The organism is Bradyrhizobium sp. WBOS07 (genome assembly GCF_024585165.1).
In the GTDB taxonomy this organism is placed as follows: Bacteria; Pseudomonadota; Alphaproteobacteria; order Rhizobiales; family Xanthobacteraceae; genus Bradyrhizobium; species Bradyrhizobium japonicum_B.
This window is the reverse complement of the sequence record NZ_CP029008.1, coordinates 339,834-397,504: the sequence shown is the minus strand read 5'-3', so window position 1 is coordinate 397,504 and position 57,671 is coordinate 339,834. Positions and strand designations below refer to the sequence as shown.

Below are 57,671 nucleotides of genomic sequence, written 5' to 3'. Positions count from 1 at the left end.
GACGCCTGCTCCGATGGACATCGCGCGCGTCACCATCGACCTGATGCGCCCCGTCCCGGTGGCGCCGCTCACGATCGCCACCGAGGTCCTGCGCGAGGGCCGCAAGATCCAGCTCTGCAACATCAAGCTGCTGGCCGACGGCGTCCAGGTGGTCGGCGCAACCGTGCTCAAGATCCGGCGCCAGGCGCTGGCGCTGCCCGACGAGGTCGAGGAGCTGCCGGTCACGCTGCCCTCGCCGGAGGACTCGCTGGCCGAGGATGGTCACGCTGCCACCAGCCCGTTCGTGCGTTCGGTCTCGATGCGTGCCGCGCGCGGCCGCTTCGGCCAGGCCGGCGCCGGCGCGATCTGGTTTCGCGTCGACCATCCGCTGATCGAGGGGGAAGCGATCTCGCAGGCCATGCGCGCCGTGGTCGCCGCCGATTTCTCCAACGGCACCGCCTCGACGCTCGACTTCCGCGCCTGGACCTACATCAATGCCGACCTGAGCGTGAGCTTCGCGCGTCAGCCGGTCGGCGAGTGGATCCTGCTCGACGGTGAGTCCTGGATCGGCGCCGACGGCAGCGGGCTTGCCATGTCGCGCCTCGCCGACCGCCAGGGCTATTTCGGCCGCGCGGTGCAGAGCCTGGTGATCGAGAAGCGCTGAGGCGACGGCATGACGAGCGAGCGATGCTCGCGCGTCAACCTCACTGTCATGCCCCGGCTGGACGTGGCATCCAGTACGCCGCGGCCTCTCGATTCAACAACGACTGTCTCTGGAATACTGGATCGTCCGGTCAAGCCGGACGATGACGCCGATCGTGAGAAAGCTATGTCGCGCATTGCGCAACTGAACGGCAGGCTTCCGCCGCCGCGGAAGGGATGCGAGGTCTGGTTCGACCCGGGCATCCTGCCAGTTCACATTCCGTAGAAGATCTTGATCTCCCACAGCACCACGATGATAGCCGTGATCAACGTGACCGCGGCGACCGCACTTTCCAGGGAAGCGACTCTCATCTCACTCTCCGCTTCCCAGCCCCAGCAGCGGTCTAGGTGATTCCCCGATTCGCCGGCAATTGCGTGGGCCGCACCGCCAACCACTCTGTTCCGCGTTGTGGTGTCGGGGACACAATGGCCCCGTAGAATCCCGGGTATTTATCCCACCATCCGGTCCCGGCCGCTCCAGAAGCCTGCGCGCAGCACCTTCTTGTCGACCTTGCCGACGCCGGTCATCGGCAATTGCCTGACGAACCGGATCTGCTTGGGCGCATGCGCCGAGCCTTTTCGTGTCTTGACCAGGTTGATCAGTTCGTCCGGATCCGGCGTTGCGCCCTCGCGCGGCACGACGATGGCGGTGACGGCCTCGCCCCACTTTTCGTCGGGAATGCCGACGACCGCGACCATGGCGACATCGGCATGTTGCGACAGCACGTCCTCGACCTCGCGCGGGAAGATGTTGAAGCCGCCGGACACGATCATGTCCTTCTTGCGGTCGAGAATGAACATGTAGCCGCGCTCGTCCTGGCGCGCGATGTCGCCGGTGTGGACCCAGCCGTTCCTGAGCGTCTCGGCGGTGATGTCGGGCCGCTTCCAGTACTTCGCCATCGCATGCGGGGCGCGCACGCAGATCTCGCCGGCCTCGCCTGTCTTCACCTCCTCGTCGTTGTCGTCGAGAATCCTGACCTCGCAGGCCGCAATCGGGAAGCCGCAGGACAGGAACAGCTCCGGCGTCTTGGGATCGTGATCCGCCTTGCGCAGCACCGAGACCGGATAGCACTCGGTCTGGCCGTAGAGCTGCGAGAACACTGGTCCGATGCGCTCGATACCCTCGACCAGCCGGCTCGGCGACATCGCCGACGCGCCATAGAGCACCAGCTCGAGCGAGGCGAGATCGGTCTTTTCAAGCGCGGGATGATCGAGCAGCACGTAGATCATGGTCGGCACGAACAGCGTGAAATTGATGCGCTCGCGTGCGATCGTCGTCAGCACCGCCTCGGGATCGAATCCCCTCAGCATGTGCACGGTGCCGCCGCGCATCAGGGTCGGCAGCACCTTCGTGCCGGCGACATGGCTGATCGGCGCGACGGTGAGGTAGCGTGCCGCGTCGGGGATCTCGAAGTCGGCGAGGATCGCGGCCGCGGCTCCGGCATTCTCGCGGTGATAGCGCAGCGCGCCCTTGGACTTGCCGGTGGTGCCGCCGGTGTAGTTCAGCGTGGAGAGATCGTCGAGGCCGGCGAGGCTCCGCGCGCTGGCGTGTCCGGCGCTCTCGATGGCGGCCAACAGATCGGCACCGTAGCCGGCCGGCCCCATGGTGAAGACCGCCTTCAGCCGGGGCGCTCTTGCCGCAAGTTCGCCGCCGCGGTCGCGGAAGGCGGCGGCATCGACCACCAGCATCTCGGCCTCGGAATCCTCGAGCTGGAATAGCTGATCCTCCAGCGATCCCAGCGGATGCAGCCAGGTGATGCAGAGCCGCGACAATTGCGCGGCGACGCCGGCGCACCAGGTGTCGGCGCGGTTCGCGGTGAGGAAGGCGACGCGCGCGCCTGCCGGCAGGCCGAGACGCATGAACACGCCCTGGATGCGCCCGATGAGATCGATGGCGCCCCGATAGCTCAACGATCCGCCGGGCCAGGCGAAGGCGGTGCGGCCGGGATAGCGCGACAGCGCCCGTAGCGTCTGCGCACAAGTCGGTGACGATGCGTGGAGCGGATCGGACATATGTTTCCTCGTTGCTTTGTCACCGGCTTCTGACGTGCCAATGTTGCCGGCGACGCTAGCACAGAGACTGCGGGAGAAAACGACAAAGCCCGCGCGAGGGAGGCATGCGTGACAAGGAGATTTGCGTGACGTCAGATCGGCTGCAACGCTTCGGCGATCGTCTCGCTCTGCCGCTGATCGCAGCGCCGATGTTCCTGGTGTCGGGCGTCGAGCTCATGGTCGCTGCGTGCCGGAGCGGGGTGATCGGCAGCTTCCCCACTGCGAATTGCCGCAGCACGGACCAGCTCGATGAATGGCTCACCACGATCGAGACACGGCTGCGCCAGCATGAAGACCAGACCGGCCGCAAGGCAGCGCCGCTCTGCCCGAACCTGATCGTGCACCGCTCCAATACGCGGCTGGAGCATGATCTCGCCGTGCTGCTGCGGCACAGGCCGGAGATCGTCATCACCTCGGTCGGCTCGCCCGCAGCAATGGTGAAGCCGCTGCACGATGCCGGTGCGCTGGTGCTGGCGGACGTTGCTTCCATCCGCCATGCCGAGCGTGCGGCGGAAGCAGGTGCCGACGGGCTGGTGCTGCTCACCGCGGGCGCCGGCGGACAGACCGGCTGGCTCAACCCGTTCGCCTTCGTCCGCGCGGTGCGCGCGTTCTATGACGGCGTCATCGTGCTCGCAGGCGGCATCAGCGACGGCCGCGCGCTGTATGCGGCCGAAGTGCTGGGCTGCGATCTCGCTTACATGGGCACCAAGTTCATCGCAACGCGCGAGAGCATGGCGGACGATCGCCACAAGCGTATGCTGGTCGAGAGCAGCGCCGACGACATCCTGCTGACGACCGCGTTCACGGGCCTGCAGACCAGCATGCTGAGGCCGTCGATCGTGGCCGCCGGGCTTGATCCCGACGATCTGCCGGCGCGCGGGGCCATCGACATCGCTGCGGATATCGACGTCGCCGCACGCGAGAGCCGTCCGAAACGCTGGCGCGACATCTGGAGCGGGGGGCATTCCACCTCGGGCGTCACCGACGTGCTCGCGGTCGACGATCTCGTTGCGCGGACGGTGGCCGAATATCGTGAGGCGAGGGCGCGCCGCTCCCCGTAGAATTGCGGCTCCGCTCGTCCTCGATCACGGTTAATCCCGCGCTCTTCCGTCCGGCTCACTTAACGGCAGATTAACCATCGCCCGCCAAGAATCCCCTCACGGCCGCCAATCAGGACCGAGAGGGACAGGCGATGGACTTTGATTATCTCAACACCAAGACGGCGGCTTCGCTGGACGAAATCCGCGTTCGCGTCGCTCATGCCCTGGCCCGCCACCCGCTGTGCCGCAACGTCCGCTTCGACATCGTCAGCGTCCCCCGCACCCGCCGGGGCGGTAATTGGACGGTGGCGCTGCAATCGGTCGAGCCGCGCGCGGTCTGGGAGGCATCGGAGATCGTCGCGGACATCCAGGACGCCTACGAGCTGGCTGCAGCTGCCTGATTTCCCTTGCCTTTTACGCAGAATGTCGCTGCAGACATGCTGATTGTCGCAACGAAGGCACACTCAAGCCATAATTCGTGCCCTTTTCCCGGGCATCGTTAACAAACTCGTGAAGCGTCCGTTCCCGGAGAGACGTTTGTCCAAAGCCATCACCATCGTTGTGCTGACCTGCTTCCTCGTCCTCGGCGCCGCCACCACCGCCATTCTCGGCCGCGACAGCGTCCCCAGCGTCAGCGAAGACATGATCGCCCAGACGCCTCCGCCCAAGCCGCTCGCAACCAACCGCGCCGCCAAGGCCGACCGTCTGGTCCCGACCCTCGCCTTGGCATCGGCCGCATTCGAGCCGGTCCAGGTGCCCGCCGACAGACTCTCGCAAGCGCCCTTGCTGACCGAGCCGCTGCGCCAGGCCTTCGCCGCTGCAACGCCGTCCGATTTCCCGATGCCCAAGCCGGCGGTGTCCGAGGCGCCCGCCGCGGCGGAGGTTCCCGCCGTCGAAGTCCCCGCCAAGCCGAAGGTGGTGGCCAAGCCGCAGCCGCAGAAGAATTATACGCTGCTGTCCGACGCACAGATTGCGGGGATCAGGGACCGCCTGAAACTGTCCTCGTCGCAGGAATATTACTGGCCCTCGGTCGAGAGCGCGCTGCGCAACGTTGTCCGCAAGATCTCGGCCAACAAGCTCTCCAATCCGAACGCGCCACCCAGCGCTCAGATCGACCCGAATTGCGATGAGGTCCAGCAGCTGAAGTCGGCGGCCATGCCGTTGCTGTTCCAGCTGCGTGACGACCAGAAAGAGGAGGTGCGCAAGCTCGCTCGCCTCATCGGGCTTGAGAAGGTCGCGCAGCAGATCTGACGCTTAAGTTCCTTTGGGAACTGCTTCCGTACCAGGAACATCCGGCAATCGACGCGCGTTGCTCGCTCCAAAGAGGGAGTGGATCAATGCGCGCCTCGACAGCCTATTTCGTCGGTGCCGGAACCATCGTTGCAGCTATCGCCGTTGGTTTGGGCGGCGGGATCGTGGCCGGCAACATCATGAATCCGGTCGCGTCCAAACAGGGCCCGGACACCAGCAAGATGGCGCAGCGCGCCGAATCCGCCGGCGCGCCGGTGGCGACAAACGCGCCCTCGGAACGGGTCAATTATCTCACCGGCTCGCAAGCCTTCGGCGCCATGATCGCCGCACCGGCGCAGGCCGAAGCCAAGTCTGAAGCCGCAAAGCCCGAAGTCGCAAGGCCTGACGCGCAGCCCGCTCAGGCCAATGCCGAACCGCCGGCACCCCCGCCTTCGCAGGCGGCCGCGGTTGAGCCGCCCAAGGAACAGTCCAAGCCAGCGATCGCATCGTCACCGAGAGCCGCAAAGCCCGGCGAGCAGCAAGCAGCAATCGATCCGGCCTCGTCACCTGACAACGCCTATGCCAAGGCGAGGGATTCCGACGTGAGGCGCGCTGCGAACGAGCGGCGCCGAATCGAGCGGCGCGACCGCTGGGTCGAGCGCCGCCAATACAATGAGGGCCGCGAGCAGCGCGGCATGCGCGACCGCACCGATTGGGATGACGTCGCGCGCAACATCCGCGAAGATTCCGATGCGCGCGATTATGCCGGACGGCCGCGCGGCGGCTTCCCGCAGATCAGGCTGTTCGGGCCCGACAACGATTAGCGCATCATTGTCGAGCCGCTGTCACGTCAGCCCCGCGCGCCGCAATCCTTCCAGGTAATGCGCCCGATCCTCGTCCCGCAGCATCGGCAGCTCGCGGGTGATCCAGGCGAGCGAGACCCCGGGTTGAGCGCGGCGTAGACCGTCCAGTGCGGACGCTGCGAGCGTTGGATCTCCTGACATACCGGCGGCAGCCGTCAGCACGCGGTGCGCGCCCACGAAATCGCCGCGTTGCCGCAGCGATTCCCGCGCCATCTGCAAGGCACCCTCGTAGTCGCGGCCGACGAACCGGGCATAGGCCGCAACCCCGCAATAGATCGCCGCGAGTGGATCGCGCGGACTGAGCCGCAGCGCGCGGCGTGCGGCGGCGTCGCCGTCCTGCCATCGGCCGGCATAGCACAGCGTCACACCGTAAAAGGCATGCGCCATCGCGAAATTCGGGTTGAGCTGCAGCGCCAGCTCGAACTCGGCCAGCGCGTCGTCGAAGCGGCGCCGGAACAGATAGGTGTAGGCGAGGCCGTGATGGGCCCAGGCATCCTCGCGGTCGGCTTCCACCGCCGCGAGCGCCGAGCGCTCGGCGATGGGAATCGTAGCTTCCATGTCGGCCCAGCCCATATGCGCGCCGAAGATGTGACTGGTCGCGAGCAGGCCCAACGCCTTGCCATAGGCGGGATCGATCGCGACGGCCTGTTCGAGCAGCGCTTGCGCAGCGGCGTTGTCCTCTCGGGTAATGCGCCAATGGTGCGACAATGCCCGCATCACGAGATCCCAGGCGTCGAGACTGCCGGGCGGCTTCTGCTCGGCGCGAAAACTCTCGGCGGCATAGAGCTGCGGCTCGATCGCGGCGACGATCGCCTCGGTGATCTCGTCCTGCACGGCGAAGATGTCGGCGAGCTCGCGATCGTAGCGCTCGGCCCATAGATGACTGCCGGTCGAGACGTCGTTGAGCTGGGCCGAGATGCGCACCCGCTCGCCGCTCCGCCGGACGCTGCCTTCGACCACGTAGCGCACCCCGAGCTCGCGCGCGACCTCGCGGATATTCACGGCGCGGCCCTTGTAGACGAAGGATGAATTGCGCGCGATGACGAAGAACCAGCGCAGCTTCGACAGCGCGGTGATGATGTCCTCGCTGATGCCGTCGGAGAAATAATCCTGTCCGGCCTCGCCGCTCATGTTGGTGAAGGGCAGCACGGCGATCGCGGGTCGCTCGGGAAGCGCCAGCGCAGCACGCGGCGCTCCGGCGGCGCGGCCATGCTCCGGCGCGGTCGCACTGACCTTGGCCTCGACATCGCCGACGAAGCGAAAACCCTTGCGGGCGATGGTGCGGATCAGCGCCTGGCTCGCGCCGCTGTCGCCGATCGCCTTGCGTGCAGCGTTGATCCGGCTGGTCAGGGTGGATTCGGAGACGCTGCGCCCGTGCCAGATCTTGTCGATCAACTCGTCCTTGCTGACCACCCGGTCGCGGTTCTGCATGAGGTGGACCACGAGATCGAAGACCTGCGGCTCCACGGCAATTGGAACCTGCTCGCGGCTCAGCTCGCGCCGGTCGGTATCGAGAAGGTGGTCCCGGAACAGAAACTGCACGTCGAAAACTCAGGCCTCATTGCGATATCGGATGGGCTAAATGAAAAGAAATTTGGGTCGAAAGCCATGTGTCTGTCGAAAGGCCCGCCTGGTTCATCGAGATTGCGTGATGGCAGTCATGCGGTTTTCGGAGGGAATACAACCGCGACCAGGTTGTAACCGCTCGCCACCCAACATCGTCATCCTGAGGCGCCGGAGCGTAGCGGAGGCCTCGAAGGATGGACGGCCCGGCTGCATCGCGGCCGCTCATCCTTCGAGGCTCCCCATGGGACGCGTTGTGTCCCATGTCTCGCACCTCTGGATGACGGGGTGAAAGCGTGACGTGTTGTCATGACGCAGCCGTGTGGTGGATGTGGCGAACGGTGAATGTCCTTTGCCGAGCTGCGCCGACTGCGTAAGCTATCTCCCACCCAAAACACCAACCACGAAGAAACGCCCATGCCCGCCTTCAGCGCTTCCACCACCGTGCTCGATTCCATGCTGTTCCGCGATGCCTTTGGCACGCCCGAGATGCGCGAGGTGTTCTCCGACGTCGCGCTGGTCGCGCGCTATGCCGAGGTCGAGGTGGCGCTGGCGAAGGCGGAAGCCAGATGTGGCGTGATCCCGCAGCAGGCGGCCGAGGCGATCGCGGCGCGGACCGACGTCGCCGCGCTGGATTTCGATCTGCTCAGGCAGGAGACCGACATCGTCGGATATCCGATCCTCCCCTTGGTGCATCAGATGGTGAAGCAGTGCGGCGAGGCGGGCCGCTACGTGCATTGGGGCGCGACGACGCAGGACATCATGGATACCGCCGTGGTGCTGCAGCTCCGCGCTGCGCTCGAGATCGTGGCGCGGGACATCGACGAGCTCCGCGGCATCCTGGCGAACCTCTCGAGACGCCACCGCGACACGCCGATGGCCGGCCGCACCCATCTTCAGCAGGCGCTGCCGGTGACCTTCGGCTACAAGACCGCGATCTGGCTCGCCATGTTCGATCGCCACGCCGAGCGGCTGGCGCAGTTGAAGCCGCGCGTGCTGGTCGGTCAGTTCGCCGGCGCCGCCGGTACGCTCGCCTCGCTCGGCGACAAGGGATTCGAGGTGCAGGAGGCACTCTGCGCCGAGCTGAAGCTCGGCGTTCCCGTCTCGACCTGGCACGTCGCGCGCGACGGCTTTGCCGAGGCCGTGAACTTCCTTGCGCTCGTCACCGGCTCGCTCGGCAAGATCGCGCTCGACATCATGATCATGGCCTCGACCGAGTTCGGCGAAGTCTACGAACCCTTCGTCAAGGGTCGCGGCGCCTCCTCGACCATGCCGCAGAAGCGCAATCCGATCTCGTCGGAATTGATGCTGGCGGCGTCCAAGGCGGTGCGCCAGCACGCCGGCCTCATGCTCGACGCCATGGTGCAGGATTTCGAGCGCGCCACGGGTCCCTGGCACGCCGAATGGATGGCCATCCCCGAAAGCTTCGTGCTGACCGCCGGCGCGCTGCATCAGGCGAAGTTCGCGCTTGCGGGCCTCATCGTGGACGAGGCGAAGATGAACGACAATCTCGCGATCAGCCGCGGCCTGATCGTGGCCGAAGCAGTCATGATGGGCCTCGCGCCGCAGCTCGGCCGGCAGGAGGCCCATGACGTGGTTTATGACGCCTGCCGGCTCGCCAATGACAAGGGCTTGAGCCTGGCGGATGCGCTCTCCTCCGACTCCCGCGTCTCGAGCCGCATCGACCGTGTCACAATCGAGGCGCTCACCTCACCGAAAAATTACCTCGGACTCGCGCCTGCCATGGTTGACCGGGTGCTGAAATCGGCAACGCGTTGAAAACCAATATGCGTGAAACTGCGTATCTTCTCCGTGTCGCAAGGTGCTCGCGCACTTGCGCCTTGCGGTGCTAGGCTTAGATTGAACCAGAGACTTTCGGCAGAGGGCCCGGCATGACTGATCACCGCAATTCCAACGCTCCCATCGATCCCGCGAAGCTCGACCGGCTGGCCGAGGTGGCGGTGAAGGTGGGCCTGGGCTTGCGGCCGGGACAGGATCTGCTGCTCACGGCGCCCGCGATCGCGCTGCCGCTGGTCAGGCGGATCGCCGTGCACGCCTACAAGGCCGGCGCCGGTATCGTGACGCCGATCCTGTCGGATGAGGAGATGACGTTGGCGCGCTACCGCCACGGCCATGACAGCAGTTTCGATCGTGCCGCCGGCTGGCTCTATGAGGGCATGGCCAAGGCGTTCTCTGAGAACACCGCGCGGCTCGCCATCGTCGGCGACAACCCGATGCTGCTGTCGGGCGAGGATCCGTCCAAGGTGGCGCGCGCGAGCAAGGCGAATTCGATGGCGTATCAGCCCGCGCTGGAGAAGATCGTCAATTTCGACACCAACTGGAACATCATCGCCTATCCGAGCCCGTCCTGGGCCAAGCAGGTCTTCCCCAACGATCCCGAGGAGATCGCGGTCGGCAAGCTCGCGGATGCAATTTTCGCGGCGTCCCGCGTCGATCGCGAGGATGCGATGGCCAATTGGACCAGCCACAATGCGGTGCTGCGCGAGCGGACCAACTGGCTCAACGGCCAGCGCTTTCGCGCCCTGCAATATTCAGGACCGGGCACCGACCTCACCATCGGCCTGGCCGACGGCCACGAATGGGAGGGCGGTGCCTCGCTCTCCAAGAACGGCATCAGCTGTAACGCCAACATCCCGACCGAAGAGGTCTTCACCACGCCGCATTGCCGGCGCGTCTACGGCCATGTCGTCAGCTCGAAGCCGCTGTCCTACCAGGGCACGCTGATCGACAACATCGCGGTGCGCTTCGAGGACGGCAAGATCGTCGACGCAAAGGCCTCGCGCGGCGCGGAGGTGCTGAACAAGGTGCTCGACACCGACGAGGGCGCGCGCCGGCTCGGCGAAGTGGCGCTGGTGCCGCATTCCTCGCCGATCTCGCAGAGCGGGCTGTTGTTCTACAACACGCTGTTCGACGAGAACGCGGCATCTCACATCGCGCTCGGCCAATGCTATTCGAAATGCTTCGTCAATGGCGCGCAGCTCACCCCGCAGCAGATCGCGGCGCAAGGCGGCAACCAGAGCCTGATCCATATCGACTGGATGATCGGCTCCGCCGAGACCGATATCGACGGCATCCTGCCCGACGGCAGCAAGGTGCCGGTATTCCGCAAGGGCGAGTGGGCGAAGTAGTCTGGATCGCCCTGTTTGATCGCTGACGAGCGGCGGAGCGCGGCCGCAACGGCATTGTTGGGCTCCGTTCCGGCGCCTGCGCACTTTGTCGCACCCGGGTTGGACCTGGTCATGTCCGCGGATTTGCAAGGGAATTGCGACGTTAACCGTCTGCACGTGTTGCTTCCGGCTGATTCTCGGAATCGATGTAAGAAAGAATTAGAAACGGGCGACTAGCGTCCGTGCATCTTTCGAACACTCCCGGCCGGAGCCGGCCGCAAAATATCATTTCCGAGGAAGCAAATGGCATTGATTGAAGTCGGCAGTTTCAACGTGGACCTCGAGCCGAGCCCGATCGAGCCCTCTTGGATCATCGAGGGCAATCCGGTCGCGCGCTCGCGCGTCCTGTCCACCAGCGAAGACCGCACCGCCCAGACCATCGTCTGGTACTGCACCGAAGGGCGCTTCAACTGGTACTACGACATCGACGAGACGATCATGATCATGGAAGGATCGATCGTGCTCGAGAGCGACGGCATGCCGCCGAAGCGCTACGGCCCCGGCGACGTCATCTTCTTCCGCGACGGCGCGCATGCCAAATGGCATGTCGAAGGCCACGTCAAGAAGATCGCCTTCTGCCGCAAGACCAATCCCGTGATGATCGGCTTCCTGATCCGCGTCGTCAACAAGCTGAAGAAGATGTTCGTCTCCACCGGCGCGCCCCGTCCGGCCTCGCTGATGGGTGCCGGCTAAGGACAAAAAGGTTTCAAGGACGCTTCCCAGCGGCCACGACGAAGAGGGGCCGGGATCGACATCCCGGCCCCTCTTCTCGTTTCGATATCACGGCCGGCCGATGCCTAGGGCCAGCGCCGTCGTGCTTTGACTTCCGCCGTCAGCCGCCAATCCTGCGCCGCTGCGGGCTTGGTTTCGCCGAGCCAATGGAAGGAGTCCTGGCTGATCTCCGTGAAGCTCCACCGCGTCAATTCGCCGGCTTCGGTGGTGCCTTCCTGCACGATGTCCTCTCCGCGCGGACGGCCGGTCTGGTGGCGGAAGACGCTGCGGGCGGGATCGAACCAGGAAATCCGCCATGCATCGATGGTTGGATCGTAAACGCGTAGCGTCGTGCCGTACCAATTGCCGGCGATCGGGAAGGCCGGCGCGCCCGTCGGCCGGGGTATCATCCAGACGTCCTGGACGGCACGGCCCTCCAGCACCCAGCCGAAATGAATCTCGCCGGCGGCGGTGTGTCTCGTGCCATCGGATCCATGGGCGGTGATCTCGGCATCCCAGTCGCCGACGAAGCGGCCATAGAGCTGAAGCGCCGCCGCATGCTCGGGGTTCGGTCCGTCCGCGTGCAACAGTCTGGCAAAGTCGGTCATGTCGCTCTCCTGTTGCAGGCAGATCAACACGACCGGCCGGCGGCCGGCTTGGAGAAAATTGCGTCTCAGACCCCGTCGAGGATGATCACCGTCGGCTTCGACGGCAGCGCATCCCGCGACATCCGGAAGGACCGCCCAGAGTGCCGGTCGATCTCGAAATGCTGGCCGATCCGACGCATGAAGTCGTCGAGCGGGGTCGCGAAGCGGTGCATCGGCAGCACCACCGAGGCCCGCAACCGCTTGGTGATCTCGGAGATGCCGTCCAGCGACATGGTGTAGGTGCCGTCGATCGGCACCATCACGATATCGAGCCGCCCGATCTGGGCGAAATGGCTGTCGTCGAGCTTGTGATGGAGGTGGCCGAGATGGCCGATGCAGAGGCCCGCGACCTCGAAGATGAAGATCGAATTGCCGTCGCGGATCATGTCGGAGCCGGCATCGTCGCCGAAATAGCGGCGGATGTCGGTCGTGACATTCCGGATGAAGGCATCGCCGATGCGTTCCGACACGATCGCCGGCTTGCCGTCGTCGCTCCAGCCGTGGAGCACGTGCGGAATGCGCCTGTCGGGGAAAAGAGTGTAGTGGGTGCTATGGGCGCGGTTCATGGTGGCGACGTCGGGCAGCCGTCCCACCTGATAGGCCCCGCTGTAATCGGTCGCGATGCGCAAGCCGCCGGGCGTGTCGATGTAATAGGTGGAATGGCCGGCATAGCTGATCTCGACCTCGGCAGCGGCCGCCGCCCGCCGGAACGCGACCGGCATCGCACGGGGCGCCGCGTTCGCCATCGCCAGGCACTCGCTGCGCTGGGGCTGCTGGGCGAGGGCAGGTGAGAGAGCTGCGCCGAACAGCGCCAAAGCCGCCGAAACAAGTCGCCACATGAATCCGTCCCCGATGACGCCCGGGACAAAGTGTAGCGTGCAATGCCGAGCCGCGCCAACAGCCGGCGATCAACAGCGCGTCAGTGTCGCACCTGTCGCCCCCTCATCCTAGTCCCGCCTTCTAGTCCCGTCTTGGGCTGAACTTCCAGGTGACCGCAACGAGGCCCGCGGTGATCAGGCCGCTGATGAGGCCCGCGACGGGGAGCGCGAGCAGCAGCGCTGCCGTCGCGGCCCAGCCGATCGAGGAGAAGGCTTCGGCAATGGTCGCCAGCCGCGACGAGGTCTGGCGGCGCCGGAATTGGCTGCGCCGGGCCTGCACCCGGAACCAGAGCTGGATCGCCGTCGCGCAGGCCGCGCTGACGATGACCGCGCCGGCACTGATCGCGGCCTGATAGGGCGAGGCGAAAGCGAGTGCCGCGACCAGCGGGCAGAAGATGACGGCGATCGCGATCAGCACCACCTCGATCTTGGCGCGGATGAGGCTGGATGGCGTCAACGGCGCCGTCGCGACCAGGTCGGGCGCGTCCTCGCCCGAGATCGTCAGCCAGGCAAGTCCGCCGGCGAGCTGGCCGGCCGCCATCACGATGACGGGCGTGATCAGCGTCAGCGCCGCCGAGCTGTCGCCAAAATTGCGCCAGAGCAGCAGGGCCGGCGGCACCAGATAAAGCAGCTGCATCAGGGTCTGCGAGATCAGCCAGGGATCGCGCCAGAGCAGCGAGAATTCCTTGCGCCGCAGCGCCTGTTGCCGCGAGCCGCTGCGGAACGGCCGCTCCCTCGCACGCCTGCCGCCGGACGCGCCATAGGCCGCGGCGTCGATCGCCGTGTCGGCGAAGCGGTGCGAGAAGATCGCCATGACGCTTCCGAGCAGCACCAGAGCGAGCGCCAGGAGCAGCAGCAGGGCCTCGTTGTCACCCATCACGGCCCGCGCCGGCCACCACCAGATGCTGTCGACGTCGGGGGCGTAGGCGGCCAAGGTCCCGGAGGTCAAAATGGTGAAGCGCGACAGCGTGCCGTAGGACATGATCGCGGCGACCTGGAGCGCGATCACGAAGCCGGCGCCGATGATCGCTGCGAGAATCTGGGCAATCAGGCGCGTCCGCGCCGGGCCGATCAGGCGAAACAACAGGATGGTGACGGCGATCGCGATCGCCGCGGCCGACAGGCCCATGGCGACGACGCCCCCGAACGCCGCCAGCCAGCGCGCGCCGCCGCCGATCACGAGCACGTCGATGAAGGGCGTCGAGAACAGCAGCGCCATCGCAGTGACGGTCAGCGCGATCGCGGCGATTCGGACCGAGAACAGATTGGCGAGCCGCGCCGGCGAGGACATGATCAGGTCGAGATCGGCACGGGCGTAAAACACCCGCGTCACCGATTCGATCGCCTGCGACAGCATCAAGGTCCAGGCGAGAAAGATCGTCGCCGAGATCACGATCAGCGAGGATTTGTCGAGCGGCAGCTGCAAATCGGCGAAACGGCCGATCACCGCCCAGGCCGGCAGGTGCAGCAGCGCGGCGAAGCAGACGAGGCCGATGATAGCGGCGCGCGTCCGCTTGCGCCGTCCGCCGGTCATCATGGCGAACCATTCGCGCCAGGCGAGCCGGAGCTCGTGGCGGGCGAACCAGGAGAGCGCGGTCGCCGAGCTCATGCGGCTTCCGGCAGCGTCACCAGCGCGATGAAGAGATCCTCCAAACTGGTGTCGGCATCGCCGTTCTGCTGGCGCAATTCGGTCAGCGTGCCTTCGGCGACGAGGCGGCCCGAAGCGATCACGCCGATGCGGTCGGCCATGCGCTCGGCCACCTCGAGAATATGCGTGGTCATGATGACGGTGCAGCCGGCCCGGACACGCTCGCTGAGCAGGCCTTTCACATGCCGGGCCGAGACCGCATCGAGCCCGGTCAGCGGCTCGTCGAGGATGATGAGGCGGGGATCGTGCACCAGCGCGCCGGCCAGCGCCACCTTCTGACGCATGCCCTTGGAGAACCCCTCGCAACGCTCGTGCCGGTGCGGCGCGAGCCCGAGCGAGGAGAGTAGGTCCTGCGCGACCGGCTCGGAGACCGGCGGCGCGATGCCCCAGAGGCCGGCGACGAATTCGAGATATTCGAGCGGGGTCAGCTTGTCGTAGATCATCGGCTCGTCGGAGACCCACGCCATCACCTGCTTGGCGGCCACGGGGTCCTGGAGCGCGTCGATGCCGAAGATCGAGACGCGGCCGGCATCGGGGCGCAGCAGGCCTGCAACCATGCGCAAAGTCGTGGTCTTGCCGGCGCCGTTGGGGCCGACCAGCGCATAGAATTCGCCGGCGTGGACGGTCAGATCGAGGCTGTCGACCGCCAGACGGTCAAAACGCTTCGTTAACCCCATGACTTCGAGCGCCGAGCTGTCCGGCTTCATGACGGCCACCATCCGGTTTTGCATCGCTTCCGACCATGCTCCGAAGATGTTTCGGCACGGTGAATCGCGCTGCAGCAAATTCCGTCATCCGGATTGGACTAAAGGCAAGTCACCCCTACAAGTCACCGTTTGTTGACAGGGCTGAGCGGTTCAGGCTGAATTGGTTCCGGACAAATGGCGCTAACGCAGCGAAACGACTGCGTAGCGACTGGACACAAGATGCGGCACGGCGGTCGGGAAGAGCCGCCGGTTGCATCGGGAGGACGCGCGTCAATGCTGGATTTCGTTCAGCAGCTGGTCAGCGGTGTTGCGCTCGGCTGCGTCTACGGGCTGATCGCGCTCGGCTTCGTGCTCGTCTACAAGGCCACCGAGGTGGTCAATTTCGCCCAGGGCGATCTGATGATGCTCGGCGGCTTCTTCGCCTTCACCTTCATCGGCATGATGGGCCTGAACTACTGGATCGGCTTTGCCGGCGCGGTGGCCGCGATGGCGCTGTTCGGCATGCTGGCGGAGCGCGTGGTGGTGCGGCCGATCCTCGGCTATCCCCAGTTCTCCATCATCATGGCGACCATCGGCCTCGGCTATTTCCTGCGCTCGATCGCCGGCATGATCTGGGGCACCGACGATCTGAAGATCGAGACCCCGTTCAGCCAGGGCGTGCTGCGGATCGGCTCGCTGGTGCTCGCCTACGACAAGCTGTCGGTGATCGCGGCGACGATGATCCTGTGCACGCTGTTGTGGCTGTTCTTCAACAAGACCACGCTCGGCACCGCGATGCGGGCCAGCTCCGAGAACATGCTGGCGGCCTACTACATGGGCATTCCGGTCAAGCGCGTGGTGTCGATCGTCTGGGCGATCAGCGCGGCGGTTGCGACCTGCGCCGGCGTGCTGCTGGCGCCGATCACCTTCATCCATTCCAATGTCGGCCTCGTGCTCGGCCTCAAGGCGTTCCCGGCCGCGGTGCTCGGCGGCTTCGGCTCGATCCCGGGCGCGGTGGTCGGCGGCGTCCTGATCGGCGTGATCGAGAGCATGGCCGGCTTCTACCTGCCCGAAGGCTGGAAGGATGTCGCGCCCTATCTCGTGCTGCTCGCCGTGCTGCTCCTGAAGCCCGAAGGCCTATTCGGCCACCACGTCCGCAAGAAGGTCTGAACGCCATGCGCTTCCTGTTCAAGACCGATTACGAGGACGACATCAAGCTGTTCCCGCATTCGGGCTATTGGGTCTCGTACGGCATCCTGCTCGCGCTGCTGCTGATCGCGCCCTATGTGCTCTCCAGCTATCTGATGAGCCAGCTGGTCTTCGTCTGCATCTATGCGATCGTCGGCGTCGCGCTTCTGATCCTGACCGGATTCACCGGCCAGGCCTCGCTCGGCCACGCTGCGTTCCTCGCCATCGGGGCCTACACCGCCGCATATTTGCAGAAATACAACGTGCCGTTCCCGGTCTACTTCCTGGCCGCCGGCGGCCTGACCGGCATCATTGGCGCGATGGTCGGCTTTCCCGCCCTGCGCCTCACCGGCATCTACCTCGTCATCGCCACCATCTCCTTTGCCCTGATCGTGGAGGAGATCCTGGCGCGCTGGGAGAGCGTCACCCACGGCAACGAGGGCATGCGGGTCAAGACGCTGTCGCTGCTCGGTGTCACGGTGCCGCGCGACAGCCCGACCTTCTATTATCTCTGCCTTGCCGTCCTGGTGCTGACCATCGTCGGCGCGCTCAATCTGCTGCGCTCGCCCACAGGACGCGCCTTCGTCGCGATCCGCGACAGCGAGACCGCGGCGCGCAGCATGGGCGTCAATGTCGCACTCTACAAGGTGAAGTCCTTTGCGATCTCGGCGGCGATCACCGGCTTTGCCGGCGTGCTGTTCGCCCACAAGCTCTCCTTCATCTCGCCGGAAATGTTCACGCTGCAGCTCTCGATCGAGTTCATCATCGTGATCCTGATCGGGGGCGCCTTCAGCCTGCACGGCGCGGTGCTGGGCGCGATCTTCATCGTGATGATCGATCCGTTCCTGACTTACCTCAAGGACGACATGCCCGGCGTGATCGCCGGGATCGCGGCGGCCTTCGGCGCCGGCCCGGCCATAGCGGGAGATATCCAGTCGAAGGTCGCGGCGTTCGCCTCGCTCAACGGCCTGAAGGGCGCGATCTACGGCATCATCATCGTGCTGTTCGTGCTGTTCGAGCCGCTCGGCCTCTACGGCCGCTGGCTGAAGATCAAGCTCTTCTTCCAGCTGTTCCCGCTCTACAAGCGCGCCACCTTCAAGCGGCAGAAGATCTACGTGAAGTCGGAGCGCAACCGATGAGCTATTTTCGCGCCGAGAACCTGTCGCTGCATTTCGGGGGCCTCAAGGCCGTCGATGCGGTGTCCTTCGCGCTAGAGAAGGGCGAGATCCTGTCGATCATCGGGCCGAACGGCGCGGGCAAGAGCTCGATCTTCAACCTGATCTCGCGAATCTACCGGCCGACGTCGGGCCGGATCTTCTTCGAGGACCAGGACATCACGGAAGAGGCGCCTTACGACATCGCCAAGCTCGGCATCGCCCGGACCTTCCAGAACATCGAGCTGTTCGAGAATGCGACCGTGCTCTCCAACCTTCTGGTCGGCCGCCATCGGCACTCGACCACGCAGCTCTGGCAGGAGCTGCTGTTCCTGCCGAGCGTGCGGGCCAACGAAAAGGTGCACCGCCGCCGGGTCGAGCAGGTCATCGAGTTCCTCGATCTCGAGCCCTATCGCGACAAGCTGATCTCCGGCCTGCCTTACGGCGTGCGCAAGGTGATCGAGCTGGCGCGCGCCCTGTGCTCGGAGCCGAAGCTGATCCTGCTCGACGAGCCGTCAAGCGGCCTCAACGTCGAGGAAACCGACGACATGTCGTTCTGGATCCGCGACATGAAGAGCGAGCTCGGCATCACCGTGCTGATGGTCGAGCACGACATGTCGCTGGTCAATCGCGTCTCCGACCGGGTCATCGCGCTGAACTACGGCAGGGTGCTGGCGATGGGCTCGCCCGCCGAAGTGCAGCAGCACCCCGACGTCGTCGCCGCGTATCTGGGAGCCTGACGCATGGATGCTGCGGCGACACCCGATATCATCCTCAAGCTCTCCAACATCGAGAGCTACTACGGACCGATCATGGCGATCCGCGGCATCTCGCTGGAGGTGCCGCGCGGCCGCATCGTCACGCTGCTGGGGGCGAACGGCGCCGGCAAGACCACCGTGCTGAAGACGATCTCCGGCATTCTCGACCCGCAGAAGGGCTCGATCGAATTCCTGGGCAAGCCGATCCAGCGCATGGAGGCGGACCGAATCGTCCGGCTCGGCCTTAGCCATGTGCCGGAGGGGAGGGAGGTGTTCCCGTTCCTGTCGGTGCGCGAGAACCTGATGATGGGCGCCTATCCGCGCAAGGACCGTGACGGCGTGGCGGAGGATCTGGAGCGCGTCTACGGCTATTTCCCGCGCTTGAAGGAGCGCATCAACCAGCCAGCCGGCCAGCTCTCCGGCGGCGAGCAGCAGATGCTCGCGATCGGGCGCGCCCTGATGAACCGGCCGACGCTGCTCTTGCTCGACGAGCCCTCGCTCGGCCTGTCGCCGCTGCTGGTGAAGGAGATCTTCACCATCATCCGCCGGGTCAACGAGGAGCAGGGCATGTCGATCCTGCTGGTCGAGCAGAATGCCAAGGTGGCGCTGGAGACGGCGCATTACGGCTACGTGCTGGAAATCGGCCGCATCGTCATGAACGACAGCTGCGACCGCTTGATGCATTCCCAGGACATCCAGGAGTTCTACCTTGGCGCCAAGGAAGCCGGCGCGCGCGGCGAGCGGCGTTGGAAGAAGAAGAAGACGTGGCGGTGAGGAAGCGCCGGCAGTAAGATGGGATTGCCCGCAAGCAAAGACCGCCGGCAAGGCAGGCAGCTGAGGGCAGAGCGACAAGGAGGAGACGCGCATGGCCGGACCGGCGGTGCTGACGGTCGCTGATACGATCGCAAAGAGCTTTTTGCGCGCTGCGGAGACGCGGGGCGATCGGCCGGCTATCCGCGAGAAGAAATTCGGCATCTGGCAGCCGACCAGCTGGCGCCAATGGCTGGAAATCTCGAAGGAGATCGCCTACGCGCTTCATGCGACCGGCTTCAGGCCCGGCGAGGTCGCCTCGATCATTGCCAACGCCGTCCCGGAATGGGTCCATGCCGACATGGGCATCCTGTGCGCCGGCGGCGTCTCCTCGGGCATCTATCCGACCGATTCCTCGTCCCAGGTCGAATACCTCGTCAACGATTCCGGGACGAAAGTCATCTTCGCCGAGGACGAGGAGCAGCTCGACAAGATTCTCGCCTGCCGTGCGCGCTGTCCGTCCTTGCAGAAGATCATCGTGTTCGACATGGAGGGTCTCAGCGGCTTCTCCGACGACATGGTGATGTCGCTCGACGAATTTTGCGCGCTCGGCCGCAATCACATGGTCGGGCGCGAGGCGCTGTGGCAGGAGATGATCGACAGCCGTAGCGCCGACGATCTCGCCATCCTCGTCTACACGTCCGGCACGACCGGCCCGCCCAAGGGCGCGATGCACGCCAACCGCAGCGTCACCCACCAGATGCGGCACGCCAACGACTTCATCCCGGCGCGTGAGGACGAGGACAGGCTGATCTTCCTGCCGCTCTGCCACGTCGCCGAGCGCATCGGCGGCTATTACATCTCGGTCGCGCTCGGCTCGGTGATGAATTTCGCCGAGAGCCCCGAGACAGTGCCGGACAATCTGCGCGAGGTGCAGCCGACCGTCTTCCTCGCGGTGCCGCGCATCTGGGAGAAATTCTACTCAGCGATCACCATCGCGCTGAAGGACGCGACGCCGCTGCAGCAATGGGTCTATCGCCGCGCCATCGGCATCGGCTACCGCATGGTCGAGTACAGGCTCGAGGGCAAGCCGCCGCCGCTGTCGCTGCGCATCGCCAACGGTCTCGCCTATCGCATCGCCTTCCGCAACATCCGCCGCATGATCGGGCTCGACCGCTGCCGCATCGCCTTCACCGGCGCAGCACCGATCGCGCCGGAGCTGATCCGCTGGTATCTCGCGCTCGGCATCGACGTGCACGAAGTCTACGGCCAGACCGAGAATTGCGGCGTCGCCACCATGATGCCGGCGGAGCGGATCAAGCTCGGCTCGGTCGGCACCGCGGTGCCCTGGGGCGAGGTCGCGCTGTCGCCGGAGGGCGAGATCCTGATCAAGGGCGACTTCCTGTTCATGGGTTATTTGAACCAGCCGGAGAAGACCGCCGAGACCATCGATTCACGCGGCTGGCTGCACACAGGCGACGTCGGCACCATCGACAATGAAGGCTTCGTCCGCATCACCGACCGGATGAAGGACATCATCATCACTTCCGGCGGCAAGAACATCACGCCGTCAGAGATCGAGAATCAGCTCAAGTTCTCGCCCTACATCTCCGATGCTGTCGTGATCGGCGACAAGCGGCCGTATCTGACCTGCCTCGTGATGATCGACCAGGAGAATGTCGAGAAATTCGCCCAGGACCACGACATTCCCTTCACCAATTATGCCAGCCTGTGCCGGGCAGTGGAGATTCAGGACTTGATCTGGCGCGAGATCGAGCAGGTCAACGGCAATTTTGCCCGCGTCGAAACCATCAAGAAGTTCTACCTGATCGAGCGCCAGCTCACGCCGGAAGACGAGGAGCTGACGCCGACCATGAAGCTGAAGCGCGGCTTCGTGAACAAGCGCTATGCCGCCGAGATCGAAGCGATGTATCGCCAGCGCGCCGTGGCATGACGCATGCGCATGCTCCGGAAGAGTGGAAACCGGTTTTCCGAGAAGGGGCATGCGCAAAGAAGAAAAGTCGCATCTGAGAAAGCGAAGGAGCGACGGCCCCCGCCCTTCGCGTAACACGGGCCTTTAGGAGAGGAGACGTCAATGTCGAAATCGTTCAGCGCGTTCGGCCTTGCTGTGAGTGCAATGGTGCTCACCTGTCTGCCGGCCGCGGCGCAGACCAAGGTCACCAACGAGGGCATCTCGGCGACGGAGATCGTCGTCGGTACCCACCAGGACTTGTCGGGTCCGATCAAGGGATGGGGCGTTCCGGTCTCCAACGGCATGAAGATGGCGGCCGAGGAGATCAACGCGGCCGGCGGCGTCAACGGCCGCAAGATCCGACTGGTCGTCGAGGACAGCGGCTACGATCCGAAGAAGGCGGTGCTGGCTTCGCAGAAGCTGATCGAGCGCGACAAGATCTTCGCGATGGTGGGACCGATGGGATCGCCGACCGTGCTCGCCGCGCAGGACATCCTGTTCGACGCCGGCGTGCTGCAGCTGTTCCCGCTGACGGCGGCCGAGTTCACCTTCAAGTTCGACCCGGCCAAGCCGCAGGAGCGGCTGAAGTTCAACAATCTGCTGCCCTACGTCGAGAGCACCCGGGCCGCGCTGAAATACATGATGGAATGGAAGGGCTTCAAGAAGCCCTGCATCATGCATCAGGACGACGAGTACGGTAAGAACGTGCTGGACGGCTTCAATCAGCAGCTCACCGCCATGAAGGCGCAGCCGGCTTCGATCACGAGCTACAAGCGCGGCGCCTCCGATTTCAGCGCGCAGGTGGCCAAGATGAAGTCCGACGGCTGCGACCTCGTCGTGCTCGGCACCGTGCTCCGCGAGACCATCGGGGCGATGTCCGAAGCCAAGAAGCTCGGCTGGGACGTCACCTTCCTCGGTGCCACCCCCACCAACGTGATGGAGGTTCCTGCATTGGGCAAGGAAGCCGTCGAGGGGCTCTACGCAGCCAGCGGCTTCGAGATTCCCTATGAGGACACCGCCAAGGGCAAGGTGAAGGACTGGCTCGTCAACTACAAGAAGATGTTCGGCGCCGACGCCAACACGCAGGCCATTATCGGCTACAATGCGATGATGACCTTCGCCTTCTATGCGCAGAAGGCGGGCAAGGACCTCACGGGCCAGAAGATGCTCGATGCGCTGGAATCGGGCGAGAAGTTCCTCGACATCTTCAACTCGCCGCCGACCAAGTTCTCCAAGACCGACCCCCTCGCCAACACGATCACCCAGGTGCAGCAGGTCAAGGGCGGCCGCTGGGTGCTGGTGAAGGACAATCTGATGTTCTGATGCTTCCGGCCTCTCCCCGCGTGCGGGGAGAGGCCGCGTCGCATCTTCGATGCGACGCGGGTGAGGGGACCCTCCGCGAGTCCAACTCTCACCGTGATCGCAAGCCCCTCACCCCAACCCTCTCCCCGCGCCGAGCGGGGAGAGGGAGAAGAGACACGCTACGATCCCCCGCCCGCCGTCCCCGCATTCACCGGGGCCAGCTCGTCCTCCCGGCAGCGCCAGCCGTCGGCGGCTTTCACGAAAGCAAAGGTCCGTTGGATGCGCAGGCGGCGCGTCACGTTGAACGATTCCGCCGAGCGCCCGTTGTTGGCCGCGCCTGCCTGCGGACGGCCCGTCCTTGCGTCCCAACAGGTGCCGGTGCAGGTGGTCGCGACCTTGCTGCACATGGTGAAGGGCGCCAGCACGGCCATCTCGATTTCGCCCGTGACCTGCGCCTCCTGCTCGGTCACCTGGCTGTCGAGCGCGTAGACGCGGTTGATGCGCAGGAAATTGCCGCAGGAATTGGCCGCATGGATCCGCGCCGCGCAGAAGTCGATCGCGTCGGTGTCGGGGAGGCGGGCCGCGATTTGCCGGCCGAACGCCTTCCTGGGGTCTCCCTTGGCCGCGCGGATTTCCTCGGTCTTGCGCCTCAGATGATCGGCGAGACAGTCCTCCGCGGTTTCGAGCTCCTGCAGCGGCACGTTGTCCTTGCCCACTAGATTGCATTTCCGGTCGCGCTCGCGGGTCCACCTACCATATTCGGCGAAGGCAAAGCGCGCGGCGGTCGGGTCCAGCTTGCCGATCAGGCCGAGCACCTGGCCATTGAGCTCCGTCTCCGCCAGCGCCAGCGACGGGTCCGCGCAGATCAGTGCGCCCGCCGCGGTGTTGGCTGCCAGGCAGTCGAAGTCGGGATCGCGTACGATCGCGGCGCGCTCCTCGGTCACCTTGAGCAGGCACGCCTTCACCCGATCGAAATCGTCGGCGCGGACGGGACTCTGCCCGACGATGCCGCAGCTGAGATTGCGCTGGCGGATCCAGATCGCGTTCTCCTCGATCGCAGGCAGGCGATCGGGCAGGCGGGCGAGCCGCGTCTCGATCGCCGTGCTCAGCTTCTCGGCGGCGGCCGCGAGCGCGACATCACCGCAGAACAATTGGTTGCCGGGGTCGCGAATCTGCTGGCAGTTGTTCTGGGCGAACAGCGGAAGCCGATCGGCGATGGAGCGGTCGAACGGCGCGGATTGCGCCAGTGCTGGGGCCGTCGGCCATGCCAGGAGCACAAGCACAGACAGCACGGTGATGCGCATTCTCTTCGTCCCCCGGCGTGGCCCCGGCCATGCTAGCGTCCGGCATGGCGCGGTGGAATGGCCTTGTGGGGGAGGTCTGAGGTGATGTCGGTCTATGGGTCCGCTGGACCGGTCAACGGACCTCGGCAGCGACCATGGAAAATCGCACAGGCTCGTCGACATATTTCAGCACGCCCGACCGGTCGAGTGCGAACAGCGGCTGGTAGCTGCGCGCAGCGTCGTCCTCGAGCATCGCCATGCGGCGATTGTCGAGCATCAGCCAGTGGCCGTCCAGCTTTGCCGCGGCGACCGCATGGTCTTCACCGGCCCTGAGGTCGCGCACCACGACGATGCGAAGGTCTTCGGCGGCAATTCCGGCCAGCCGCAGCGCGGCCAGCTTGGCGATGGCGTAGTCCTCGCAATCGCCGGTGCCGTTCGCGAAGGTCGCAAGCGGCGAGCTCCAGGCGTCGTCGATGCCGTCATTGGCGGCCCGGATGGTCAGGTTGACGGCGCGGTTGGTCTCGCCGAGGCGGGCGCGGCCGTCGCGAGCACGGGCCTGGTCGACGATGGCGAGCAGCTTGAGGGCCGCAGGCGATGCGCAATTGTCCCGGTCGCCGTCGCACAGCGCCAGCTGCACCATGTCGTCGTCGAGCCTGTCCTTCAGCGCAAGCCATTTCTGCCGCAGGTCGCCGGACGAAATGGCGAAGGCGAACACGCCGAACGGCTCGGCGGACTTGCGCACGAGAACGCCGGCTCCCGGCGACAGCAGCGAGCCGGCGCGAAGCTCGGCGGCCGATCCGAAAAGGATCAGTCCGCATAGCACCAGGATTGCGCGCCAGGCGCGCGAGCGAGCAGCGGTCTCCATCTGACATCCCCTTCCCTGGCTTCGCCGGGTCCCCCTCGACCTCGACGTGCCGGGCTTTGTTGCTTTCGGGGAGATAGTGCGAGACGGGCCGTTTTGTTCTGCTTAACGCGCCCGGCTGGGGTGGCAAAACCGGGAGACAGGATGAAATGGACCAGTCCAGATTGCGTAAAATTTTACGATTCGCCGGCTAGGAGGTGTCCGGCTGCCGCCAAACGGAGGCAAATGCAGACACAAGTTGTGGGAGGGCCGAATCTGCGCGCGATGGCTAACACCCCCAATTTCATGGGGTTCTGTTAGTTAGGTCACAGATTTAACTCCGTATTTGCCGCAGGATGTGGCGGGACTTCGCGACGGGAAGCTGACTTAAGTATCTGCTCCCACATCTATACAGCAGATTACTTTGGATGACTGGAAATGCGCGCAAAACGGCCTGATTCGACTTCAGAATATTTGACGGATTACTTCCTCTCCTCTTACGAGATCCGTATCCGTTGGGGCTCCTGAAGCCAAGTGATGCGGAATCACACAAGCAATAGGTGGTATCGCTAAGGACTTGCTAATGCTATGCAAGCTTAGGCAGTTGATACTTACTTAAATTTTAACCCTTTTGACGGTGCCCGGTTGAATTACGCTGGCCAGTTTGACGGCGCGATTTCCTTGGACGGCAAGGGTTTCCGCTCGCCCGGCGACGCCCATGTCGATTCCTTTACGGCGAAAGCGCAGGGTCATGTGCCCGAGGGCGCGTTCGTCGTTCCCGACCCCAACCTGATCTTCAACGGCGAGTTCAAGCGAACAGGCCTCGATCTCGTCCTGTCCCATGAGGGGCACGAGTTCGTCGTTCACGATTATTTCCGGGGCGACAAGCGCGCCGCGCTCGCCTCGCCCGATGGCGCCCACCTCACCGGCGAGATCGTCAGCGCGCTCACCGGCCATGTCCAGGTGGCGCAAGCCGCGCCCGGCGCTGGCGCGGGCCAGGTCATCGGCCACGTCACCAAGCTCGTCGGCAGCGCGACCGCGATCCGCAACGGCGTCTCGGTCATCCTGAACAACGGCGACAACGTCGAGAAGGGCGACGTGGTTTCGACCGGCGCCGATTCGACCCTCGGCATCACCTTCATCGACGGCACCGTGTTCGGCCTGTCCTCGAATGCGCGGATGGTGCTGAACGAGATGGTCTACGACCCCAACGGGTCGAGCAATTCCTCGTTGCTGAGCCTCGTCGCCGGCACCATCACCTTCGTCGCCGGCGAGACCGCCAAGCACGGCGACATGAAGATCGACACCCCGGTCGCCACCATGGGCATCCGCGGCACCGCGGTGCTCACCCAGATCAATTTCGTCGTTCCCGCCGGCGGCGGCGATCCGCAGCCGCAAGCGAGCTTCCAGGTGCTGGTCGAGCCGAACGGCACGACCGGCTCCTACATCCTGTTCGACAAGGTCACGCTGCTGCCGATCGCGACGGTCAACCAGGCCGGTCAGATGATCCAGATCAGCGGCGGCAACGTCTCGATCACAAATGCGCTGATGTCGCCGGATGTGCAGAAGCTGATCACCGACGTGTTCACGCTGAAGTTCTCCGACAACAACACCAACACCAAGCTGACCACGAACTTCACCGACACGCTCACGCCGATGAGCCTCGACGTGGTGTTCAAGTCGAGCTCCGGCCCGATCGCGATCGCGACCTTCGTCAACCTCAATCCGCAAGGGCAGGAGGGGCCCAGCACCCCCACGCCGCCCGTCCTGCGTATCCCCGGCCAGCCGATTGCTCAGAGCTTCGACGCCAGCGGCAATGTGAAGGCGGCGTTCGCGTTGACCGAGCGTGCCGGCGCCACTGGCGCGACGGATGCCGATACGATTTCCGGCCTGATCCGATTCGTCGACCAAAATCTCGGCGACCGGCCGACGGTGAGCATCAGCCTCGCCGAAGCGCCGAACTATGTCTACAAGGATGCCGGCCAGCACGACGTCACCGGCTCGCTGACCGATCTGCAGAAGCAAAACATCGCAGCGACGCAGATCCAGATCAGCGTCGTCCCCGATCCCGGTAACAACAACAACGGCTCGGCGGTCTGGACCTACACGATCCCCGACAAGGTCTTCGATTTCCTTGCCGCTGGCGAAACCGTGACGCTGACCTACATGGTCCGCGTCGACACCAATTTCGCAGTGAGCCCCGAATCGGCGTTCATCCCGATCACCATCACGATCACGGGGACCAACGACAAACCGGTGATCACCACCGATGTCCCGATCATCACCTTCGAGGGCGGCACCAGCGTGCCCGGTGGTCCGCTCACCAGCGAGGTTCCGACGTCGGGCACGCTGAATTTCAACGACGTCGATCTCACCGACAACCATACCGTGTCGGTGGCGCTGACCAGTGCGACCCTGCCTGATGGCAGCGTGCCGCCGGGGCCGCTCGCGGCGTTCCAGAGCGCGATGTCCGTCGCGATCGCGGCCGGCGCCGACAGCACCGGGGACGGCACCGGCACCATCAACTGGTCGCTGGCCGATCTGCCGGTCTATCTCGCCGATTTCATCCCCCAGGGCGCGGTGCTGACGCTGGTCTACACCGTGACGCTCACGGACTCGCAAGGCGGGGCCTCGCAGCAAACCATCACCGTCACGATCACCGGCACCGATGCGCCAGCCGTGGTGTGGATTGCGACCGAGGAGCCCGGCGCTCCCTCCGGCGGCCTCTGGCAGGACGCGGGCAACTGGGCCACCGGCACGGTCCCGACCGGCCAGGACGACGTCATCGTCATCACCGATCAGCTGCACGGCCTGACCCCGTCCTATCCGGTGACGATCGACGTGGCGGCCTTCGCCAAGTCGTTGACGCTCGACGACTACGACACCACGCCGGGCCACAAGGTGCCCGAGGTGATCAACAACAGCACGCTGACGATCGGCGGCAAGCTCACCTTGAACGCCGACGCAAAATTCACCAACACACTCGGAAGCCACGTCATCGTCGGCGGCGCGATCGATGTCCAAACGATCACCCGGACATCCGGCGCGGTCGTCCCCAACACCAGCACGATCACGAATGCGGGCACGCTGACGCTGCAAGCAGGCGGTACGATCGACACGCTGACCGCCATCGTCAATTCCGGCCTGATCGATTTGACCGGCGGCACGCTGGTGCTGAAGAGCGATGTCGCCAATGCTGGCGGCACCATCCAGACCGATGCCGGTGCGACGCTGATCGTCGACGGTGCGACGGTCGATGGCGGCACCCTCGTCATTCTCGGCACGCTGGAATCGACCGGCATCAGCGCCATCGATGATGCCGAGATCACGATCGCCAGCACCGGCATGCTGTCTGTCACCAGCGGCACGCTGACGATCGACCCGGCTACGATCCACGCCATCACCAATCAGGGCCTGATCGAGGCGGTGACCGGCGGCACGCTGAAGCTGACGGCCGCCATCATCGGCAATACCGGCGGAACGATCTCGGTCGATGGCGCCTCAACCCTCTATCTGACCGGCGTCTCGATCAACGGCGGCAGCCTGAGCAATGCCGGCAATCTCTACAGCGTCTCGGGCTCCAGCACGATCACGGCTGGTGTCACCAACACCGGCGGCACCATCAGGGTCCAGGCTGGCACGCTCAACCTCGCCGGAGGCATCATCGGTGCCGGCACGCTGATCATCGACAATGGCGCGAAGCTCGAGCTCGGCGGCGCCGACGCGCAGAATGTCACGTTTTCCGGCGGCACCGGAACGCTGCAGCTCGACAAGGTCGCCGGCCAAAGCTTCACGGGCACCATCTCCGGTGAGATCTCGGCCGACGGCATGTTCACGATCACCGGCGACGCCGACATCACGACGTCGACGGGTGATGCGCTCGACTTTACGGTATCGCAGGCGGCGCATGCCGACGTCGTGCTGACGCCAACGGGCACGCTCACGGGCGCGATCAACGGCATCGTCGTCACCCAGGACGGCGTCGGCGACATCACGCTGACCGCGACCGGCGACGTCACCGGCCTCGCCGGCCACGGCATCTGGCTGAGCGACGGGACGACCGGCTCCGGAGACATCACGGTCAGCAATGTCACCGGCAAGGCGACCGGCACCGGCGCGAATTCGGTCGGCGTGCTGGTCGAGAATTCGAACGCCGCCAACGACGGTGACATCTCGGTTACCCAGGTCGGCGGCGCTGTGGGCGGCGCATACGGTATCGACGCGGTCACGCAGGGCGACGGCGACATCACCATCGACGCCGGCGGCGCGATCACGGGCAGCTCGGTCTACGGCATCCGGTCGCGCAGCTATGGCAGCGGCAACCAGACTGTCACGACGGAGGCGGGCAGCCTCATCACCTCGGGCAGCTCCGGTATCGTCGCCGTCAATCGTGCGGCCTTGCTCGACGCCGCGGCCGGCAGCACCATTACGGTCAACGCCCACGGCACGATCAATTCCGGCAGCAGCCCGAACCTCGCCGGCAATGCGCCGGCCGGCATCGAGGCTGGCTATACAGGTGCCGCGAACGGAACCAGTGCGAACACGCTGGTCAATGCCACCGTGATCGTCAACAACTATGCCGACATCACCGCCGCGGCCGGCCTTGGCATCAACGCCTTTAACTACGGAAACGGCGGGGTCACGGTGAACAGCTTCGCCGGGACGGCGATTTCGGTCTCGGGCGCCCAGAGCATCGGCATCAACGCCGCGGCCTTGAGCGGCGGCGCGGGCGATGTGACGGTCACGCTCGGCGAGGACGTCACGATCTCGGGTGCGGCGAGCTACGGCATCAGGGCCTTCAGCCTCGATGCCGGCGACATCACGGTCACCCTGGCGGATGGCGACAATATTACCTCGGGCAGCTCGGGCATCGTCGCCGTCAATTACGCCGTCGCGATCGCGGCCGCCGTGGGCAGCACGATCTCGGTCGAGGCGCACGGCGCGATCCATTCCGGCTCGATCCTGAACAACGACGGCACCACGCCAGGCGGGATCGTCGCCGGCTACAAGCCTGGCGGCACCGGCGCTTTCTCGAGCGCAGTCAACGGCGATGTCATCGTCACCAGCGATGCGACGATCACGGCCGACGCAGGCTACGGCATCGAGGCGTTCACCTGGGGCGCCGGGAACGTCACGGTCACGACCGGCGAGAATTCGGATATTGACGCCGCAGGCATCGCGATCGGCGCGTTCGATCACGGCGGGGGTGACGTCAGCGTCACCAACAATGGCTCCGCCACTGGTTCGGTCGGCGTGGCCGCTCTTGCGACCGGCGGCGGCGACGCCACCATCGTCAATCATGGCGATATCACCAGCACGAGCCTGGCCGGCATCAGCGTCACGCAGAACGCGGTGGACGCGACCGGCTCGACGCACATCACCAATTCCGGATCGATCACAGCTCCGACCGGCTACGCCGCGATCTACGTTCAGGGGAATGCGACCGGCACGGTGACGATCGACAATTCCGGCACGATCGGTCCCGCCGTCGCCGCCAACGTGAGCGCCACGACTTACGCCATCGTCGAGACCGGCGGCGCCATCACGATCAACAATTCCGGCGACATCAACGGCAACATTTCGGTTGCCACCGCCACCTTCAACAATCAGGCGGGAGGTATCTGGACCGTCTCCGGCACCAGCGTCTTCGGCAATGCGTCCTCGATCGTCAATGCGGGTGACATCGACCTGCTCAATGGGGCCTGGATTACCGGCAGCAGCCTGAGCATCGTCAATTCACATGAGATCGACAGCTGGGGAACGGCGAAGATTTCCGGCGCCATCACCAACACCGGTACCATCGAAGTCAACGACGGCACCCTCACGCTATTCGGCTCGCTGTCCGGCACGGGGTCGGTTACCGTACACGACGGCGCGCTCTTGAAGCTTGAGGGCACGGTCACGCAAACGATCACGCTCGCCGGCGACGGCGCTGCGCTTCGGATCGACACGGCGACCTTTGGCGGATCGATTGCGCAACTGTCCGCCGACGACACGATCGACCTGTCCACCATCAAGTACGGCGTCGGCACCAGCGCGGTCTATGTCGCCAACGCCGATCCCTCGACCGGCGGCGTGCTGACGGTCACCGACGCCGACGGCAACCACATCAGCCTCAATCTGACCGGCGCCGACTACAGCAACGGGCATTTTGCCGGCAGCAGCGACGGCCATGGCGGCACCTTGATCACATTCAACGCGAACGATGATGCGCCGAACTTCGCCGCGGCCGAGGCGTCACCGAACGTGAGCTTCTCCGAGCTTGCGGACACCACCGGCTCCGCCACGCTCGATCCGGCCTCGGGTGGGACGGGTACGATCCACTTCACCGATATCGACTTGACCGACCGTCCGACAGGAACGATCACCAGCCAAGCGGTGACGTGGCTCGATGCCGATCACACCACGCAGCTGACGCTGTCGCCGGCCGATAGCATCGCGCTCGAGCAGGCGCTGACGATTCAGCAGCCTGGCAACAAGAACAACGGCGCGATCGCCTGGAACTATTCCATCGCCGACAAGGCGCTGGACTTCCTCGGCGAAGGGCAGACCGCGACCGTGGTGTCGACCATCACCCTCGATGACCACAAGGGCGGGACCGACACTGCCGCCGTCACCGTCACCATCACCGGCAGCAACGACGCGCCGACGGTAACCTATGCCACCTCGGACTACATGACCTTCGATGGCCAGACCATTGCGGTCGGCGAGGTACCGACGGCCGCCACCGACGACGTGACGCTGGACGGCCGGGTGAACTGGAACGGAGGCGGCATTTCCGGCCACGGCCAAGTCCTGTTCTACAACGGCAACACCTCGACCACCGGTTTCGGTCTCCTCGGTACGGTCAATGCCAATGGCACGATGGAGCTGCAGATCCTCGCAGGCGGTGTCCAGATCGCCGATACCGGCGTGGCGCTCGCGGCGTCGGAATGGCACAACATCGCGCTGACCCGCGAAAACGGCACCTTCACGCTCTATCTCGACGGCCAGCTCGAATATACGCAGGCGTGGAGCGTCAACGCGATCGACGGCAGCCCGTCGAATCCGACCCACTCCTACATGATGATCGGCGCCGCAAGCGAGCCAGGCGCGGCCGGCTTCGGCGAGGAAGGCTTCTTCGGCTCGATCGCGGATGTCAGCGTCTGGACCGATGCGCTGACGCAGGCGCAGATCCAGTCGATCGACTTCACCGCGCTCACCGGCAACGAGACGAATTTGGCCGCATACTACCAGCTCGGTGGCAGCGGCGGCACGGTCGCCAATTCGGTCAACCCTGCCCAAAGCCTCGACATCGATCTTGCGGACCTGACGGAGACCAACTCAGGGCTGAATGCCCAGGGCGTGCTGATCGTCACCGACGTCGATGCGACCGATCACGTCACGGTGTCGGTCAGCCAGGTTCAGGTCACTCTCGACGGCGTGCCGCAAGGCGGCAACGTCGGTGGGCTATCGCATGCTGACCTTCTAAGCTATCTCACCGTTCCCGGCGGTATCCTGAACGGCACCGCCACCGGCGCCCCGTTCACGTGGCAATTCAATTCAGGCAGCCAGGCGTTCGATTTCCTTGCCGCCGGCCAGACCTTGTCGCTCCAATACACGATCGTTCCGGATGACGGGCATGCCCCGACCGGCACCGGCAATGGCGTCGTCACCGTCACCATCGTGGGCAGCAACGACGCGCCGCTGATTGAAGTCGGCGCGATGACTGTTGCCGAAAACGGCGGTCTCGTGACCGTCGATGGCCTGTCCGTCGCTGACGTCGACAGCAACGACGCGTTGACCGCCACTGCCGTGGCCGAGTCCGGCGCCACTGCGAGCGCGTCACTGAATTCCGGTGTCCTCGCCGTGACCTACACCGAGCCGAGCCAGAGTGCGCCTGCCGCGGACAAAGTGACCGTGACCGTGACCGACGGCCAAGGCGCGACTGACACGGTGAACCTCATCTTCAACCTGAGCGAACAAGGCCCGGTGAGTCTTGCCAGCACGGACGGCAAGGACGTCCTCTTCGGGACCGGGTTTGTGGATCAGTTCGTGTTCGCGGCAGACTCCGACCACGATACGATCGTGAACTTCACGTCCGGGACGGACCACATTGACCTGACGGCCTTGGGGGCGATCAGCGATATCGAGGCGTGGATGACCGAACATGTGGCGCCGTCCGGGCAGGCGGACACCCTGATCACGATCGACGCCGCAAACACGATTCTCCTGAAGGGCGTCAGCAGCCTTCAGGGGAGCGACATACTCCACGCCTAATGACCGCGTGAGATCCGATCGTCCATCCACACGATCCGCGCTGCCGCTCGCCGTCAAAGCGTGATATCCAATCAGCATGAAACGTCTCAAGATCCTGCGGCGGTGGTTTGCGCGGAAGCTGGGCTTCGCGCGGCTGATGTGCCTTGCGCTGCTGGTGCTGTTCGCCGGCGCGCGGCTGTGGGATCCGCCGCCGATCCAGGAATTGCGGCTGCGCACCTTCGACATGTTTCAATTGATCGATCCGCGCCACAAGGCGGCGCGGCCGGTCGTGATCGTCGACATCGACGACAAGAGCCTCGCCAAGCTCGGCCAATGGCCGTGGCCGCGCACGCGAATTGCCGACCTGATCCAGAATCTCACCAGCAGCGGTGCGGTGGCGATCGGCTTCGACGTGGTGTTTTCGGAGCCCGACCGGCTCAACCCGGATCTGGTTGCGGGCCAGATGCGCCATCTCGACGACGCCACGCGCGCCAAGCTGCGTGAGCTGCCAACCAACGACCAGATTCTCGCCGACGCGATCAAGCGCTCGCGTGTGGTGCTGGGCGAGACCGGGCTTCCGGCCGTCCTGTCCGAGCTGGACAAATCGCTTCCGTTCACGGGGGTGGCGACGGTCGGGGAGGAGGGCGCCGAACGCTTCCTGTTCGAATTTCCAGGCTTGCTGCGCAACGTGCCGGTCATCGAGAAGGTTGCAGCCGGCCGCGGGCTGTTTTCGATCAGGAAAGAGCGGGACGGATTCATCCGCCGCGTGCCGATGATCATGCGCGCACAGGGCAACATCATGCCCTCGCTCAGCCTCGAGATCCTGCGCGTCGTCACGGGCACGCCGACGCTGCTGGTCCGGACCGACAAGACCGGTATCAGGTCGATCCGCATCAAGGGTGTCGAGATCCCCACCGATAAGAACGGCCAGTTCTGGGTGCACTACGCGCGTCGGGATCCCTCGATCTACGTCTCCGCCGCCGACGTGCTCGACAACAGCGAATCGCCGAGCAGGTTCGCCGGCAAGCTGGTGCTGGTCGGAACCTCCGCGGCCGGGCTCAACGACATCAAGACCACGCCGGTGTCCGCGACCATGCCTGGGGTGGAGATCCATGCCCAGGTGCTGGAGAGCGTTTTGAGCGGGGCGGTAATCTCGCAGCCCAACTATGCGCTCGGAGTCGAATTGCTCGCCGCGCTGTTCATCGGCGTGCTCGTCATCATCTTCACGCCCAATCTCGGTCCGGTGCGCCTCGTGCTTGCGGGTGCGACCTTCGCCGCCATCCTGGTCGGCGTGTCCTGGTTCTTCTACGCGCAGTACCGCTACCTCATCGATTTCACCTATCCGCTGCTCTCGACCACGGCGGTTTATCTGACGCTGATCTTCGCCAGCTTCGTGCGCGAGCAGCGCCAGCGGGTGCAGATTCGCGGGCAGTTCGCGCAGTACATGTCGCCGGTCCTGGTCGAGCAGCTGGCGCAGTCGCCGGAAAAGCTCGTGCTCGGCGGCGAGGAGCGCGAGATGACGATCATGTTCTCGGACGTGCGCGGCTTCACCACGATCTCGGAGAGTTACAAGCACGACCCGCAAGGCCTGATCGCGCTGATGAACCGCTTCCTGACGCCGCTCACCGACGTCATCATCGAGCGCAAGGGCTACATCGACAAATACATGGGCGACGCCATCATGGCGTTCTGGAACGCGCCGCTCGACGATGCCGAGCACGAGGTCAACGCCTGCGAGGCGGCGATCCAGATGCTGGAGCAGATCGACGCGGTCAACAAGGAGCGCGAAGCGGAAGCCGCCGAGGGCGGCCACGTCTACATTCCGCTCAATGTCGGCATCGGCCTCAACACCGGCATCGGCGTGGTCGGCAACATGGGCTCCGACTTGAAGAAGAACTATTCGGTGCTCGGCGACAGCGTGAACCTCGCCTCGCGCCTGGAGGGCCAGTCGAAGGAATACGGCTTTCCCATCATCGTCGGCTCCCGCACGGCGCTCGCCGCCAAGGTCAAGTTCGCGATCCTCGAGCTCGACTTCATCATGGTCAAGGGCAAGACCGAGCCGGAGGTGATCTACGCCATCGCCGGCCGCGAGGATGTGATGCATTCCGCCGCTTTCCAGCGCCTGCGCAACATCACCATCGAGATGCTCAGCTGCTATCGCAGCCGCGACTGGCAGGGCGCCCTCGATGCGATCGAACGCGGCCGCAAGAGCGAGGACGCCGACACGCTGGAAAAGCTGTTCAGGCTCTACGAGGCGCGCATCAAGGATTTCCAACTCAATCCGCCGCCGGAGAACTGGACCGGAGCATATGCGCTGCTGACGAAGTAGTCGCCGCATCGGCGCTGCCGTAGGGTGGGCAAAGGCGCGTCAGCGCCGTGCCCACGGTCTTACTCTGCAATGTTGAAATGGTGGGCACGCTTCGCTTTGCCCACCCTGTACCCTTCTGGCGTTCGGAGGCCAGTCAGTTGGTGTAGGCTGGTCGGCCGGGCCGATCCGCCGGGAGCCGCCTTGCCCACCTGTGCCTTGAGCACCGACGTAGGACCCGCGCCCGACAAACTCCAATCTCGCGTCCATCCGAGACACCTCGCGGAACGGCATCCGACAGCCTCCTTACTGAGCTGTCGAAAGTGTCCACGATGTCTCCGAACACCCGTCCACCATCTCCCCGGTCTGAACAGTGGGAGAGGGTGGATCGCCGCGAAGCGGCGAGACGGGTGAGGGGTATCTTTCCGCGAGTGAACCTCTCGCAATTGGGCAAGCGGAGAGATACCCCTCATCCGGCGCTGCGCGCCACCTTCTCCCACAAGGGGAGAAGGGGCACCTTTGATGCCGCATCGGTTCGGTCTACTCTCTACCGGCAGAAACAAATCGGGAGGCAACCGATGACCGCCATCAAGCCGTTCCGCATCGCCATCAGCGACGAGATCCTCGCCGACCTCAAATCGCGCCTTGCCCGCACGCGCTGGCCGGAGGCGGAGCTGGTCGACGACTGGAGCCAGGGCGCGCCGCTGAAGTGGATCCGGGAGATCTGCGCCTACTGGGCCAGGGATTACGACTGGCGGGCGCGCGAGGCGAAGCTCAATCGCTTCCACCAGTTCACCACCGAGATCGGCGGGCTCGACATCCACTTCATCCACGCGCGCTCGAAGGAGCCGAACGCGCTGCCGCTGATCATCACCCATGGCTGGCCGGGCTCGATCGTCGAATTCCAGAAGGTGATCGCGCCGCTCACCGATCCCGCTGCGCATGGCGGCGATCCCGCCGATGCGTTCCACGTCGTCTGTCCCTCGCTGCCGGGCTTCGGCTTCTCCGAGAAGCCGAAGACGACCGGCTGGGGCGTCGATCGCATCGCCGCGACCTGGGCGAAGCTGATGGAGCGGCTCGGCTATATCCGCTACGGCGCGCAAGGCGGCGATTGGGGCTCGGCGGTGACGACCTCGCTCGGCGCGCAGGACGCGGCACACTGCGCCGGCATCCACATCACGCTGTCCTTCAACTCGCCGCCGCGCATCGAGGGCGAGCCGACGGCGGAAGAGAAACGCGCGCTGGCCGGCCTCAAGCATTATGCCGATCTCGATTCCGGCTATTCCAAGCAGCAATCGACGCGCCCGCAGACGCTCGGCTATGGCCTCACGGATTCGCCGAGCGGGCAGGCGGCCTGGATCCTTGAAAAGTTCTGGGCCTGGACCGATTGCGACGGACACCCCGAGAACATCTTCAGCAAGGACGAGCTGCTCGACAACGTCATGCTCTATTGGGCGACGGAGACGGCGACCTCCTCGGCGCGGCTCTACTGGGAAAGTTTCGGCAAGCGTCGCACCACGCCTGTGGTCGAGGTGCCGACCGGCGTCGCCGCGTTCCCCAAGGAGATCATCACGCCGGTGCGGCACTGGATGCAGCCGAACTTTCCCAACATCACCCATTGGAGCGAGATGGAGAAGGGCGGCCATTTCGCCGCCTTCGAGCAGCCGGATCTGTTCGTGCGCGATGTCAGGAAGTTCTTTGCGACGGTGCGGTGACTGTCTCGTCATTCCGGGGCGACGCGTCAGCGTCGAGCCCGGAATCCATCAGGCGGCGTTTCCTGTGGCCCGATGGATTCCGGGCTCGCCCTTCGGGCGCCCCGGAATGACGGCGCGGGGCTTGTCCCGTGCGTTCGCGGCCCTAGACTAGACTGCACAAGAATAACAAGACCCCGGAAAACGCCAAGCCCATGCTGACGGAAGCAAAGACCTACGACGAACTCGTCCGCAATTTCCGCTGGGACGTCCCGGCACGCTTCAACATCGCCGAGGCGTGCTGCGATCGCCATGCCGACGGCACCGGGCGGCTCGCGCTGGTCTATGTCGACGAGAACGGCGGGACCAGCCGCACCTCCTTCGACGAGGTCGCCGAGATGTCGCGCCGCTTTGCCAATGTGCTGAAGGCGGACGGGCTGGCGCGCGGCGACCGCGTCGCGGTCTTCCTGTCGCAATCGCTGGAATTGCCGATCGCGCATGTCGCGGCGTTTCGCTCCGGCCTGATCTCGATCCCGCTGTTCGCGCTGTTCGGCGAGGACGCGCTGGAATTCCGCCTGTCCAATTCCGAGGCCAAGGCCATCGTCACCGACGAGGGCGGCTGGGCGAAGCTTGCGAAGATCCGCGACCGCCTGCCGGAGCTGAAGAACGTCTATATCGTCGGCACGCGTGCACCGGCTGGCACGACATCGTTCTGGGATGCGGTGAAGGCGGCATCACCCGACTTCGCGCGGGTCGACACCTCATGCGATGACCCTGCGCTGATCATCTACACCTCGGGCACGACAGGCAATCCCAAGGGCGCGCTGCATGCGCACCGCGTCGTGCTCGGCCACCTGCCCAACGTCGAGATGTGCCACAACTTCCTGCCCAGGCCCGGCGATCTCATGTGGACGCCGGCGGATTGGGCCTGGATCGGCGGCCTCATCAACGGCCTGTTCGCGTTCTGGTATCACGGCATCCCCCTCGTCGGCCATCGTGCGCGCAAGTTCGAGCCGCAGGCGGCGATGCAGATGATGGCCGACCTCGGCGTGCGCAACGTCTTCCTGCCGCCGACCGCGCTGAAGCTGATGCGGCAGGCCGGCGTGAAGCATACCGGCGTCAAGCTGCGCAGCATCTTCACCGGCGGGGAATCGCTCGGCAGCGAATTGCTCGGCTGGGTGCGCGAGACCTTCGGCATCGACGCGCACGAGGTGTTCGGCCAGACCGAGTGCAATCTCGTGATCGGCAGCAACTCCAATTTGTTTCCGATCCGCCCGGGTTCGATGGGCAAGGCGACGCCGGGCTTCGACGTCCGCATCGTCAACGACAAGGGCGAGGAATTGTCGCGCGGCCAGCGCGGCATCATCGGCGTGCGCCAGCCGTGCCCCGTCACCATGCTCGAATACTGGCGCAATCCGGAAGCGACCGCGAAGAAATATGCCGGCGCGTTCCTGCTCACCGGCGATCTCGGCGTGCAGGATGCGGACGGCTATTTCTGGTATGTCAGCCGCGAGGACGACGTCATCACCACCGCCGGCTATCGCGTCGGTCCGTCCGAGATCGAGCACACGCTGATGAAGCATCCCTCGGTGGCGATGGCCGCGGTCGTCGGCATCCCCGATCCGATCCGCACCGAATCGATCAAGGCGTGGATCGTGCTGCGTCCGGGCTTTGCCGGCACCGACGCGCTCGCCCGCGAAATCCAGGAGTTCGTCAAGGTGCAGCTCGCCGCGCACGAATATCCCCGCTTCGTCGCATTCGCCGAGACGCTGCCGATGACCGCCACCGGCAAGGTGCTGCGGCGCGAGCTGCGGACCAAGGGCTGACGTTGATCATGGCAAAGGCGCCTCAAGCCGCGGGACTTCACCGCGCCTCGCTCGACAAGCTGCACGATCTCGATGCAGCGCTCGAGCTCATGTATTACGGCTGGCGCGGGATGACGCTGGAGGCGGACGCATATCTTGCCAAGCAGGGCCTGTCGCGTCCGCACCATCGCATCCTCTACGTCGTCGCGCGCCGGCCCGATATCGCGATCGGCGCGCTGCTCGAGGTCCTCGGCATTTCCAAGCAGGCGCTGAACCGGCCGCTCAATCTGCTGCTGGAGCGCAAGCTCGTCACCTCGAAGCGCGCGCCCGAGCAGCATCGCTCGAAGCTGCTGCGCCTGACCGCCGCCGGGCAGCGCATCGAGCAGCGTGCCTCGGACCACGAGCGCAAGGTCATGCGCGAGGCGTTCGATCGCGTCGGGGCGCCCGGGGCCGCGGCCTGGACGGCCGTCATGGAGGCGATCGCCGACCACAATTGACGTTTCTCAAGTCAACATGATTGACATAAGATGCCGGCTTTGCCACTCTCATCGCTAACGAGCGATGGGGAGGGCCGTGTCATGACCGGACGGACGATGAATCGCGCGGCCGCGGAGCCCTTTGTCGCGGCATGGTGCGCGAGCTGGCGCAAGGTCGATATCGACGCCGTCGTCGCGCATCTTGCCGCCGACGCGCAGATGCGCAGCCCTCTGGCGTTGACGCTGACCGGCTCTGCGGTCGTGGCAGGGGCCGAGAACATCCGCGCCTATTGGCGGAAGGCCTACGGCCACATCGAAAGCGCCGACCTGAAGATATTGAGCTGGAGCTGGGACGATGCGATCGCGCGGCTGACGGTGTGGTGGCAGCTGGGCGACACCCGCGCCAGCGAGTTCATGGATTTCGACGATGCCGGCCGCGTCGTTCGCAGTGAAGCCTTCTACGGAAAATGACCATGCGTCTTTCGGATATCGTCCTGCTCCTCAACACGCTCTGGTTCGTCGGCGCCTTCATCCAGTTCAGCATCGCGCAAACCAACACGCTGAAGATATTGCTGCCGCGCGAAGAGCGCAGCAATCCGATCGCGCCGACCCTTGCGGCCAGCGTTGCGTTTCTCGGCGGAATGAACCTGCCGATAGGGCTGCTGTCGCTCTATCTTCTGGCGGCGCGTCCGTCCTTCTTCCAGCCGGTCGAAGCCCAGCTCGTGTTGTTCGTGTTCTTCGCCGCCTGCCATTTCAGCCAGTTCGCCTACAATGTTCCGGTGCTGATGCGCGGCGGCCGGGTCGGGGTCGCCTACTGGCCGGTGCTGAAGGGCCCGATGCTCAGAATCTTCGTCATCGACGCGGGCCTGTTCGCGGCCAATCTCGCCGTGGCGCTTCTGCTCGCATCGCGCTCCTAACTATCGCGACTATCGCGGCCTCGCTGCCAGGGCGGACCGCAGCATCGTGGCAAGATCCTGCCTTCGGAACGGCTTCGTCAGGATGCGGGCGTTGATCCCGTCCGGCGTCTTGACGGGATCCTGGCTGTAGCCTGAGGTGAAGAGCACCTTGAGATCGGGCCGCAGCACCGTTGCTTGTCTTGCGAGCTCCGGCCCGAACATGCCGCCGGGCATTACGACGTCGGTCAACAGCAGCTGGATCTCCCCGTTTCGGTGCAGCAATTCCAGCGCCGCGGGTCCGTTCGAGGCGGTGATGACGCGGTAGCCGAGCGCCTTCAGCTCGTTCTCGACATAGGCGCGCACCATGTCGTCGTCCTCGACGAGGAGGATGGTCTCGCGCTCCGCCTGTGTGACGGTCCGCTCCGCAGGCGGCGGATCTTCGCTTGGCGGTGTTGCGAGGCGGGGAAAGAACAGCCTGACGACGCTGCCTTGGCCCGGCTCCGACTGCATTTGCACGAGTCCGCCGGATTGTTGTGCAAACCCGTAGACCATGCTCAGGCCGAGGCCGGTCCCCTTGCCGACCTCCTTGGTCGTGAAGAACGGCTCGAACGCGCGGCTCGCCACTTCGGAGCTCATGCCGCTGCCGGTATCCGTGACCGCCACCATGACGTAGTCGCCGGGCCGCGGCTCGCCGTTGACGTCGAGGTCGGATTGGCCGAGCGAGCTGTTGCGGACCTCGACGGTCAGCTTGCCGCCTTCCGGCATTGCGTCGCGTGCGTTGAGCACGAGGTTGAGAACCGCGGTTGCCAATTGGCCGGGATCGACGCTGGCAAGCCACAAACCCGGCGCGAACGTGAAGTTGCACTCGATGTGCTCGCCCAGGGTCCGGCGCAGCAGCTGCTCCATGCCGAGGATCTTTTCGGCGATGTCGACCTCTCTCGGCCGGAGCGGCTGCTTGCGCGCGAAGGCGAGCAGGCTGCGTGTCAGGTCGGAGCCGCGCTCGGCGGCGGTCGCGATGTCGCCGGCGATCCGCTGCAATTCCCTGTTGCCCGCCAGCCTGTCGGCAAGATGCTCCGAATTGCCGAGGATGACGGTCAAGAGATTGTTGAAGTCATGCGCCACGCCGCCGGTGAGCTGGCCCATGGCCTCCATCTTCTGGGACTGGCTGAGCTTGTGGCTGAGGTCGGCGATGGCGGCGCGTTGCTGCTCGAGCGACTCGGCGGTGCCGTTGAGCAGGGTCATCAATCCGCCGAGCTCGCCGCGCGGATGGGGCGGCGGAATTCGTGCGCTGAGATCGCCGCGCCCGAGCCTTTTCGCCATCACGGCGAGCCGCCCGACCTGGCGCCCGATGCTCACCGTGGTGAGGATCCACAAGCCGGCCAGGAGCAGCAGCAAGGCCACCGCGAGGATCGCCATGTCCTCGTAAAGCCGGCGGTTTGCAGCCGCGACCAGTCCGTCCTTGGAACGTCCGACCAGGATGTAGAGGCCGGCCTTGCGGATCGAGGCATTGCGGGCAACGCCCCAGATCTGCGCGTGGCCCCCGCGGTCGGTCACCTCCCGAAATGGCTCGCCGTCGGGCGCTGCCGCGAAGCGGAACAGGTCGGAGCCCGCAATGGATCCGCCGACGGGCTCGCGCCAGCCGCCCCCCTTGGGCGCTGCCAGGACCGTACCCTTGGCATCGACGAAGAGGATGTCCTTTTCGGCGAGCAGCCGCTTGTCGTGAAACTCTGCGAACTTGTTCAGGTTGAACGACGCGAGCAGCACGAATTTCAGCGCGCCCGTCTCTGATCGCACGGGATAGGCGATCTGGAGCACCGAGAGTCCGGTGAGGCGGCCGAACACCGGCTCTACCGCGACGACGCCTTGAAGAGTCTTGACCTCCTTGAAATAGCCGCGGTCGTTCAGGTCGAGCGTGCGGTTGGTCCGCAGCGAGTCGCAGAACAGTCTGCCGTCAGGATCGATGGTCAGGATGCCCGTGAACTGCGGATATTCCTCGCGGACATCCGACAGAAACGCCGAGCACGCCGCCTTGTCGCGCGTGTCGAGGTCGCGCGCACGGGCGAGACCATAGTGAAGCTGGGCGGTGCCCTGGATCTTCTCGTCCAGATCGCTCGCGATGTCGTCGGCGGACGCGGCCAGATTGGCCAGCGCCGCATCGATCTCGCTGGTCCGGTTCTGCATGAACCGCAGCCCGACCAGAATCGCCGGTACCAGCATGGCCGCGATGACGAGGATCAGTAATCGGGTGCGCAGGCTCATCTGTTGGGCGGTCCGTTCTGATCATCGCGCGTTGGCTTGAAGGTAAAATTTGCGGACGATTGTCGGCTCAGTCCATAGCAATCTGCTCGAAAATCACATGGAAGAGTAAAGAATTCGAGGCGTGGCTCTGCTGGCCGCCGCTCCTTGCCGTCATCCGGCATTAAGTTGCACCTGCGCGCAGTGGCGCTAATATCGCGTTCAAGCCGCGCGCGACGCAAGATCGCGCCGATCTGTGGAGGATGCTGATGTCCGTTTCGGGCAAGGTCGATCCGGTGGTGCGTCCCATCGCGGCGAACGACATCGCCGAAGCGCTGGTCGAGGGGCTGCGTGATTTCCAGGCACTGCCGCTTTACGGTCTGTGCTTCGGCGCGCTTTACGCCGCCGGCGGCATCGCCATCATGCTGTGCTTCACCGCCTTCGGCATGGTCTATCTGGTCTATCCCCTGGCGGCCGGCTTCGCGCTGATCGGACCGTTCGTGGCGATCGGCCTCTACGAGGTCAGCCGCCGCCGCGAGCTCGGCCAGCCGGTCTCCTTCGGCGCGATCTGGTCGGCCGTGCGCTCGCGCAGCGAGATCGGCTGGATGGCGTTCGTCACGCTGTTCGTATTCGTGGTCTGGATGTACCAGGTGCGGCTCCTGATCGCGCTGCTGCTCGGCTTGAACGCCTCGTTCTCGAGCCTTCAGGAGTTCATGACGGTGGTGCTGACGACCAACGAGGGCCTGCTGTTCCTCGGCATCGGCAATGCGGTCGGTGCCGTGCTGTCGCTGATCCTGTTCTCGCTCACCGTGGTGTCGTTTCCGCTGCTGCTCGACCGCGAGGTCGATTTCGTCACGGCGATGGTGACGAGCGTGCGCGCGGTGGTGACGAGCCCGCTGCCGATGATCTCGTGGGCCGCCGTGATCGTGATGCTGCTGATCGTGTCGGCGCTGCCCTATTTTCTCGGGCTGATCGTAACGCTGCCGGTGCTCGGGCATGCGACCTGGCATCTCTACCGGCGCCTGGTGGCGCCGGTGTAGCTCGCTGCCTTCGTCCCTTGGGCAGTGCCGTAGGGTGGGCAAAGGCGCACTTGCGCCGTGCCCACGACCAGCTCAATACCGCAACAGATGCGTGGGCACGCTTCGCTTTGCTCGATAGTTTCGCTGGAACGACGAACGCCTACGGCGTCTTGATGCCCATAGCCTTCAGCGCCTCCAGCAACCGCACCGGCGGAGACATCTCGATATGCGGCGCCTTGCCCGTCTCCAGCAGGCTCTTCAATCCGGAGAGGATCGCGGGCCAGCCGGTGCGGCCGCCGGAGAGGATGTCGTCGCTGAGCGCGCGGTCGTGGCGTTGGCTCAAGGTGAGGCGGACGGCTTCGCCGGCCTGCTCAATCTCGTAGGTGACAATGGTTGTGCCGAGCTTTTCCACGAGGTCCGGCCAATTGACGTTCCAGCTCACCGTGAGTCTCCTCGGCGGATCGTATTCGAACACTTCGCCGCGGATGTGCTCGGAGCCGTCGGGCGCGTGCACGATGAAGCTGCCGCCGAGCTTCGGCTCCATCTCTACCGCAAAGCCGGAGAAATATTTCCGGCTGAACTCGGCGGAGGTGAGCGCCTCCCACACCTTCTCCGGCGTCGAGGCGATGTAGATGGTGTAGACGGTCAGCGGTTTGAATTGATCGAGGTTCATCACGCAACCCCCTCGATACCGAGCGCGGCGGGCGGGATCGTCGGCGTCTTGCCGGTTTCCGATATGGTCACGTCGACGAAGTCCGGCTTACTCATCGCGCTTCTCCAACTGACGTTTCAACTCGCCGAGCGCGGTGAGCTTGCCGCGCTCGAATTTCCTGATCCAGCGTTCGCCGATCTGATGGATCGGCACCGGGTTGAGGTAGTGCAGCTTCTCCCGGCCATGCCTGATGGTCGTGACGAGATTGGCATCCTCCAGAATCGCAAGGTGCTTGGTTACGGCCTGCCGCGTCATCGCAAGGCCCTCGCAGAGCTCGTTCAGCGTCTGGCCGTTCCTGGCGTGAAGCCGGTCCAGGAGCGAGCGTCGCGATGCATCCGCGAGCGCTTTAAAGACCTCGTCCATGGCAACTATAATATGCAACCAAATGGTTGCATGTCAAGCAGAACGTCATTCCGGGGCGCGCGAAACGCGAACCTGGACTCTCGAATCGAGCTTTTTGTCGCGCGCAATCGGCCGTGCTAGCTTCTCATCTCAGCCAGCGCAGACTGGTTCCGGGAGGACTTTCATGTTCCGTCGCGCTTCACTTGCTGCCGCCGTTGTCCTCTTCGCCTGCAGCAACGTGGTCCACGCCCAGAAGCAAACCGTCGGCGCGCCGCCTGAAGCGTCCAACATGAAGCTCGTCGGCTATCATGACCTCCAGGCTCGCAGCGCCTATCAACCGACCATCCATCACCAGGGCGACCGCTGGATCGCCTATATCGGCCATCATGGCGGCACGGAGGATGTGCCCGCGCCCGCCAACCCGATGACGGGCAAGGCCGAGCCGAACGGAACGTCCATTGTCGACGTCACCGATCCCGCGCGTCCGAAATATCTGCGGCACTTGCCGGGGCAGGAGGGCAAGTACGAATCCGGCGGCGCGCAGATGGTGCGGGTCTGCGACGGCAAGGCATTGCCGAAGGGCGATCCCAATGCGGTCTACATGCTCAGGACCTTCGGCAGCGAGGCGCATGAGATCTGGAACGTCACCGATCCCGCCAGCCCGGTGCTCATCACGCGCCTCGGCGGCTTGAAGGACACGCACAAGAGCTGGTGGGAATGCGACACCGGCATTGCCTATCTCGTCTCGGGGCCGCCGGACTGGCGCACGCGGCGCATGACGCAAGTCTACGATCTCTCCGATCCGGCGCGCCCGCACAAGATCCGCGACTTTGGTCTGCCGGGTCAGGAGCCCGGCTCGACCGGCGCGGTGCCGACTGCGTTGCACGGGCCGATCTCGACCGGGCCCAACGGCAACCGCGTCTATTTCGGTTACGGCACCAACAAGGGCGGCATATTGCAGATCGTCGACCGCAACAAGCTCCTGAGCGGGGCAAAGGAGCCGACGCCGGACAATCTGCGCTATCCCGAGATTGCGCGGCTGCCGATCTCCGCCTTCAACGGCGCGCACACCACGTTTCCGATGCTCGACATGCCGATTGCTGAATTTTCCGAGGACAAGGACGGCAAGACCCGCGACATCGTCATGATCGTGAACGAAGCGATCCTCAACGAATGCGGCGAGGCGCGGCAGATGGTGTGGTTCGCCGACGTCACCACCGAGTCGCGGCCGATGATGATCTCGAGCTACACCGTGCCGGAGGCGAGCGGGCAGTTCTGCCAGCGTGGCGGCCGCTTCGGCGCGCATTCGTCGAACGAGAGCATGGCGCCGGTCTATTACAAGAAGATGGCCTTCATCGCCTTCTTCAATGCCGGCGTGCGCGCGCTCGACATCCGCGATCCCTATCATCCCAGGGAGGTCGGCCATTTCATTCCGTCGATCACCGCTGCAACCGACAAGCGCTGCATTCCGATCGAAGGCGGCGAGCGCTGCAAGGTCGCGATCCAGACCAACAATGTCGAGACCGACGACCGCGGCTACATCTACATCGTCGACCGCGCCAATACCGGCCTGCACATCCTCGAGCTGACCGGCCCCGCGCGCACGGCCGCCGGCCTGCCGAAGAACTGACGATGCGGCGCGGGTGCCCACGATCTCCCCTCATTCTCCGCTGTCATCACCCGCGAAAGCGGGTGATCCAGTACGCCGCGGCGGTCGTGAAATACGGAGAGGCCGCGGCGTGCTGGATACCCGCCTTCGCGGGTATGACACCGGCGGTGGGGCGCAAACGTTGCGCTCATCCGGCTTCCGTTTCCGCCTCTCGCATGCATTAATGGCTCCAAACCGCTTTCAGCCGAGTCCCTCCCATGATGTCCATGCAAGCCTATCTCGCCTTCGTCGCCGCCTGCATTGCGCTGGCGCTGCTGCCGGGGCCGATCGTCACCCTCGTCATCGCCAACGGCCTGCGCCACGGCACGCGCGCCGCGCTCACCAATGTGGCCGGCGCCCAGGCCGGACTTGCCATCGTGATCGGCATCGTCGCGGTCGGCCTGACCTCGCTGATGGCGACCATGGGCTATTGGTTCGACTGGGTGCGCTTTGCCGGCGCCGCCTACCTGATCTGGCTCGGCATCAAGCTGATCTGGGCGCCGGTCGAGGGCGTCGATGTCGACACGCCGCCTCCGCCGCCGCGCGGCGGCTTCTTCCTGCAGGGGTTCTTGGTGCTGCTGTCGAACCCGAAGGTGCTGGTGTTCTTCGGCGCCTTCATCCCGCAGTTCATGGACATGAACCAGCCGCACTTTCCGCAGGTCGCGCTGCTGGGCGCCACCTTCATGGTCACCGCCGTGATGACGGACGCGCTCTATGCCATCGCCGCCGGCCGTGCGCGAAAGTTCTTCTCGGCGCGCCGCACGCGGATGATGTCGCGCATCTCCGGCGGCTTCATGATCGGCGGCGGCATCTGGCTGGCGTTGACGCGAGCGAAGTGAGCCCTACACCGGCCGCTCCGCGGTCTGCTCGACCGCGATCTCGCCAAGTATCGCTGCAAGAATCCCTGCCAGCCGTTCGGCCCGTTGCCGCTGGCCGGACTGGTCCGCGATCAGGTCCTGCCGGATCTCGATGCCGGTGTTGACAAGGTCGCGCCCTTCGCCGTGCACGGGGATGGTGTAGTCGGTGAGGTCGCTCACCGCATAGGGCTCGTTGTCGCCGACGACGAGGTCGCCGTCCGCGCGCAGGTGCTTGAGCAGCAGCTGCGGCAGCACGGTGTCGCGATTGTAGAGCGCGGCGATGTGCCAGGGCCGCGCGACGCCTGCATAGACAGGCGTAAAGCTGTGCAGCGACACCAGCACGGTCGGCTGACCGGCGCGCACGCGGCGGTCGATCGCGGCATCGATGCGATCGTGATAGGGCTCGAAGATCTCGCGCCGCCGCGCCGCGCGCTCCTCATCCGAAATGCCTTCGTTGCGCGGGATCGCGGTCGCTTCGGAGATGACCGGGATCGAGCTGGCCGCTTCGGGCGGGCGGTTGCAGTCGATCACGAGCCGCGAATAGCGCTGCGCAATCAGATGGGCATCCAGCAGCGTTGCGAGGTGCTCGGCAACGCCGGCAATGCCGATGTCCCAGGCGATGTGCCGCGTCAGCTCGGCCTCGGTGACGCCGAGGTCGCCGAGCGCGCGCGGCAAGACCCGTCCGTAATGATCCGAGGTGAGCAGGAAAGGCGACGTCCCCCGCGCATTCACCTCATGCACGGGCGGAACGTCGCCCTCGCCGAGCAGATGATCGGCCGCCTCGGCCGTATGCAGGTCCATCCTGATTGCCTATGAAACGATTACGTGTTGAAACGAAGTAACGATATTGCCTCGGCGTCGCAACGTTGGAACAGCATGACCTCCGATCGCCTCTTCGTCTACGGCACCCTGATGCGCGGCTTCGACCATCCGATGGCGCGGCTGCTGGCGGGGCACGCCGAATTCTTGGGCGAAGCGACCTGCCGCGGCCGGCTCGTTCTGGTGAAGCATTATCCGGGCTTGCTGCTGTCGGGCGCGGCCACCGATCTCGTCTATGGCGAGCTGTTTCGGATGCGCGTGCCGGACGAGCTGCTGCGCGAGCTCGACATGTACGAGGCCTGCGGCGAAGGCTTTCCCGAGCCGACCGAATATCTGCGCCGGCTGGTCGAGGTGACGTCGCCCGACGGCACCGCGGAGAAGGCCTGGACCTATGTCTACAACTGGCCCGTCACCGACATGCCCCGCATCGAGTCCGGGCGTTTCCTGGAGCATTAGATATCTTCGAGCATGATCTTATCGGAAAACCGCTGCGCACTTTTCCGGATCATGCTCTAGGCCGACAGCACTTCCTTCACTACGCGCACGTCGACCTCGCGCTCGACGTAAGTCCATTCCTCGGTCTGCCTCAGCATCGCAACCAGCTCCTCGAACAGCGAGGCATGCGCGGGGGCGAATTCGAACCAGGTGAGGAAATCGAAGGGCTCGCCGAGGTCGCGGCAGTGATAGAGCTGGCGCGCGATCGCCGGCAGGAAACGAAGACTGCTCGCGATGTGGTGCGATCTGTCCTCGAAGATCTTGCGCCGCTCCTCCTGCGTCAGCTCCCACCAGGCCTGCGACTTGCGGATTGGGATCAGCGCCGCGGAGGTCGCCTCGGGACGGCCGAGGCCGGCCTGCGCGGCGACGAGCTTCTCCTTCTCGGCCCGCTCGGTGTAGCGCAGGCTGCTGGCAACGCCGACCAGCCGCCACGCATTGCGCGAGGGCACCAGCGGCAACGACACGGCCTCGCTGTCGGTCACCGACAGCGCAGGCACGAAGGGCAGGGGCTCGCCCGTCACCGGTGCAATCGAGGTCACACGCCAGCCCCCGCTCTGGCCGCCTCGAAATGTCCTGAACATGGCCTATGGAAGCGTGGAACCGGGGCGGGTTCAAGCTTTTCCCGTCATTCCGGGCTCGCGCTCCGCGCGCCCCGGAATGACGGAAGGGCTGTGAACAGCGCGCATAAGCCTGACAAACCTAACTTTTCGGCTCGCCGCACCTATATCCCTAGTCCCAGCCCGACTCACCCTGGATTGCGCCAGACACAGCCCATGCGCTTCACGCCTCAATTCCTCGACGAGCTTCGGGCCCGGCTTTCGGTCTCCGAAGTCGTGGGCAAGCGCGTCAAGCTGAAGAAGGCGGGGCGGGAGTGGAAGGGGCTGTCGCCGTTCCAGCAGGAGAAGACGCCGTCCTTCTACGTCAACGACCAGAAGGGTTTTTACCACGACTTCTCCTCCGGCAAGCACGGCGACATCATCAGCTTCGTGATGGAGACCGACGGCCTGCCGTTTGCCGAGGCCGTCGAGCGGCTCGCCGGCATGGCCGGCCTGGCGCTGCCGGCGGTGACGCCGGATGCGGCCCGGCAGGAGCAGCGCCGCCGCACGCTGCATGACGTCATGGACCTCGCTGCGACCTATTTCGCGGAGACGCTGGCCTCGCGCCTGGGTGCCAAGGCGCGCGGCTATCTCGCCGACCGCGCCATCTCGCCGGCGACGCAATTGCAGTTCCGCCTCGGCTATGCCTCGCCGGATCGCTTCGCGTTGAAGGAGCACCTCGGCAAGCTCGGCGTCTCCGTCGACGACATGGTCGAGACCGGCCTGCTGGTCGCCGGCAACGACATTCCGGTGCCTTACGACCGCTTCCGCGATCGCGTGATGTTTCCGATCACGGATCTGCGCGGCCGCGTCATCGCCTTCGGTGGGCGCGCGCTGGAGAAGGACGTTCCGGCAAAATACCTGAACTCGCCGGAGACGCCGCTCTTCCACAAGGGCGACAATCTCTACAACCACCAGACCGCGCGCAAAGCCACCCATGACGGCAGCCCCCTGATCGTGGTCGAAGGCTATGTCGACGTCATCGCCATGGTCACCGCGGGTTTTGCCGGCAGCGTCGCGCCGCTCGGCACCGCGCTCACCGAGAGCCAGCTCGCGCTGCTCTGGAAGATGGCGGACGAGCCGATCCTTTGCTTCGACGGCGACCGCGCCGGCCAGAAGGCGGCCTATCGGGCCGCGGATCTCGCGCTGCCATTCCTCGCACCCGGCAAGAGTCTTCGTTTCGCGCTGCTGCCGGAGGGGCAGGACCCCGACGATCTCGCGCGCTCCGGTGGCCGGGCTGCGATCGAGGAGGTGATCGGCGCGGCCCGCCCGCTCGCCGACATGATCTGGTCGCGCGAGCTCGAAGGCGGCAATTTCGCCACGCCCGAGCGCCGCGCCGCGCTGGAGGCGCGCATCAGGGAGCTCACCAACGGCATCCGCGACGAGGTGGTGCGGCGCTATTACCGCGACGAGTTCGTCGAGCGGCTGCAGCGCACCTTCGCGCCCGAGGGCGGACGCGGCTTCAACGGCCGGGGCAATTTCCGCCAGGGCCAGGGAGGTGGCGGCCGCCCATTCCAGCCCAGGGGCGGCGGGGCGAATCGATTCGGCGGCCAAGGCTTCGGAGGCCAGGGATTCGGAGGAAGGGGCCGCGGCGCGTTCGGCCCTACCCCGCTACCGTCAGGCCCCTACCAGGCAGCCAGCCCCCAGCTGGCGGCCAGCCCGATCATGAAGGGCCAGCGCAGCGCCATCTCCCGCCGCGAGGCTCTGATCCTGCAATGCCTGATCAACCACCCCTGGCTGCTGCACGACCACCTCGAGGAGGTCGCGGCCCTGGAGCTGGCCCATCCCGAGGCCCACAAGCTCAGGGCCGGCATCATCGCCGCCTTCGCCAACGACCATCACCATTCGCCCGACCCCGAGGAGCAGGCCGAGAAGATGCGGTCGGACCTTGCAAAGGGTGGATTTTCGCAGGTTCTTCAAAGGGTTGAGAACGGCATCACCACCGCGGCGGTGTGGGGCGCGCGCGAGGGCGCGGCGCGGGACGACGTTCTTGCCACTTGGCATCAGCTGGTTGCCTTGCATCGGCAATGGCATTCACTACTTAGGGAGCTGAAGGATGCCGAGCTGGCCTTGGGGGAGGACCCCAGCGAGGCCAATTTGGCATGGCTGCGTGACGTCAAGGCTCGGATCGGCGAGGTCGACGGCACCGAAGCCCTGATCGAGGGTTTTGGCGAGCTGTCGGGTCGGTTCCAGAAGAGCATGTGATGAAAAGAATCATGCGGACGGCCGGGGCCGGAACCGCTAAAAGACTCGCCAAATCCTGGGTTTGGCGGCAAAAACAGGGTTAATCGAGGCTTAACGGTCTTGTAGCACTTTGGCCCAGAGGCGGCCGCAGGCAGAACAGACGCGTCAGGAATGAATCCGCGCAATCGCTGTTGGCACTACACCTGCATCCGCTGCGACAAAGAGGCTGACGAAGCGTTAGGCAATTCCGGCGAGAGAAAGTTGGGGGTGGCGAGAGACATGTGCGCCGCCCTTTCCGTGTCGAGAGCTGCCGAAGCGAGAGCGTCGAGCAACAGGTTCATGTGAATTCAGGCAGGCGCTGCCAAGCGCCTCGCATGAAGCGCGTTTAGGAGCAATGGATGGCCACCAAGGCAAAGACGCTGCAGGCGAAGGACAAGGAAAAAGACGACAAGGCAGCGGACGCGCCGGAGAAGGACTCCCAGGACGCGCCGTCGCCCTTGCTCGACCTGTCCGACGCCGCCGTGAAGAAGATGATCAAGCAGGCCAAGAAGCGCGGCTTCGTGACCTTCGATCAGCTCAACGAAGTCTTGCCGTCGGACCAGACCTCGCCCGAACAGATCGAGGACATCATGTCGATGCTCTCGGACATGGGCATCAACGTCACCGAAGCCGACGACACCGAAGGCGAGGAAGAGAAGGACGAGGGCGAGGACGAGACCGACAACGAGCTCGTCGAGGTCACCCAGAAGGCCGTCACCGAGGTCAAGAAGAGCGAGCCTGGCGAGCGCACCGACGATCCCGTGCGCATGTATCTGCGCGAGATGGGCACGGTCGAGCTGCTCTCCCGCGAAGGCGAAATCGCGATCGCCAAGCGCATCGAGGCCGGCCGCGAGGCGATGATCGCGGGGCTGTGCGAAAGCCCGCTGACCTTCCAGGCCATCATCATCTGGCGCGACGAGCTCAACGAAGGCAAGATCTTCCTCCGCGACATCATCGATCTCGAAGCCACCTATGCCGGCCCCGACGCCAAGGCCGGCATGAACAATGCGATGATCGCTGGTCCCACCGGCGAGAACGGCGAAGCCACGGCCGAAGGTGGTGACGCCGCCTCCGCTGCCGCGCCCGCGCACGTCGCCCCGCCGGCGGCGCCGCCGGCGCCGACCCCGTTCCGTGCCGCGGCTGCGCCCGGTGCCGCCGAAACCGAGGAGAAGGATCCGGCCGAGACCGCCGCCGAGGCCGACATGGACGACGACGAGTTCGAGAACCAGATGTCGCTCGCGGCGATCGAGGCCGAGCTCAAGCCGAAAGTGGTCGAGATCTTCGACAAGATCGCCGACAGCTACAAGAAGCTGCGCAAGCTTCAGGAGCAGGACATCCAGAACCAGCTCCAGAACGAGTCGCTCTCGCCGCACCAGGAGCGCAAGTACAAGAAGCTGAAGGACGAGATCATCGTCGAGGTGAAGTCGCTGCGCCTCAACCAGGCGCGTATCGACTCACTCGTCGAGCAGCTCTACGACATCAACAAGCGCCTCGTCTCGCATGAGGGCCGCCTGATGCGCCTTGCCGACAGCCACGGCGTCGCGCGCGAGGACTTCCTGCGCAACTACACCGGCTCGGAACTCGATCCGCGCTGGCTCAACCGCGTCTCGAAGCTCTCCGCGAAGGGCTGGAAGAACTTCGTCCATCACGAGAAGGACCGCATCAAGGACCTCCGTCACGAGGTGCATCAGCTCGCAGCCCTGACCGGCCTCGAGATTGTCGAGTTCCGCAAGATCGTGCACTCCGTGCAGAAGGGCGAGCGCGAGGCACGCCAGGCCAAGAAGGAGATGGTGGAAGCCAACCTCCGTCTCGTGATCTCGATCGCCAAGAAGTACACCAACCGCGGCCTGCAGTTCCTCGACCTGATCCAGGAAGGCAACATCGGCCTGATGAAGGCGGTCGACAAGTTCGAGTACCGCCGCGGCTACAAGTTCTCGACCTACGCCACGTGGTGGATCCGCCAGGCGATCACGCGCTCGATCGCCGACCAGGCCCGCACCATCCGCATCCCCGTGCACATGATCGAGACGATCAACAAGATCGTGCGCACGAGCCGGCAGATGCTCAACGAGATCGGCCGCGAGCCGACCCCGGAAGAGCTCGCCGAGAAGCTCGGCATGCCCCTGGAGAAGGTCCGCAAGGTCCTCAAGATTGCGAAAGAGCCGCTGTCGCTGGAGACGCCCGTCGGTGACGAAGAGGATTCGCACCTCGGCGATTTCATCGAGGACAAGAACGCGATCCTGCCCATCGACGCCGCGATCCAGTCCAATTTGCGCGAGACCACCACGCGCGTGCTGGCCTCGCTGACCCCGCGCGAAGAACGCGTGCTCCGCATGCGCTTCGGCATCGGCATGAACACGGATCACACGCTGGAAGAAGTGGGGCAACAGTTCAGCGTGACCCGCGAGCGTATCCGTCAGATCGAGGCGAAGGCGCTGCGCAAGCTGAAGCATCCGTCGCGCAGTCGGAAGCTGCGGAGCTTCTTGGATAATTGATCGCAGGCAGCGATCGAAAGCAAAACGGCGGGCCTTGGCCCGCCGATTTTGCTTTGCCGTCATTGCGAGCGTAGCGAAGCAATCCAGAGTCTTTCCCGCAGAGGCATTTCTGGTTTACTTCGCTGCGCTCGCAATGACGCGGAGCAGCCGCGCCTACTTCTTCTTCGCCCCGACGCGTTCCAGCCGCTTGATCTCCAGCGCCGGCCGGCCGCTCTTCTCCGCGATCTCGCGGTCCTGTTCCATGATGAAGCCGCGGGCGGGTTCGTCGCCGTCGAGGCCGCCGAGCAGTTCTGCGGGCACGCGGCGGTTGGAGCGCTGGGAATCGTCTTCATAGACGACGTTGAAGAAGGCGAATTCGCCTTTGGGGTTGGTTCCGGGTTTTTTGGCCATGGCGGCTTGTCGTCGATAGCAGCGCCATAGTCAAATGACTTTGCGCCTTTCGGCGGCGGCACGGAGCCGTTGCCGCGGACCCGCCGCATCGGAGACCCCCGTCTCACCAATGCTCGCCTCATAAACGGCGGGCCGAAGCCCGCCGTTTATTCTGGTCTTCAGTGTCGCCCGGGGCTGGCGGGGTGACAACCTAAAATAGAAGGCTATAGAAGCCGCGCTGCGATGGCAAGATGAATCATGGCGGCGGCGATGTCGCGGCGAGCGCATCAGATATGCGTTGGCTGCGATGTGTGATGTGGTGCCACATCGAAGCAATTGGTTGGATTGTCACACCACTTTGTTCGTCTTTGCGTCCTCGCGCCGCACGCATGTGGGCCGCGTTCTTGTCGGAAAGTTGCGCTGGCCTGCACGTCCTCCCGCTTGCGTGCAGATGACATGAAGCGGCTTGCATGGCGGCGCGTATCTCATCGCGTGCGCGTGCGCTGCGCTACCTCCTGCACGGCGAGCCGCGATCCGTGCCCGCCGCCTTTGCCGCTGTCCTCTTTCCGCCCCTGCGCCATGATCGCGCTGCCCATCGCGGCCGAGCCGAAGGTGATGAGGAAGGAGGCCAGCAGCAGCCCCAGCGCGACGCCGGGCGAGCTGTCGGCGAAGATCAGCTCGCGCAGATGTCCGGGATTGAGCCAGAGCAGCCCACCGACGAGCAGCGCCGCGGCGCAGGCGCCGATCGCAAGGTTGATGGCGAGCAGGCGGAACAGGGGGATGCGGAGCAGGGAGCGGGCGGGTTGAGGGTTGGACATGGCTGATTGCTTCATGCTGGCAGAAAGCGGCGATCGCGCGGCGCAAGCAACGATATCATAGCGCCAACTCTTTCATCCGTCATTCCGGGGCGCGACGAAGTCGCGAGCCCGGAATCCATCAGGCGGCAGAGACGGTGGAGAAATGGATTCCGGGTTCGCGCTACGCGCGCCCCGGAATGACGAGGGGAAAGTGCCGCGATACCATTCCCCTCACGCCGCCGGCGCAGCCCGGCCGGCGGATGCGTGCTGCTGCGCGGCCTGCTGGCGTTCCATCATGTTTTGCCACAGCGTGGCGATGCTCGCTTGCGTCTGCGGTGCGATCAGGCAATGGCCTTCATTGTCGAAGCCGCAGAACCGCACCGACGGATCCTTCTTCACCTCGACCAGCGCCTGGTTGATCATCTCGAGGCAGGTGATGACCTCGCCGACGTCGTGCAGGCGGGTGTGGTGCAGGATGTCCATCAGGCGGAACGTCATCACTGCGGGCTGGCCGAAGCTGATGCCGGGACGACCGAGCTCGAGCAGCACGTTGACCGCCGGCAGCACGCCCCTGATGTGCTCGAGCACGCCGGCGACGTCTTCCACGCTGCAGGCGACGAGATGGGACGCCTGGGGCGGGATCGTCACGGGGGCGCGGGGCGTAAGGCCGAGCGAAGAGATCACCTCCTGCTCGATCCATTGCCGCACCGCTGCGGGCGCATTGCGAATCTGCTCGGCGGTCAGGGTAATTCCGGTCATGGGTAAGTCTCCTGCGGTTCTCCTGTTGACGGCAATCTAGAAAGCAGGGAGTGAGACGGTTTGATGCGGATCAAGCCTCCTGCTTTGACGCTCGCGGCTTTCCCGGGCATGATCCGCGCGCTGCTTCGCGCATTATTTTTGGGGGATTGCTCCGCATGCTGAGACCGCTACTCGCCGCCGCTGCCGTCCTTGCTCTGGCCGGCGGCTCGGCGCAGGCCGCGCGCTGCGGCGGCGACTTCAACACCTTCGTCGCCGCCATGGCCCAGGAGGCGCAGGCGGCCGGCGTCTCGGCGAGCGTCACCAATTCGGCGCTAGGCGGCGTGACGCCCGACCCTGCGGTGCTCGCCTTCGACCGCCGCCAGCGCTACACCTTCAACAAGACCTTCGAGCAATACGTCTCGACCCGCGTCGGCCCGGGCCGCATCAATGGTGGCCGCGCGATGCTGCAGCGCCATGCCGCGCTGCTCTCGCGCATCGAGCAGAAATTCGGCGTGCCCAGGTACATCCTGGTCGCGATCTGGGGCCTGGAGAGCGATTTCGGCAAGGGCGACATCGGCAAGATGCCGGTGGTCCGCACGCTGGCGACGTTGGCGCATGATTGCCGCCGCACCGATCTGTTCCAGGGCGAGCTGCTCGCCGCGCTCAAGATCGTGCAGCGCGGCGACCTGCCGCTGCGCGACATGATCGGCGCCTTTGCCGGCGAGATCGGCCAGACTCAGTTCTTGCCGTCGTCCTACATCAAGTACGGCGTCGATTTCGACGGCGACGGCCATGTCGACCTCCGGCACAGCATCCCCGACGTGCTCGCCTCGACCGCGAACCTCTTGCACACGAGCGGCTTCAAGATGGGCCAGCCCTACGGCGAAGGCACCGCCAATTTCGAGGCGATGCGCGAGTGGAACAGGGCGGTGGTGTATCGCAAGACCATCGGCTATTTCGCGGATCGTTTGGCAGGGCAGTGAGGCGGGCGCTGAATTCGTAGGTTGGGCAAAGGCGCTCTTGCGCCGTGCCCACCACCTTTGCGTCATCGTGAGAAATCGTGGGCGCGCTTCGCTTTGCCCACCCTACGACAGCGAAGAGTGCGGCGACGCCATCGCGTCACTCACTGCCCCTTCGCCATCCTCTCCAGCTTCCGTTGCAGCGGCGCCCAATAGGTGCCCGGGCGGAAGCGCTGCAGCAGGTCCATGAAGCGGGCGTCGTTGCCGATCAGGATGCGCGGCTCGTTCCGTTCAATGCCCTTGATGATGCGCAGCGCGGCGTCCTTCGGCGTGGTCTTGGCCGCGTTCTCGAACCGCTCGATCGACTGCGCGCGGCGGGCATTGTCGGTGACGCCGATTCCGCTGCGGGAATTGCGCGCGATCGCGGTGGCGACGCCGCCGGGATGCACCACCGACAGTTTGACGGGACTTCCCGCAACGCTGAGCTCGTGCCGCACGCTCTCGGAAAAGCCGCGCACCGCGAATTTCGCTGCCGCATAGGCCGATTGTCCCGGCGGGGCGATGATGCCGAAGATCGAGGACAGGTTGACGATATGCGCTTCGCTCCTCGTCGTCAGATGCGGCAGGAAGGCGCGCGTGCCGTGCACCACGCCCCAGAAATTGATGTCGAACAGCCAGTCCATCTGCGCCTGGTCGATCTCATCGAACGAGCCCATCAGCGCCACGCCGGCATTGTTGACGAGGATGCCGAGCTCCGGATGCGCGGAAATCGCCTCGGCCGCAAATTGCGCGATGTCGGCGGGCACGCCGACGTCGACGCGATGCACGCTGACCTTGCGGTCTCGTCCGATCTCCGCCGCCAGCGCCTTCAGCCCGGCCTCGTCGCGATCGGCGAGCGCGAGATCGCAGCCACGCCGCGCAAGCTCGATGGCCAGCGCCCGGCCGATGCCGCTGGCGGCTCCCGTGATGGCGGCGGCGCCCCGAATCGCTGTCATGGTGTTCCCCCGTCGAGTTTCCACATTGGAACTATGATTTACATTTTTTCAGAATGGAACCGAACTCCATGGGAATTTCCTCCTTAACGTACGTTACGCAAGCAAGCATTGGGAGACGCTCATGGGACAAGCTCAACCATTTCGTGCCACGGCTCTGATCGTCGAGGACGACGTCATGCAGCGCGAGATGCTGTGTCTCCTGCTGGAAGAGAGCGGCTATCAGGTGATCCAGTGCGAGAGCGCCGAGGCCGCCGAGCGCGTGCTCGAGAAGAGCGCCGGCGCGCTCTGTCTGATGATGACCGACGTGCAGCTCGCCGGCCGCATGAACGGGGTCGAGCTCGCCCATGTCGCCAAGGATCGCAATCCCGGGCTCGACGTCGTCGTCACCTCCGGCCGCCCGCTGATGCAGCCCTTGCCCGAGGGTGCGAAGTTCTGGGCAAAACCCTGGGCGCCGCTCGACGTGCTGCGCGAAGCCGAGCTCGCGCAGCTGTCCTGACCCGCCTCGATCCGTCATCCTGAGGCGCGC

Annotated in this window: 46 protein-coding genes (1 of these 46 only partly in view); 29 read left to right on the top strand and 17 right to left on the bottom strand. The window is 65.0% G+C overall.

Going from position 1 to position 57,671, the window contains the following annotated elements:
* On the top strand, positions 1 to 643 hold the 3' portion of the coding sequence (locus DCM79_RS01785; protein WP_257178272.1) for a thioesterase family protein. The gene continues 131 nt to the left of window position 1, outside the view; only the last 643 of its 774 coding nucleotides appear in the window; its start codon lies off the left edge, out of view; its stop codon occupies positions 641 to 643.
* Between the two features lie 488 nt (positions 644 to 1,131).
* Here DCM79_RS01785 and DCM79_RS01780 read toward each other — a convergent pair whose 3' ends face one another.
* Positions 1,132 to 2,694 carry an AMP-binding protein gene (locus DCM79_RS01780; protein ID WP_257178270.1) on the bottom strand — a complete coding sequence of 521 codons (1,563 nt, stop codon included), beginning with the start codon at positions 2,692 to 2,694 and terminating at the stop codon, positions 1,132 to 1,134.
* Between the two features lie 125 nt (positions 2,695 to 2,819).
* Between DCM79_RS01780 and DCM79_RS01775 the strand changes: the two genes are divergently transcribed.
* From DCM79_RS01775 to DCM79_RS01760, 4 genes are all read left to right on the top strand, one after another.
* Positions 2,820 to 3,794, top strand: coding sequence for a nitronate monooxygenase family protein (locus DCM79_RS01775; RefSeq protein ID WP_257178268.1), 975 nt, complete (start codon positions 2,820 to 2,822; stop codon positions 3,792 to 3,794).
* A 131-nt stretch (positions 3,795 to 3,925) separates the two neighbouring features.
* Positions 3,926 to 4,174, top strand: a complete 249-nt coding sequence (locus DCM79_RS01770; RefSeq protein ID WP_028138683.1) for a hypothetical protein — start codon at positions 3,926 to 3,928, stop codon at positions 4,172 to 4,174.
* Positions 4,175 to 4,310: 136 nt separating this feature from the next.
* Complete coding sequence (locus DCM79_RS01765) at positions 4,311 to 5,024, top strand: hypothetical protein (protein ID WP_028138682.1); 714 nt, start codon at positions 4,311 to 4,313, stop codon at positions 5,022 to 5,024.
* Between the two features lie 86 nt (positions 5,025 to 5,110).
* Positions 5,111 to 5,827 (top strand): hypothetical protein, encoded by a 717-nt coding sequence (locus DCM79_RS01760; protein ID WP_257178267.1) that lies wholly within the window; start codon positions 5,111 to 5,113, stop codon positions 5,825 to 5,827.
* Between the two features lie 21 nt (positions 5,828 to 5,848).
* Here the strand turns inward: DCM79_RS01760 and DCM79_RS01755 are convergent, their stop codons facing one another.
* Positions 5,849 to 7,408, bottom strand: a complete 1,560-nt coding sequence (locus tag DCM79_RS01755) for a winged helix-turn-helix domain-containing protein (protein ID WP_257178266.1) — start codon at positions 7,406 to 7,408, stop codon at positions 5,849 to 5,851.
* A gap of 438 nt (positions 7,409 to 7,846) precedes the next feature.
* On the opposite strand from DCM79_RS01755, the gene pcaB reads away from it, so the two are divergent.
* The 3 genes from pcaB to DCM79_RS01740 all read left to right on the top strand — a co-directional run bounded on the left by pcaB (position 7,847) and on the right by DCM79_RS01740 (position 11,310).
* Entirely contained in the window at positions 7,847 to 9,208 is a 1,362-nt protein-coding gene (gene pcaB, locus DCM79_RS01750) for a 3-carboxy-cis,cis-muconate cycloisomerase (protein ID WP_257178265.1), read from the top strand.
* Between the two features lie 113 nt (positions 9,209 to 9,321).
* Positions 9,322 to 10,578, top strand: a complete 1,257-nt coding sequence (locus DCM79_RS01745; protein WP_257178264.1) for an aminopeptidase — start codon at positions 9,322 to 9,324, stop codon at positions 10,576 to 10,578.
* A gap of 282 nt (positions 10,579 to 10,860) precedes the next feature.
* A complete protein-coding gene (locus DCM79_RS01740; protein ID WP_257178263.1) occupies positions 10,861 to 11,310 on the top strand; it encodes a cupin domain-containing protein in 450 nt (149 codons plus the stop codon).
* A gap of 104 nt (positions 11,311 to 11,414) precedes the next feature.
* Here the strand turns inward: DCM79_RS01740 and DCM79_RS01735 are convergent, their stop codons facing one another.
* The 4 genes from DCM79_RS01735 to DCM79_RS01720 form a co-directional block, all read right to left on the bottom strand.
* Positions 11,415 to 11,936, bottom strand: a complete 522-nt coding sequence (locus tag DCM79_RS01735) for a hypothetical protein (RefSeq protein WP_257178262.1) — start codon at positions 11,934 to 11,936, stop codon at positions 11,415 to 11,417.
* Positions 11,937 to 12,001: 65 nt separating this feature from the next.
* Complete coding sequence (locus DCM79_RS01730; RefSeq protein ID WP_257178261.1) at positions 12,002 to 12,814, bottom strand: MBL fold metallo-hydrolase; 813 nt, start codon at positions 12,812 to 12,814, stop codon at positions 12,002 to 12,004.
* Positions 12,815 to 12,935: 121 nt separating this feature from the next.
* A complete protein-coding gene (locus tag DCM79_RS01725) occupies positions 12,936 to 14,462 on the bottom strand; it encodes a permease (RefSeq protein ID WP_257178260.1) in 1,527 nt (508 codons plus the stop codon).
* Positions 14,459 to 15,208 carry an ABC transporter ATP-binding protein gene (locus tag DCM79_RS01720; RefSeq protein WP_257178259.1) on the bottom strand — a complete coding sequence of 250 codons (750 nt, stop codon included), beginning with the start codon at positions 15,206 to 15,208 and terminating at the stop codon, positions 14,459 to 14,461. Before DCM79_RS01720 ends, DCM79_RS01725 begins: the two co-directional genes overlap by 4 nt.
* A gap of 273 nt (positions 15,209 to 15,481) precedes the next feature.
* Between DCM79_RS01720 and DCM79_RS01715 the strand changes: the two genes are divergently transcribed.
* From DCM79_RS01715 to DCM79_RS01690, 6 genes are all read left to right on the top strand, one after another.
* On the top strand, positions 15,482 to 16,357 hold the full coding sequence (locus DCM79_RS01715) for a branched-chain amino acid ABC transporter permease (protein WP_194404600.1): 876 nt from the start codon (positions 15,482 to 15,484) through the stop codon (positions 16,355 to 16,357).
* A 5-nt stretch (positions 16,358 to 16,362) separates the two neighbouring features.
* Positions 16,363 to 17,514 carry a branched-chain amino acid ABC transporter permease gene (locus DCM79_RS01710; RefSeq protein WP_257178257.1) on the top strand — a complete coding sequence of 384 codons (1,152 nt, stop codon included), beginning with the start codon at positions 16,363 to 16,365 and terminating at the stop codon, positions 17,512 to 17,514.
* Complete coding sequence (locus tag DCM79_RS01705; protein WP_126259595.1) at positions 17,511 to 18,269, top strand: ABC transporter ATP-binding protein; 759 nt, start codon at positions 17,511 to 17,513, stop codon at positions 18,267 to 18,269. The genes DCM79_RS01710 and DCM79_RS01705 overlap by 4 nt, the downstream gene beginning before the upstream one ends.
* 3 nt (positions 18,270 to 18,272) lie before the next feature.
* On the top strand, positions 18,273 to 19,061 hold the full coding sequence (locus DCM79_RS01700; protein ID WP_028138669.1) for an ABC transporter ATP-binding protein: 789 nt from the start codon (positions 18,273 to 18,275) through the stop codon (positions 19,059 to 19,061).
* 91 nt (positions 19,062 to 19,152) lie between these two features.
* Entirely contained in the window at positions 19,153 to 20,991 is a 1,839-nt protein-coding gene (locus tag DCM79_RS01695; RefSeq protein ID WP_257178256.1) for a long-chain fatty acid--CoA ligase, read from the top strand.
* Between the two features lie 141 nt (positions 20,992 to 21,132).
* Entirely contained in the window at positions 21,133 to 22,332 is a 1,200-nt protein-coding gene (locus DCM79_RS01690; protein WP_257178250.1) for an ABC transporter substrate-binding protein, read from the top strand.
* Positions 22,333 to 22,490: 158 nt separating this feature from the next.
* On the opposite strand, the gene DCM79_RS01685 is transcribed toward DCM79_RS01690, so the two are convergent.
* Together DCM79_RS01685 and DCM79_RS01680 are read right to left on the bottom strand one after the other, a co-directional pair.
* On the bottom strand, positions 22,491 to 23,615 hold the full coding sequence (locus DCM79_RS01685; protein ID WP_257178248.1) for a lysozyme inhibitor LprI family protein: 1,125 nt from the start codon (positions 23,613 to 23,615) through the stop codon (positions 22,491 to 22,493).
* A gap of 112 nt (positions 23,616 to 23,727) precedes the next feature.
* Entirely contained in the window at positions 23,728 to 24,459 is a 732-nt protein-coding gene (locus DCM79_RS01680; RefSeq protein ID WP_257178246.1) for a transglutaminase-like cysteine peptidase, read from the bottom strand.
* Between the two features lie 621 nt (positions 24,460 to 25,080).
* On the opposite strand from DCM79_RS01680, the gene DCM79_RS01675 reads away from it, so the two are divergent.
* From DCM79_RS01675 to DCM79_RS01645, 7 genes are all read left to right on the top strand, one after another.
* Complete coding sequence (locus tag DCM79_RS01675; RefSeq protein WP_373568099.1) at positions 25,081 to 32,694, top strand: VCBS domain-containing protein; 7,614 nt, start codon at positions 25,081 to 25,083, stop codon at positions 32,692 to 32,694.
* A 76-nt stretch (positions 32,695 to 32,770) separates the two neighbouring features.
* On the top strand, positions 32,771 to 35,002 hold the full coding sequence (locus tag DCM79_RS01670; protein WP_257178241.1) for a CHASE2 domain-containing protein: 2,232 nt from the start codon (positions 32,771 to 32,773) through the stop codon (positions 35,000 to 35,002).
* A 554-nt stretch (positions 35,003 to 35,556) separates the two neighbouring features.
* The gene (locus DCM79_RS01665; RefSeq protein WP_257178240.1) at positions 35,557 to 36,693 is read left to right on the top strand and encodes an epoxide hydrolase family protein; all 1,137 of its coding nucleotides are present in this window, start codon (positions 35,557 to 35,559) and stop codon (positions 36,691 to 36,693) included.
* A 191-nt stretch (positions 36,694 to 36,884) separates the two neighbouring features.
* Positions 36,885 to 38,495, top strand: coding sequence for an acyl-CoA synthetase (locus DCM79_RS01660; protein WP_257178238.1), 1,611 nt, complete (start codon positions 36,885 to 36,887; stop codon positions 38,493 to 38,495).
* A gap of 8 nt (positions 38,496 to 38,503) precedes the next feature.
* Positions 38,504 to 38,971 (top strand): MarR family winged helix-turn-helix transcriptional regulator, encoded by a 468-nt coding sequence (locus tag DCM79_RS01655; RefSeq protein WP_257178236.1) that lies wholly within the window; start codon positions 38,504 to 38,506, stop codon positions 38,969 to 38,971.
* Positions 38,972 to 39,052: 81 nt separating this feature from the next.
* Positions 39,053 to 39,421 carry a nuclear transport factor 2 family protein gene (locus DCM79_RS01650; protein ID WP_257178235.1) on the top strand — a complete coding sequence of 123 codons (369 nt, stop codon included), beginning with the start codon at positions 39,053 to 39,055 and terminating at the stop codon, positions 39,419 to 39,421.
* Between the two features lie 2 nt (positions 39,422 to 39,423).
* A complete protein-coding gene (locus DCM79_RS01645) occupies positions 39,424 to 39,867 on the top strand; it encodes a hypothetical protein (protein WP_257178233.1) in 444 nt (147 codons plus the stop codon).
* 9 nt (positions 39,868 to 39,876) lie between these two features.
* Here the strand turns inward: DCM79_RS01645 and DCM79_RS01640 are convergent, their stop codons facing one another.
* Entirely contained in the window at positions 39,877 to 42,105 is a 2,229-nt protein-coding gene (locus DCM79_RS01640) for an ATP-binding protein (protein WP_257178232.1), read from the bottom strand.
* Between the two features lie 245 nt (positions 42,106 to 42,350).
* Here DCM79_RS01640 and DCM79_RS01635 point away from each other — a divergent pair, with 245 nt between their 5' ends.
* Positions 42,351 to 43,121: a DUF2189 domain-containing protein gene (locus DCM79_RS01635; protein ID WP_257178230.1), complete on the top strand. Its 771-nt coding sequence runs from the start codon at positions 42,351 to 42,353 to the stop codon at positions 43,119 to 43,121.
* Between the two features lie 139 nt (positions 43,122 to 43,260).
* Here DCM79_RS01635 and DCM79_RS01630 read toward each other — a convergent pair whose 3' ends face one another.
* Together DCM79_RS01630 and DCM79_RS01625 are read right to left on the bottom strand one after the other, a co-directional pair.
* On the bottom strand, positions 43,261 to 43,773 hold the full coding sequence (locus tag DCM79_RS01630) for an SRPBCC family protein (protein ID WP_257178229.1): 513 nt from the start codon (positions 43,771 to 43,773) through the stop codon (positions 43,261 to 43,263).
* Between the two features lie 87 nt (positions 43,774 to 43,860).
* Positions 43,861 to 44,175, bottom strand: a complete 315-nt coding sequence (locus DCM79_RS01625; protein ID WP_257178228.1) for a helix-turn-helix transcriptional regulator — start codon at positions 44,173 to 44,175, stop codon at positions 43,861 to 43,863.
* Between the two features lie 163 nt (positions 44,176 to 44,338).
* Between DCM79_RS01625 and DCM79_RS01620 the strand changes: the two genes are divergently transcribed.
* Entirely contained in the window at positions 44,339 to 45,784 is a 1,446-nt protein-coding gene (locus DCM79_RS01620; RefSeq protein ID WP_257178227.1) for an LVIVD repeat-containing protein, read from the top strand.
* Positions 45,785 to 46,020: 236 nt separating this feature from the next.
* Positions 46,021 to 46,641 (top strand): LysE family translocator, encoded by a 621-nt coding sequence (locus DCM79_RS01615; protein WP_257178225.1) that lies wholly within the window; start codon positions 46,021 to 46,023, stop codon positions 46,639 to 46,641.
* A gap of 3 nt (positions 46,642 to 46,644) precedes the next feature.
* Here DCM79_RS01615 and DCM79_RS01610 read toward each other — a convergent pair whose 3' ends face one another.
* Positions 46,645 to 47,460 (bottom strand): N-formylglutamate amidohydrolase, encoded by an 816-nt coding sequence (locus DCM79_RS01610; protein WP_257178224.1) that lies wholly within the window; start codon positions 47,458 to 47,460, stop codon positions 46,645 to 46,647.
* A 75-nt stretch (positions 47,461 to 47,535) separates the two neighbouring features.
* On the opposite strand from DCM79_RS01610, the gene DCM79_RS01605 reads away from it, so the two are divergent.
* Positions 47,536 to 47,934: a gamma-glutamylcyclotransferase gene (locus DCM79_RS01605; RefSeq protein ID WP_257178223.1), complete on the top strand. Its 399-nt coding sequence runs from the start codon at positions 47,536 to 47,538 to the stop codon at positions 47,932 to 47,934.
* A 56-nt stretch (positions 47,935 to 47,990) separates the two neighbouring features.
* Here DCM79_RS01605 and DCM79_RS01600 read toward each other — a convergent pair whose 3' ends face one another.
* A complete protein-coding gene (locus DCM79_RS01600) occupies positions 47,991 to 48,554 on the bottom strand; it encodes a chlorite dismutase family protein (RefSeq protein WP_257178222.1) in 564 nt (187 codons plus the stop codon).
* Between the two features lie 192 nt (positions 48,555 to 48,746).
* Here DCM79_RS01600 and dnaG point away from each other — a divergent pair, with 192 nt between their 5' ends.
* Both dnaG and rpoD read left to right on the top strand, forming a co-directional pair.
* A complete protein-coding gene (gene dnaG, locus DCM79_RS01595; RefSeq protein ID WP_257178220.1) occupies positions 48,747 to 50,774 on the top strand; it encodes a DNA primase in 2,028 nt (675 codons plus the stop codon).
* Positions 50,775 to 51,151: 377 nt separating this feature from the next.
* Complete coding sequence (rpoD, locus tag DCM79_RS01590; RefSeq protein WP_257178219.1) at positions 51,152 to 53,287, top strand: RNA polymerase sigma factor RpoD; 2,136 nt, start codon at positions 51,152 to 51,154, stop codon at positions 53,285 to 53,287.
* A gap of 153 nt (positions 53,288 to 53,440) precedes the next feature.
* On the opposite strand, the gene DCM79_RS01585 is transcribed toward rpoD, so the two are convergent.
* The 3 genes from DCM79_RS01585 to DCM79_RS01575 all read right to left on the bottom strand — a co-directional run bounded on the left by DCM79_RS01585 (position 53,441) and on the right by DCM79_RS01575 (position 55,212).
* Positions 53,441 to 53,677 carry a hypothetical protein gene (locus tag DCM79_RS01585; protein ID WP_028134491.1) on the bottom strand — a complete coding sequence of 79 codons (237 nt, stop codon included), beginning with the start codon at positions 53,675 to 53,677 and terminating at the stop codon, positions 53,441 to 53,443.
* A 464-nt stretch (positions 53,678 to 54,141) separates the two neighbouring features.
* Positions 54,142 to 54,474 carry a hypothetical protein gene (locus DCM79_RS01580; RefSeq protein ID WP_257178218.1) on the bottom strand — a complete coding sequence of 111 codons (333 nt, stop codon included), beginning with the start codon at positions 54,472 to 54,474 and terminating at the stop codon, positions 54,142 to 54,144.
* 210 nt (positions 54,475 to 54,684) lie between these two features.
* Positions 54,685 to 55,212 (bottom strand): hypothetical protein, encoded by a 528-nt coding sequence (locus tag DCM79_RS01575; protein WP_257178217.1) that lies wholly within the window; start codon positions 55,210 to 55,212, stop codon positions 54,685 to 54,687.
* Between the two features lie 155 nt (positions 55,213 to 55,367).
* Here DCM79_RS01575 and DCM79_RS01570 point away from each other — a divergent pair, with 155 nt between their 5' ends.
* Positions 55,368 to 56,174 carry a lytic murein transglycosylase gene (locus DCM79_RS01570; RefSeq protein WP_257178216.1) on the top strand — a complete coding sequence of 269 codons (807 nt, stop codon included), beginning with the start codon at positions 55,368 to 55,370 and terminating at the stop codon, positions 56,172 to 56,174.
* A 140-nt stretch (positions 56,175 to 56,314) separates the two neighbouring features.
* Here the strand turns inward: DCM79_RS01570 and DCM79_RS01565 are convergent, their stop codons facing one another.
* On the bottom strand, positions 56,315 to 57,145 hold the full coding sequence (locus DCM79_RS01565) for an SDR family oxidoreductase (RefSeq protein ID WP_257178215.1): 831 nt from the start codon (positions 57,143 to 57,145) through the stop codon (positions 56,315 to 56,317).
* Between the two features lie 121 nt (positions 57,146 to 57,266).
* On the opposite strand from DCM79_RS01565, the gene DCM79_RS01560 reads away from it, so the two are divergent.
* Complete coding sequence (locus tag DCM79_RS01560; RefSeq protein ID WP_257178214.1) at positions 57,267 to 57,641, top strand: response regulator; 375 nt, start codon at positions 57,267 to 57,269, stop codon at positions 57,639 to 57,641.
* Positions 57,642 to 57,671: the final 30 nt, after the last annotated feature.

Coding starts and splice junctions, on each gene's coding strand:
- DCM79_RS01630 (WP_257178229.1), bottom strand. CDS start 43,773: ATGAACCTCGATCAATTCAAACCGCTGACCGTCTACACCATCTACATC.
- DCM79_RS01650 (WP_257178235.1), top strand. CDS start 39,053: ATGACCGGACGGACGATGAATCGCGCGGCCGCGGAGCCCTTTGTCGCG.
- DCM79_RS01710 (WP_257178257.1), top strand. CDS start 16,363: ATGCGCTTCCTGTTCAAGACCGATTACGAGGACGACATCAAGCTGTTC.
- DCM79_RS01625 (WP_257178228.1), bottom strand. CDS start 44,175: ATGGACGAGGTCTTTAAAGCGCTCGCGGATGCATCGCGACGCTCGCTC.
- DCM79_RS01565 (WP_257178215.1), bottom strand. CDS start 57,145: ATGACAGCGATTCGGGGCGCCGCCGCCATCACGGGAGCCGCCAGCGGC.
- DCM79_RS01780 (WP_257178270.1), bottom strand. CDS start 2,694: ATGTCCGATCCGCTCCACGCATCGTCACCGACTTGTGCGCAGACGCTA.
- DCM79_RS01680 (WP_257178246.1), bottom strand. CDS start 24,459: ATGGAGACCGCTGCTCGCTCGCGCGCCTGGCGCGCAATCCTGGTGCTA.
- DCM79_RS01670 (WP_257178241.1), top strand. CDS start 32,771: ATGAAACGTCTCAAGATCCTGCGGCGGTGGTTTGCGCGGAAGCTGGGC.
- pcaB (WP_257178265.1), top strand. CDS start 7,847: ATGCCCGCCTTCAGCGCTTCCACCACCGTGCTCGATTCCATGCTGTTC.
- DCM79_RS01640 (WP_257178232.1), bottom strand. CDS start 42,105: ATGAGCCTGCGCACCCGATTACTGATCCTCGTCATCGCGGCCATGCTG.
- DCM79_RS01770 (WP_028138683.1), top strand. CDS start 3,926: ATGGACTTTGATTATCTCAACACCAAGACGGCGGCTTCGCTGGACGAA.
- DCM79_RS01760 (WP_257178267.1), top strand. CDS start 5,111: ATGCGCGCCTCGACAGCCTATTTCGTCGGTGCCGGAACCATCGTTGCA.
- DCM79_RS01735 (WP_257178262.1), bottom strand. CDS start 11,936: ATGACCGACTTTGCCAGACTGTTGCACGCGGACGGACCGAACCCCGAG.
- DCM79_RS01620 (WP_257178227.1), top strand. CDS start 44,339: ATGTTCCGTCGCGCTTCACTTGCTGCCGCCGTTGTCCTCTTCGCCTGC.
- DCM79_RS01720 (WP_257178259.1), bottom strand. CDS start 15,208: ATGAAGCCGGACAGCTCGGCGCTCGAAGTCATGGGGTTAACGAAGCGT.
- DCM79_RS01730 (WP_257178261.1), bottom strand. CDS start 12,814: ATGTGGCGACTTGTTTCGGCGGCTTTGGCGCTGTTCGGCGCAGCTCTC.
- DCM79_RS01665 (WP_257178240.1), top strand. CDS start 35,557: ATGACCGCCATCAAGCCGTTCCGCATCGCCATCAGCGACGAGATCCTC.
- DCM79_RS01615 (WP_257178225.1), top strand. CDS start 46,021: ATGATGTCCATGCAAGCCTATCTCGCCTTCGTCGCCGCCTGCATTGCG.
- DCM79_RS01705 (WP_126259595.1), top strand. CDS start 17,511: ATGAGCTATTTTCGCGCCGAGAACCTGTCGCTGCATTTCGGGGGCCTC.
- DCM79_RS01655 (WP_257178236.1), top strand. CDS start 38,504: ATGGCAAAGGCGCCTCAAGCCGCGGGACTTCACCGCGCCTCGCTCGAC.
- DCM79_RS01585 (WP_028134491.1), bottom strand. CDS start 53,677: ATGGCCAAAAAACCCGGAACCAACCCCAAAGGCGAATTCGCCTTCTTC.
- DCM79_RS01690 (WP_257178250.1), top strand. CDS start 21,133: ATGTCGAAATCGTTCAGCGCGTTCGGCCTTGCTGTGAGTGCAATGGTG.
- DCM79_RS01635 (WP_257178230.1), top strand. CDS start 42,351: ATGTCCGTTTCGGGCAAGGTCGATCCGGTGGTGCGTCCCATCGCGGCG.
- DCM79_RS01660 (WP_257178238.1), top strand. CDS start 36,885: ATGCTGACGGAAGCAAAGACCTACGACGAACTCGTCCGCAATTTCCGC.
- DCM79_RS01685 (WP_257178248.1), bottom strand. CDS start 23,615: ATGCGCATCACCGTGCTGTCTGTGCTTGTGCTCCTGGCATGGCCGACG.
- DCM79_RS01740 (WP_257178263.1), top strand. CDS start 10,861: ATGGCATTGATTGAAGTCGGCAGTTTCAACGTGGACCTCGAGCCGAGC.
- DCM79_RS01580 (WP_257178218.1), bottom strand. CDS start 54,474: ATGTCCAACCCTCAACCCGCCCGCTCCCTGCTCCGCATCCCCCTGTTC.
- dnaG (WP_257178220.1), top strand. CDS start 48,747: ATGCGCTTCACGCCTCAATTCCTCGACGAGCTTCGGGCCCGGCTTTCG.
- DCM79_RS01600 (WP_257178222.1), bottom strand. CDS start 48,554: ATGTTCAGGACATTTCGAGGCGGCCAGAGCGGGGGCTGGCGTGTGACC.
- DCM79_RS01575 (WP_257178217.1), bottom strand. CDS start 55,212: ATGACCGGAATTACCCTGACCGCCGAGCAGATTCGCAATGCGCCCGCA.
- DCM79_RS01645 (WP_257178233.1), top strand. CDS start 39,424: ATGCGTCTTTCGGATATCGTCCTGCTCCTCAACACGCTCTGGTTCGTC.
- DCM79_RS01725 (WP_257178260.1), bottom strand. CDS start 14,462: ATGAGCTCGGCGACCGCGCTCTCCTGGTTCGCCCGCCACGAGCTCCGG.
- rpoD (WP_257178219.1), top strand. CDS start 51,152: ATGGCCACCAAGGCAAAGACGCTGCAGGCGAAGGACAAGGAAAAAGAC.
- DCM79_RS01695 (WP_257178256.1), top strand. CDS start 19,153: ATGGCCGGACCGGCGGTGCTGACGGTCGCTGATACGATCGCAAAGAGC.
- DCM79_RS01745 (WP_257178264.1), top strand. CDS start 9,322: ATGACTGATCACCGCAATTCCAACGCTCCCATCGATCCCGCGAAGCTC.
- DCM79_RS01715 (WP_194404600.1), top strand. CDS start 15,482: ATGCTGGATTTCGTTCAGCAGCTGGTCAGCGGTGTTGCGCTCGGCTGC.
- DCM79_RS01700 (WP_028138669.1), top strand. CDS start 18,273: ATGGATGCTGCGGCGACACCCGATATCATCCTCAAGCTCTCCAACATC.
- DCM79_RS01560 (WP_257178214.1), top strand. CDS start 57,267: ATGGGACAAGCTCAACCATTTCGTGCCACGGCTCTGATCGTCGAGGAC.
- DCM79_RS01610 (WP_257178224.1), bottom strand. CDS start 47,460: ATGGACCTGCATACGGCCGAGGCGGCCGATCATCTGCTCGGCGAGGGC.
- DCM79_RS01570 (WP_257178216.1), top strand. CDS start 55,368: ATGCTGAGACCGCTACTCGCCGCCGCTGCCGTCCTTGCTCTGGCCGGC.
- DCM79_RS01605 (WP_257178223.1), top strand. CDS start 47,536: ATGACCTCCGATCGCCTCTTCGTCTACGGCACCCTGATGCGCGGCTTC.